We start from the raw sequence: 57,671 nt of genomic DNA, 5'->3' as shown, positions 1-57,671 counted from the left end.
ATCCAAGAAAAGCGAAATTCGGTGATGGCGGCTTATATCCTCAGTTATAAGGCAATGACCCCAGCTATTCAATTTCGGGTGAATGGTGAGTTTGAGGCGTTTTTAAACGATTTTAAATTGTCGGCTAACCTGCCCATACCTATCAAAAAAGTTATCCTTGACTTTGGATTGCAAATTCAATTCCAAGCCAGTTTTCAGAAAACCAATATGGAAATTGAGCTGATTAATTACGACGGCGAGGAAGAAAGCCAAGGTTTGGAATTGGCAATGCAGATTCTCTATGAATATATGTTGCCAATCTTCTTTGAATATCAGCTTAGTCCCAGCGATAGCTGGAATCCCTTGAGTGAACAACCAGAAATTATCGATGATATTGTGGCGGCGGGTGACATGGACGACGCTGGGGTGAAAGCGCTGAGTGAAGAAGCCCCGCCGATGATGATTACTATAAACGTTAGTAACTATACCGGAATTCAAGAAAACCAATTGAAGTTCATGTACTCGGAATCACGGGCAAAATATTTTACAATCGCCCCCCAATCAGCGGTACTGGAACAGTTGGATAATCCCGACGATTATATTAGCCAAATCAATCGCAGCGACTTTCCCTTCGGTCAACCATTCAATGTATCGGTGGGTGCTCCAGGAATAGGTCACGAAGAATTTACAGATCGCAATTTAGTTTATGTGAAGGTTAATGCGACTTATCCGCCTGGGGGAGGCTCCAAAAATGATTTGGAATTCAGAGTAGATGGGGTAGACAAAGACAATCCGATGCCGTTCCAATACAACGCCAAAGGGGATACAGATGTTGGCTATTCCGTCAGCTATCTGTATGAACCGTCTAATAATTGGAAGGCGGATAAAAACCAGTACGATATATCCGATTGCCAGACTGAAGCAAACGCAATTTCGGCATTTTCCGGTGAAATTCTCGACTTTGTGACGATCCTCACCCGGGTGAATAGTAATTTTATTTGGGGCGATCAGACCAAGCGGGTTGATGTGACAATTGAGTGCGAAGGCTATTCGGGAACCATTACCCAGTCATTCTTTCCAGATGATGTCCAAGAGCAATCGGCAAATATCCGCGTGGAAAAACAGCGATCGACAAAACGGCGGTTAAAATCGTCTATCTCTCGCTATAGTTACAAGTTGTTAGACGGAATGGGCAACGTTATTTACGAGACCGATGTCCGAGCAGTAAATAACTTTATTATTACGGTCTCAGACCAATACCGAGAACACGTACCGATTCCCTTCTTCAATGCGCTGCCAGAACAAGGTATTATTGTCGCGTTTGTCTCAGTTCATTATCAAGGTGAAAACGGTGAAAAATGGGATTCTGAACAGATTCGGTTGACGCCAGACAATCGTTTTGAAACAAAAGAAATTCTGTTGGCGACGTTGACCGAATATCCCGATAAAGAACAACTGTTATTTAGTTACAAAGTTAAGGTGATCAAACAGGACACCTCTGAAGATAACTATGAAGAAACAGACGTAAATCCGACCCAAGCGCCATTTGTGATTACAGGCACACCTCCAACGGCTAGCTGATACTGAATCATGAGAGTTATTAGTAAAGATACAATTTACCGGGAAGCGCTGGAGAGAGCCGTTTCCATCTTGACGGAGAACTATCCCGATCGCGCCCAACGCCTTCAACACACTCTTGATGTGGTCACTCAGGATATTATTAACCATCCCCATCCGGCAAAAGCTTGGTCTTATAGCAGCCTGAATAAAGATGGAGCGCCTGTAGAATTTACCTTTTCCTCCCTAGATGATGACCTGCGCTATGCCGTGGAAGTCGGCGGACCAGATATTTTTAGCGAGGATCGCTTAACCAGAGCCAGTCAATTGCTATCTATCCTGGCTCCAGAGGCACCCTTTGGCGAAATCGTCAGCCAATTTAAGCAGGTACAGGCAGAGGGGATACTCAGTTGGGGCGCCTGGTTAGGGATTCGCCATCAGCGCGATCGCGATCGCTATAAAATCTATGCCCAAGTGCCCAAGAAGGCAGACAACGGTACTGGGGGCGCAGCAGAACTGATTGCCCGATATCTGGGTCAACTACCCAGCTTACTAGGCAATCGCCGCCTGGAATTAATTTCCGTCGGACAAGCGATCGGCTCAACCCGCTGCGAATTTTACTTCCTGCTATCGGGATTGGGGCTTCAGGAAGCCGAAATCGCCCATTTACTGGAGCAGTTTGGCTTGCAGCACCATCAACCTGCTCTGTTGGAACTGCTCAGAAGCCCCCGCAAGACTCTATTCGGTACGCCAGATTCAGCCCCCTTACCCGAAGTCAAATATGCTTTAAGCTGCTCCGTACTACCGGGAAACCAGCAGCCAATTGTTTCCATCTTTACCAAAGCCAACCAATATCTGGGTGGGGATGGCTTCATTCGCTATGCCGTGATGGTAACCGCCTATCGTCGCGGTTGGCCTTTTGAAACCTACTCAATTTTCACCCAACCCATCGGGCGACAAATCCGGCGCTGCGCCCATCACAACGTTCTCGGCTTCATCGTTGTCCCTGACGCCGAACCGGGTTTGCATATTTCCTTGAGTTCCCCATTTCCCCAGTAAGCCAATGTCTATCAATCGCACGATTGAACGAGCCATTCGTTTTTTACTGCTATTTCAGCATGACGACGGCTGGTGGGCTGACTTTCAACTGGCACCAGGACCGAGTAATATCTGGGTTACCGCCTATATTGGCTGGGTTCTGGCAGGTCAAGATCATCCCCAAGCCAGAGATGCGGCGGCTTTGGCTTGGCATTGGCTCTCGGCACAACAGTCCCCCGGCTGGGGATATAATCCCTTGACCCCCCAAGATGCCGACAGTACCCTCTGGGCGTTACAGTTAGCCGCAGCAGTTGGCGCCAGGGGACGCGGGGATGGGGGGACGCGGGGATGGGGGGACAGTTCTGAAGCTGGGGGAGAGAAAGTTATCCCTTTGAATCCAACTTGGTATCAAACCCGAGTCGAACAGGGCTATCGGTTTCTCCAGCAGCACCGACAACCTGGGGGCGGAGTGGCAACTTATGCTCAGGATCAGGAAATTCGCGCCTTCATCGGAGCCTCTCCATCAGTATCCTTTCAGGGTTGGTGCCAACCCCATGTTTGCGTTACCGCCGCCGCCACCGGGATAGATGAACTAACTGCAGATGCCTGCGAATTCTTGCGAGCCAATCAATCGGCTGACGGGTGCTGGCACAGTTACTGGTGGTGCGAGGACGAGTATGCCACCAGCCTAGCCGTTCTGGGTCTCCAGAAACAAGATCACCCAGAAGATAGGGAACGGATTGATCGCGCCGTGCAGTGGGGGCTGACGCGGATTACAGATCAGGGTTGGGTGCCCTCAACGTTGTATCGTTACGGTTCTCCCTTTGCCACCGCTTGGGTGATCTCCCTGCTTTCCACCCGTAAGCAACTGCAAGTGGTGAGGGATGCCATGGAAAGGGCGTGGCAATGGCTAAAAGGGCAACAAAAGCCCAATGGCTCCTGGTTAGGTTCCGCCTGCCTACGAGTGCCACCACCGGATTGGCGCAACCCTGAGACGTACAATCGCTGGAAACTAGGCAGAAAAATTGAAGGCGGTATTTCACTAGACCAGAATAGTTTATTTACCACAGCAACCGCGATCGCTGCCCTCAGTCATTGGAAAACTCAGATAAGTTAAGTAGTCGGACTGGCATAAAACGACGAATGACAAATGACAAATGACAAATGACAAATGACAAATGACAAATGACAAATGACAAATGACAAATGACAAATGGCTCAGAAGATTACCCATAATCTTAATGGTAATAGCCCTGAATTGCTGGGCGATATTGCCAGTCTCCGCAGCGGAAAACACCGGTCTGCTTCCCTTAAGACCCAGCCAGCAAATAGAAGGAATGGCTCGTTACGAGGTTTTGGAATCGCATAATATCGGCTATATTGCCTGTCCCAAAGGCTTCACAACCGAGTTCGTAAGAATAGATTATGATAACGGCTCAAACCGTGACTATCTAGAAAAGGTAGCCACGGCAGCCGATTGCCATTTTGATATTCCTGGCGAGGCTGATTTTAGTAGAAGCCTGAGACGATGCAATCGATGTATTAGAAACCTGACTAGTGGTACCGATTTTATCGGATGGCCAAATAGAGGAACACGTTCGATTTTAGACTACCCAGATTTTTATCCTCCCCTGTTCAGTCACCGAAGTATCAATAGATATAATTATATAGACCCAAGTACGAGTCATCCCATTTCCGATAGCCGGTTTAGAGTATCCGTAGCCGAACCCATATCGCTCTATCAGCCGCCCACAGCTGTACCCGTAGACGTTGACCATCTGATGGCGAAATCAAAAAATGTCGGTTATGTTGCCTGTCCTTTGGGTTTTACGACGAGATATCGGGATAGTTACGCAGACAAAGAAAAGTTAGCAGACTGTGATGACAACGGCCGGTGCAATCGATGCGTCAAAACCTTTTATGGTAGAGATATTTATGAACTGACTGACAAAGATAAATGGCCTCACAATAACTACTGCACAGACGACGAATTTCCGCCCCTGACCAAACCATCTGATGTGCAATTGAGTGGGGGTTGCGCCAGAAAGGAAAAGCGCTACTCCTGGTCTGAAGAAGACTGGATCTGGATTGTTGATCCGATGCCCTTAGATTTCTGGTCTAGCGATATTATCCCCGGATACAATCAAATTAATATCTATTGGCAGGGAACTCGATACAGCTATTACCAGCTAAAAAATCAACCCAATCTAGTTTTCTACCTGCCCGATCGTTTTGAATTAATTAAGCCAGAAGATGATACCGTTCCCGACCGCTCAAAACTCAAGTTCACTACCCCAGATGGCTCCCTCGATAATTTGAAAGCTACGTTTAGCTTCTTTGCCAAAGCTGTTGTCGATGGCGATCGGATTGACGATGCCAAAGCCCAAATCGCCAATCAGATTGGTGAAGAACCAGAAATGCTAATTTTCCAAGCCGATAAGAATTTTCGCAGCCAACTGACCTTGCGCTTGCCCAATCTAGAAGGAACCGCTAGCCAACCACAAGTTCGGGAAACGGCTCAAATTGATATTGAATCAGGCTTTGAGGATGAATTAGATTTAGCCTTTCCTGCCTTCCAAGCCCTATGGAATGCCATCTTTAGTGATGGTTCTGATACGGTCTTATTTACGGGAGACGTAGAAACGAAAATCAATGACGGATTCTATAAGGATCAGATTGATTTTATCGGGCGATTTGCTCCCGAAGACATGGAGGAGTATTACTATTCAATTATTGATTCGGGGACGGATACAACCTACAGCAAAGCCTTAAACGCAACCACATTTGCCGAGGTATTTGACGCGCCTCCTAGTGGCACCGATGGACAAATTGAAACCCTGAATCTGGATTTTGGCGAAAATTCGGCAAATTTATCGCCATCTAATTTGGAAGACGAAATAGAATTACAACGGCCGATATCCGATTTGATTCTCGGTAACGAAGACCCCGATGTTTATCGTTATACCCTGAAAGTAATGCGTGAGAACGCTTGTAATTCTTGTGCTAAGACTGCCAATGCTGATTGGATCTATATCAACCAGAACGATACCGAAAACTGTCAGGACAATTGCTCTTAATCTCCTCAAGGGGTTAGGACTTACGCACAGGCTCTATATGTAGGGTGGGGAGAGCGTAGCGTAACCCACCTTAACCAATATATATAGTGTGGCGGCGTAAGTCCTGGGGGTAACAATCTACTTGAGGGGTAGGCAGGGTGTGGGGGTGTAGAACAAAATAAGAAATAGGAACTGAGAAATGTTTGCTAAACTAACAGAACCGTGGCAACGCCGTCTCATCTGTTCTAGATGGATCAGAGGATTATTGATTGTCTTGATAGTAGGGGTGATTAACTTATGCTATTGCCGGCCAAGTTATGCCCAGTTCTTTCCCGGCTTTCCCTACAAGTACCCCGCGCCATCTTCCCTTGACTACGTGATGAAACCCGAGCCGGCGGCGGAAATTGATATCGATGACGATACTTCAATTTGGGAATCAAACAATGTTGGCTATATTGTTTGTCCTGGAGGCTTTACCACAAAAGTCAACGACGAGCAATATGACCTGCTAGTATCACAAGGAAATCCAGCAGATTGCGATGCCGACAATAAAATCTGCAATCGCTGTGTTGGCGTCGAAACGGAAATTGATAGTGATTGGCCCCACAGTAGCCAGTGTACCGATCCAGCTAATCAATTCTCTCCCTTGAAAAGCCACCTCGATCTCAAGACAAGTGGCGGTTGTAGCCAGTCTTATTCGGACTTATTAGTAACCGATGCCGTACCAATAGTTCAGCCTCCCATTGGCGGCCCCCTATCCTTTGATTATGTGGCAGCGCTATCGAATACAGTGGGTTATTTGGCCTGTCCTCCGGGTTTCACAACTGACTACAACACAGCCAAAAAATTTGATCTGTTAACCCCGGCTAATTGTGATGAGAAGACTGGACGATGCAATCGATGTATTGCCTCTGCTGATTCATTCCCTGACTACGATCAAACAGCCTGGCCTCACAATCACGACTGCGAACCTTGGGAGTTTGAACCCCGTATAGGATGGATGAATCGCTCTGATTTAAAACCGACTGGGGGCTGCGGCACAAAAATCAATGATGCCTGGATTGTCGATGCCATACCATCGGATTTTTGGGAATACGATCAAGGAAATTACGGCTACCAGAGAATCTCCATCGATTGGCAAGGTAATTTATACAGCTACTACCGAACCAATTGGAATCAATTTTCCTATCTCCCCAATGAATTTAAGCTCGCCGAGCAACAAAATGGCGCTCCGGCTTTATCAATCCTACAGTTCGTTAGCTCCGATGGTTCTGTAGAAAATACCCAAGCTCTTTTCCGCTTCTTTGCCGAACCTGTTTTCGATCAAGATCGCATTGATGCCGCCCAAAAAGAGATTGAAAGTCGCCGAGATGAATTTAATATTCGTGAAGAAGATCCCATAGAACTGGTTGTCCTCCAGGGATATCAAAGTGTTGCCACCGAACTTTACCTGCGCTTACCCAATGAAGATAGCAACGAACCTCTAATTCGGGAGAATGCTCGAATCAATCTCAAAGAAGGGGTGCAGGATGAATTGGACTTGTCATTCTCAGAATTTCGGGCACTATGGGATGCGATTTTCAGTACAGCGCCGGGGAATGATCTGTTTACTGGCTTTGTATATGTGTCAATCAATGACGGGCAATCCACTGAAATGATCAACATGAATGGGCGATTGGCTCCGATAGATATGGAAGAGTATTACGACTCGATTATCGATCCGGGGACGGATACAACCTACAGCAAAACCTTACAGACGATCACCTTTCCTCCCATTTTTGACCCACCCGACAATGGGGATGAGCGAGTCCAAGCCCTGGCTCTGGATTTTGGCCAAAATTCGGCGGGTTTATCCCCTACTAATTTGCAGACGGAGATTGATGTACAACGACCCATACGTGATATTGTTCTCGGCAACGAAGATAGTGGTATTTATCCATATACTCTCAGAGTTGTGCGTCTGAATAATCGCAATTGTTGCTCGACGAGTGCGGATGCTGAGGCTATCTATGTTACCCAGAGCGATGTCAACACCTGTCAGGACTGGTGCAATTAACCGGACTTGATAGATTGGGTTCGTAGTAGGGGCTAAAGCCCCTAATTTTATCGGTTTTTTGGGTGTAATACCAAATCCAGGTTAGCCACCCCCGTTATAACAAAGTCCGCGCAGGCGGCCTACCCTTCGGGAAGGCTTCGCCTATGTTTGTGTAGCAGCGATTTCAATCGCCTCCTCTTGCATGGGGTTACTTTCCACCTGCAATCACTTAATCAGGAACTAGGGATACCTTTCTCGATAAATTCTGGGATAATTAAACGATGCCAATCTAGTTTAATCAGCTCCGTGTTACCAAAACGCTGACCCAATACATCCACTGGATTGGTATTTTCTGTTACTATTCTCACTATAATCCTGATTGAACCGATGTGACGACAAATCAGAACTTTATTAACCTCACTCGTTTTCGTCACCATCCGGTCAAGTGATTGACGTTGCCATGAGTCATAGTTTTGCCGCTCAATTTGATTTAGAGACCTGAAACCCTTATTAATTCGTTCTTGAGTGTCAATTTTAAATTCTGCTTCGCTCCACGCTTGTTTATTGCTATGGCTGGGTTATAAATTTTTGGAGATGTCTATTAGGGTTTTACGGCGTAATAGTTTTTCCCATTAGGGTTTTGGCTTCATCTGGACAAGAAGTGCGATCGCACTCCTTATGGTTTCAGTGCGTAATAGTTTTTGGGATCAGGGTTTTAGCTTGATTTCGACTTACGCAAAGGCTCTATTTGTAGTGGACTGACCCAGCTAAAATTGTGCAATAGATTGATGGTTAAATGGGGCGCACGCCGTGCGCCCCTACAATTCTAATCCACCCAATTAGCTGGGTCACGGCGCCATCGTGGGGAAAACAACATCAGCCATAGGTGGTGAGTACAGTTGCCGTTTCTAACCCCCCATATTTAATTTTGATTATCATTATCAGGCCATTATTTCGGTCAAAGCCAATTACCCACGATCACAAACGGTGCCCAGTAATAGGGATGAGCGAACTCCTGATCCTGCAAAATCCTGAGTTGAGCAAGGCGCAGGGATTCAGCTTTTGTGGCTTGATTTTTGGCTAATTCCTCGTAAAATGTAGTCATTAGCAACGCTGTGGCTTCATCACTGACCACCCAAAGCGAGGCTAAGGTGCTGCGTGTCCCGGCTCGAACAGCAACTCCTGCTAACCCTAGAGCCGCCCTTTCATCCCCTTTGGCAGTTGTGCAAGCGCTAAGGACGAGTAATTCAATCGGCTCAGTCCGAGTTCCCTGTTGAGTTCGCAGGAGATCATCGAAATCCTTCACGCTAATATGGCTATCCCAGGACAGGATAAAGGTGTCATCAGCACTAGAACTAAACTGACCGTGAGTGGCTAAGTGAACAATGGGGAAAGAAAAAGTCTTGATCGCCTGCTGAAAGTTTACCTTGGTGAATGAATCATTCAGTAGGATTTGGCTCTCCATCTCAGCCGTGATCCGCTCTAATTCCAACTGAACGTTTGGTAGAGGTTGGAACCCTAAACGAGCTTCGCTTAATCCAAAGGCGAGAATTTTTAGCGTTTCCTGGGTTAAAGGTTGAGGATCTACTAATTGCAGACTCGGCGCGATCGCGACGCTATACTTCTCTATTATGTAGCGCTCGCCATCATGTAGGGCTGAAAGTGGCAGGTTCCGGAGCGCTCCGTCGGGAACAAACACTAAGGTTTTCACGCCACTGGCGGCTAGTTCTGCTTCGACGGGGCGGATTAACCAGTTGTACAGTTTTTGTGCAGGGTTTAATATGTTTTTTGAAGACAACCGGAGACGGCGGATCGTCGCCGCATTCAGCAAACTCTGTATAGTCTGCTCGATTTGCTCTTTTGGCAAGAACGTGGTGTATTGACGCAGGGGTTTCCCCGGTAGTGTGACAATGACTTCCAAGCGATCGCTTAAAATGATCGGATAAAAAACGGCGGCTGTTTGGTCAAGTTGGTCGATTTGAGTCGGTTTCGCATTTAGGCAAGCATCCCGAAAGAAGTTGTCTAACTCTGCTAATTGTAAGGATTCAATCACTTCCCTGGCTTTTATTAAGTTGGCTTGCTCTGGTGTCGCGCCCGGTTGCAACAGTAGTCCGACTAGCTCCCGGTACACCGGTTCTACGCTCTCTCGAAACGAAAATTGAACGTCTGAGCTAACGGCGACTAAATCACTGCGTAAAGACTGGAGGGTGTTAACCGCTTGAGAGTAAGCGGCGATCGCTCCTTCTCGATTTCCGGTTGCAATAAGAAGTCTTCCCAGTTGCCATTGCCAGCGATAGGCAATATCAGATGCATTAATCCCTTGTGCCAAAAGCAGGGCTTTCTCAGTCAATTCTTGGGCATAGTTCCACTGTTTATTCTGCTCGTACAGCCCACCCAAATTTCCCAACGCATAAGCCAATGTTCGTTTATCGTTTAAACGCTGAGCCTGTTGAACGGCGGTGGCTAAAAGTTGTGCAATTTCCCCATGACTTGCAGCGAAAACGTCCCCCTCTCGCTGTTGAGCCATCTTGATCAGACTCTGAGCCAGATTAATTCGAGCATTAACCGCTGTCCGAGACAGGGGTAACTGAGTCAGATTGGCACGAATTTGAGGCACCAATTCCAGAGCCTTTGACTCCTGTTTCTGATCGACGAAAAGACTCAGTTGATTGACTTGTGCTTGAATCTGAAGATCAGGTGAGGGAGATTCGGCGGCGGCGCGTTGATAGAAATCCAAAGCCGCTTGGAATTGTTGCTGTAATCGAGCAGTGTTCCCTAAACTTAGAAGTGTCGAAGCGACAGACTCCGGTGCTGGTATTTTTTGGGCAATAGATAAACTTTGTCTTAAGGCGTTATCGGCTTGCTCTAAATTACCGATTGCTTGCAAAGCATTACCTAAACTCTGAAGTCCTTGAGCTTTGAGCCGAGTATCTGGCTGTTGTTGGAAGCTCGCATTAACCTGCTCTAAAGTACGAAGGGCTTCACGATAGAGCCCTAGGCGTCGTTGAGCTTGGGTTTGATTAATCTGGCTTCGGGTTGCGCCGCTGATATCCCCGATTTGGTTATAGATATCGGCAGCATTTTGCCAGGTTTCTAGGGCTTGTTCTGGATCACCACGGGAGAGTTGCAATTTGCCCTGTACTTCTAGTGTTTCGGCTAAGAGTTTGGTTTGTTCCCCACTCTCCGATAGTCCTTGAAGGCGATGAAGACTGTCTGTAATTGCCTCAGTAGCGGCGTCCCATTCTCCGGTTTGCTGGTAAACCAAGCAGAGATTCCTTAAAATCCTGGCTTGACCGAGTTGATCGCCTTGGGCGGTATAATCGGCATTAAGTTGTTTCAATAGGGCGATGGCTTGGGAGTATTGTCCTGTTTTATAGAGTTGTTCCGCTTGTTGTTCTAAAGCATTTTTGTTTAATTCGGCGATGGGATGCTCTTGGGATAGGGAACGAGAGGCGATAATTTCTGCACTTGGAGTCTGTGGGGCGGTGTGGAAAGACGACAGCGACATGGCTGGCGCCCTTCCCAGCCAGATAACGCCAATAAACGATAATAGTCCTAAGGTAAGGATTGACAAATTTTTCAGTTTCATATAGGTAATGACTAAAGAGTCGGATAAAAGAAAACGGAACGGTATGACACTTTGTAAATATAAACCTCAAACCTTGACAAATGACATAAGACCACCGACTTAAAATGATTGGTACTGACTTTAGAGTTTGTAGTTAGCGCTGTCTTCGCTGCTGGCACTAAAGTGCCTACTACGAAACCAGCTTAAGTCAGTGCCATTCGACTTAAAATACTTTGTATTCCAACCGGAAAGATAAGCCATTTTCTTGCCAGGTATCTTTACTTCCACTTAGGTCAATTAAAGGGATACCCCAATCGAATCGGGCGGTCAATTTATCTCCGGTTCTCCATAACAAACCTAATCCCGCAGTCGCCAGGGTGTTGGGGTCTGGATTGGCTCTACCGGAACTATTCCAAGTCGTGCCAATTTCCACAAAGGGAGTCACTTGGACAATACTGTTCCACTCAGGGATACGAGCGATGGGGACGCGGACTTCGGCGGAAGTTAATAAGCCATTATCTGAGAGTAAAGCGTCCTGACGATAACCTCGGACACTATCTATTCCTCCCAAGCCAAATTGTTCGATGGGAACTAAGGCGTCATTGGACAGTTGTAGATCTGACCTCAATAAAAGGATGGTGTCGGGTGCTAAAAGGCGCAAATACTGTACCTGAGCTCGCCAACTGAAAAATTGACTATCCGGCGATTTTTCATTTATAGTGGCATTTAAAGCACCAATCCCTAGGCTGAATTGCGATCGCAAGGCGAAGACTTCTGTACTCCCCCGATTGATCCATTCCTGAAAAAACTCAATGGCTGAAATTCTGGTTTCACCTTGCTCGTTTGCTCCCGGAGATAAGCGGAACCCGTCGCCCAGCAGTGAGGTGTCGCTCTCACGTCTCACCGCCGAGAGTCCCAAGGCAAATTCTTGGGTAGGAGTGTCAATCAGGGGCTGACGGTAGTTAATCTGATAGTCGCGGGCGTTTGACTCGATATCGACTTGGTTGAAGGGTGCTTCGATAACGTTGCTGCTTGAGCGACTGTAGGAGAGTTTGAAGGTACTGTTTCTGGGATTAATTGGGATGGTGTAGCTGGCTTCATCGAGGGAGTTACTGCCGTCGGTGTTGGTATAGCCCAGGATGAAGGAGTCACCCAATCCGAAAAGATTGCCTTGCTCAAGTGTAACATGACGCCGCACTGTGCCAACGCTGGGAGAGCGTCCGTTATCGACCCTGAGAATGGCTGAAAAGGAGGGAGCTTCTTCAACGGTAACTCTGAGTACACTCGTACCCGTCTTTGACCCAGCGGCTAACTCAGCCGACACATTTTCAATCAGGGGGTTGAGTTGAAGCAGTTGCAAGGTTTCTACCAACTGATTGACTTGTAAAGGGGTTGGGGTAGCTCTGGCAAGACGCGATCGCACATAGTTAGAGTTGAGTCGCCTTGTCCCTGTCACCTCAATCCTCTCCACTTCCCCTTCAATCACTTCGATGGTGACAACGCCATTGTTTAGCGCTTGCGGGGGAATAAACGCGCCACTGGTAATATAGCCCCGGTTAATGTAAAGCTCGGCGATCGCATCCTGAACTTGCAGCAATTCAGTAAACGCGATCGGGCGTTGGGTAAACGGGGCAGTCACCGCCGCGAGTTCCTCTGGACTGAAGACAGTACTACCAATGACTTCAAATCTCTCAACTGTAATTGTACCAGGAATGTTATCTGGCAAAAGTGGGGGAGCGATCGTTGGAGGAGAAGCTGGCGGTTGCAGCAACTCATCCGGGGAGGGTAGCGGTTCAGGTTCCGGTAACGCCGGGGGCTGGGGTTCGACAGGGTTAATCCCAGGAGTCGGTGAGCCCTGGGAACGAAACTCAACACCCTGGGTTGGTTTGAAGGTTTTGTGCCAACCTGACAGGCTGTCACTAAGGTTCTGGTGCTGCACCCTGACCAGAGCATCCCCTACCTGATTGGCAGTCAGTGATATATCCGGTTGTAACCTCGTATCCCCGAATTCTGCCATTTGAGCGCTAACCGGTGTCGCCACTGGGCTTAAACCAAGAATGATAAGTAGGTGCACACAATTAAAGTTAACGGTTGCGATCGTCATTCGTCATTTGTCATTAGTCATTGTTCATTGGTCATTGTTATTCCTAAGGGTTTTGGGAAAAAGTGTGGGCTTTACGTAACAAAATCCCCCCAAATGTAGAGACGCGCCATGGCGCGTCTCTACCAACCGCTATTACTAGACTGACGTTCTAGGTGGAACACAACCGGGGTGAGTCAAGGCAGGCTTTTGCGGTGTAACAGTAGGCGCGGCGTCAGTCAGGATAACTGTTCCATCAGCCGTAACAAACCAGCCTTGTATTTGCCGAATCACCCGATTTTTAGGTTGTCCACTGTCGATTGATGGCAGACGACTCACCCCTCCAGACGGCACCTCAGTACTCGGTTGAGACCACTCCACGACCACAACTTCATCAGTTAGCGGGTCATTAGGACTGGTGGGTAAACCCCCGCGTCCGCTGATGACAAAGGAACTGCCGGCAAGTTTCGGTGCACAGAGATTTTGTGCAACTAAGCCTTCGACATCAATGACGGTGGTTGGTAACTCGACTAATCCAGAACTCGGATCAGCATCAGGGGTGTTAATTTCCACGATGCCGCTGAATTCAGCCCCCAAGTCCGAACTGGCAGTGATGTCGCTTTCTCTTGTAAGTTGGGGACGGAACTGAGTGCCGAAGATGCCTTGTGCATTGACGATAACGCGCCCACCTTGACTATTAGTGGCATTAGCCGTAATGTCGCTATTGTCCAGGGCGACTAAGGTATCCGTGTTCAGGGTGATATTACCACCCGCGCTCGGTCCGGTGGCGTTAGTGGTGATGGCACTCTCTCCGCGCATCTGAATGTCTTGAGAATTCAGGGTAATATTTCCCTGGTCTCCTCCAGCAGCAGCCGCTGTAATCACCCCTTGATTTTCCAGTCGGATTGTGGCAGCCTGTATCTCAATGTTGCCCGCAGGACCCGTTCCTGGGGGCGCCAGGTTGCGGCTTTGGAAGTTACTCACACTCAGGGTTGCCCCATCCCGGACAATTAACCTAGGAGTCCTAATCCTCAAATCACCCCCGGCTCCATCACCGACAATCGCCGAGGCAAACAAGCCGCTGGCAGAATTGGCTGATGTACCCCTTACTTCCACCGACTGCTCAGCGTTCACACTCAGGGTTCCCCCAGCACCTGAGCTAAACGTCGTACTGAAGGCTTGGGCGCCATCCCGGACAATCAACCGTCCTGTATTAATCGTCAAGTTGCCCCCATTTCCACTCCCCTGAGTCCCCGTCGATAAACTGGTGAAAAAGTCATTTGGGTTTGTACTAGTTAGCTCCACAGAGCCCGAAGCGTTTATAGTCAAATTTCCCCCACGACCGGCACCAAAGGTTTCACTACCGACTGTTGCCCCATCCCGGATAATCAATTGCTCGGTGTTAATGGTGACATTCCCCGCGTCTCCAGTCGCAGCCAATCTACTGCGGTTAAATAAGCCACTGGGAAACCCGTCAGGGATTGAGACTCCAATCAGTTCTACGGACTCCGCCGCATTCACGCTGATCATACCCGCACTGCCGGCGCCAGACGTACCCGATGAGACTTGCGCCCCATCCCGCAGCCGCAACCGCTCTGTGGTCAGGGTGACGCCACCGCCCTGTCCCGAGGTTGTCGTACCAGAAAACAACAAGCTAGCAAAACCATTGAGAGGATTTTTCCCACTCAACTCGATTAACTCTGAGGCAGTAATGGTTACGTTCTCGCCCTTTCCGATTCCCTGGTTGGTTGCCGCGAGTACTGAACCGTCGGTGAGGGTGACGCGCCGTCCTTGTACCTGAATCCTTCCCGGTGTCGGACCACTGGTGTTAATGGCAGCCCCCTGGGACAGCAGGATATCTTGGAAATTTTCCACGCCTTGATAGCTCAATGCCCAGCCCGGATTTGTTGGGGTCAGGGTAACAAGCCCCTCCTGTACACTTCCCAACTCCAGACTTCCGCCTTGTGTGGTTAGATTTCCGCCAGAAAGGGCTACCTCACCCCCCACTAAGGCTAAGGTTTGATTCGGCTGTACGGCAAGACCCTTTCCATCTACGCCAATGAAGACAAAGGTTTGGGGATCTTCAATGACTTGGTTGCCCAACCCCTGCACTTGAATCCCTCCCGGATTGGCTGCATATTGCAACCCCAAGGGAACATTAATTGTTAGTAAGGGTGGGGTTTGGGGGTTGGTGGTACTAAATTCTAGACCATCGCCAAATTGGATGCTATTCGCCGTACTGCCGATAAATGAACCTCTGAGGTCGAGTTGAGAGCCTGCACCAAAGATAATCCCATTGGGGTTAATTAAAAATAGGTCAGCGTTACCTAAAACTCCCAAGGTTCCCAGAATATTAGAAGCATTTCCCCCAGTGACTCGCGTGAGAATCCGCTCAATTCCTGTGGGATTGGAGAAATAAACTCCCCTGCCTTCCCCAACATTGAATTGTTCAAAACTGTGGAACAGGTTAGCCTCTCGGGTTGCTCCGCCATCAATTTGGTCACTGTTGATCGCATTAGGAGTAACAACTGAGCTTTCGTTGCCGAGAGTGGTATCGGGGATGAGCTGGGCTGAGGTAGTATCTGTGATTAGCAGCGCTCCACCCAGGATTAAACAACTGCTCCACAATAAAGGAGAACATTTGCCCAAAAAGCTATCAGTTTTCATGACTAACGGCTTTAAATTTAAACAAGTCATAGTACGGTTTCCGAAAAGGATTCTTTCGCCAGGGGGTTCTGATTTGGGTGGATTAAAGCCATTACTACGGACGCCATTGCCCTGGCCCTGGCCAACGAGCATTTCGAGCACCAGCGACTAGCTCTAAATCCTGTTCACTGAGTTCATCGTCATCCAACTCATCCGAGTTACTTTGTTCCGCCTCTTGGTGATAATGATGTAGCCTTTCTAAGTCCGCTACTGTCAATTCGTACCCTTGACGGACAGCGATTTCGACCAATTTTTCTGGGCTAATCGCCGCTTCGAGTTGCTTTTTGAGCTTCTCATCCGATTCGGCAGCCATAAACAGTTCATCTATGACTTGCTGCGCTTTTTGTCGTTGTAATTCCTCCGCTGATAAGTCTTCAGCGTTAAATGACTGGATATTTAACTGTGACATAAAAACCTCCTAGGTATATAACTTTTTACGGCAAGTCTAGAAACCTGAGTCGGGGCGGGTTTAGTCACATCCCTTGTGCAACCAAAAAGATAGTCGTGAAACCCGCCCCTACACACATTCGTACCTCGACTACTTACGTCTTCAGCTTCGAGTTGCTCAAATAGCTTCTCATCCGAGTTGGCAGCCATAAACAGTTCATCTATGACTTGCTGCGCTTTTTGTAGTTGGAATTCTTAGTACGAGCAGGACGAGGACGAGGACTAGAACCACGAGGACTACGACCACAACCACCAGCGACTAGCTCTAGCTCTTGTTCGCTGAGTTCATCGTCATCCAACTCATCCGAGTTAAGTTGTGCCGCCTCTTGGTCATAATCATGTAGGATTTCTAAGTCTGCTACTGTCAATTCGTACCCTTGACTGGCAGCAATTTCGACCAATTTTTCTGGGCTAATCGCCGCTTCGAGTTGCTTTTTGAGCTTCTCATCCGATTCGGCTGCCCTAAACAGTTCATCGATGACTTGCTGGGCTTTTTGTAGTTGTAATTCCTCCGCTGATACGTCTTCAGCTTGAAATGACTGGATATTTAAATCTGACATAAAAATCTCCTAGGTATCGGGCAACTGCTATAGTGGTGTGACACACCTAAAATGGTGGAAGATTTGACTATTAAATCGGGCGCATGCCATGCGCCCCTACGGTTTTCGGGTTCCCATCCTAATTCATCAAATAAGGTGTGCCACACCAATAGTTAGGATTCATCCAAAAATCTCTGTCATTAGAGCAAGTAGAATCTTGAAACCAGCCCGGTTTTGATTTGGGTATATTAATGCATTACCTAACTATCTACTATACCCTTATATTGTAATTTTGTAAATATTTGTGTTTAAAATTAGTACGACAACAATTGTGCAAATTATTTTTGATGACTAATGAAGTCAGTCGTGTTTTAAATTCAGGCATAAATAGAGTAACTTTCCAAATTAATTTTGATGACTGAATAGAACAATAGCCTGATTAGTTCACCCGGCAATTGAAAGTGAAAAACGTCTATAAGCTGTTCGGCATTTAAACCTTAATGTCAATAATGGTGAAATCCTTGTAGTGCGAGCATCTTGCTCGCTACTAATACCCAATTTAAATGCATGACAGCTTATAGTCTCCCACGTTGTAGAGACGTTCCGGCGGAACGTCTAAATGATGTGTTTTTTTGTACTACTGTGGCGTGTTACCCCCTAAATATGGGGAAAGGGCAACACGCCAACCCCATATAATATAGGACTTACGCAGCGACACCACTTAAAGTGGGAAAGGTGCGTTACGCTACGCTAACACACCCTACGAATAGAGGCTTTGCGTAAGTTCTATAATAGCGAGTCCGATGCTCCACTGAGAGTATGTAGTTTTCTGCAATCTTGATGGCTGAATTGTGCAAAGTACCTTGTTGGTTTATGCAATCAAATTGGCAGATAAGTGTAATGTATTCTATAAAAATTATGTTTATCCTACAGATATAGCAAAATGAATTGGATGGGTGATGAAATCGCTTTCCAGTCCTCAAATCGCCGTTTTATCTATAGAGTCTGTGCCAATTAGCAGTGATGATTCAAAAACACCGAGTCCAATTAAGCCAAACTGAAAAGCAAGAGCTAATCAAACTGACAAAAAAAGGCAAGATATCAGCCCGAAAGCTACGCCGCGCCCAAATCTTACTCCTAACGGATGCTGGACATAAAGACGAAGAAATCGCCACTATGCTGCACTTGGGGGTGGCAACAGTAGAGCGCACCCGTAAGAAATTTGTGAAGGGAGGTTTAGACTTTGCTTTAAACGAATGCCCTCGTCCAGGGGCTGTTAAGAAATTAGACAGAAAAGCCGAAGAGTTCTTAATCGCTACCGCTTCCAGTAATCCGCCACCTGGAAAGGACTGTTGGACAACGCAATTGCTTGCTGAAAAGTTAGTACAACTCCAGTTGGTAGAGAGCATCAGCGCTGAAACAGTGCGCCTCCTGCTAAAAAAGAGAGCGTTAAACGGTGACTCCAAGAACAAGGACTAATGGCAACAATAAGCCGAGTTAGCCATCAAAATTAATTAGGGGATTCACCATTGTAGAGACGCGCCATGGCGCGTCTCTACTGGTGTTATAGCAGAAATCAAAGGTTTTTGGGAAATTGTATCTAGTTCAACAGACTCCAACAGATCTGCCCAATCCGACGCGATCGCAGTATCATTGGGAGCAGAACGACGTAGCTGAGCGAGGCTATTGAGGCAGTCATACCAAATCCCGGCTTCCGCATAAATGGCGGCGCGATCGCGGGGTGACGCATTTTCCAACTCAGCCACCAAGTTTGGGCTAGGTTCAACCCGTTCTATCTGTCCCTCAACATAAGGCTCATTGGTCATATCTTGACAAATCACAAAGAAATGCCAAGTATACATCTTTCCCACCTCTAACGCTGGCAACGTGCCGTCATCTGGGAGTGGGACGCTAACAATTCCGGAATCACCCGGAAGCGTAACAGTTGTTTCATAAATTATGTCATCCTTGCCAGCCTCTTTCAGGTAAAACAAGGCTTCCTTGGCGGTATTTTCAGGGAGAGACACCAAAATCGTGGGATGTTCTGCCACAGTTCGCACTGGCTCTGTTGGAGGCAGCAAAGCGACCATCTTTTCATCGGTAGAGTTGCCACAGCTGTTTGATATTACTGAGATGCTTCCTCGCACTCCCCCTGATTCGGTTTGACGACGAGGTTTTCCTGTACGGGGAAACCGTATTGATTGAGCGTGGAGAGTCGAAGACTTCTCTACCTCATGCTCAGGAAAGTGGGTTGCAGGAGTGCTAATTTTCCAGGAAGCAAGCTCCTCTTGATTGAGCGATCGCCCCTGAGCCAGCATTGGGAAACTACTCGTCGTCAATAGCTCTACAAATAACGCCAAGAGTGCTATGCGATGTAAAGATAACTTATTACTTACCACTTTTATATCAGACCTCTTACACGGTTAATTTTTGTTGGTTGCACCGCTACAGTGCTGGTTACCCTTTTAGTTGCTTTTTGGACAAAAGGGCTTGTTTGGGCGTGCCAACTCAAACTCAGGGTCGGTAGCCACTTGTTCTAGTCCAACCGCCCTAAAAATTTATTCTTGTTCGATTCGATGCTGGGAAATTGTTGAACATCTTGATTATATTATTAACACATAGACGCCTAACTGTGCGATAATTTTTAGATAAATGCTGTGAAACAAAAAATCAATCAATTCTAGACCATATTGATTTTGATGGGTTAGTTAGTTGAATTAGGCGATTAGATAGAACTTTATAGTTGTGCTGCCCATCAAAACTTAAGCAATAGACCCCAAAAGGAGAGAGTTAAAGGAGCGTTATGTCGAAAATTGTCTCTGTTCATTCATTTCGAGGTGGAACTGGGAAATCGAACACCACTGCCAATGTAGCGGTTACCACAGCCAGCCAGGGACTACGGGTAGGGATTATCGATACGGATATCCAGTCGCCAGGAATTCACGTTCTTTTTGGCATAGACCAAACCAAGATAAAGCGAACCCTGAATGATTACCTGTGGAATCGCTGCGGGGTTGAAGAGGCGGCTTATGATGTCAGTCCTCCTGAAGTAACCAAGAATCAGGGCAAATTGTTTTTGATTCCATCCAGCATGAATATCGGTGAAATTAGCCGTATCCTGCGTGAGGGATACAACGTCGCCTTGCTCAATAATGGGTTTAAAAAGCTAGTGAGCTCCCTAGAGCTAGACTACTTATTTATTGATACTCATCCTGGAATTAACGAAGAAACCCTACTGTCCGTGACAATCTCCAACATCCTGCTGATCATTTTGCGTCCCGATCGTCAAGACTTCCAAGGAACGGCTGTAACCGTCGATGTGGCTCGTAAGTTGAACGTCGCTAAGCTACTTCTAGTGGTTAACAGAGTACCGCAGAAGTTCGATCTCAACTCAGTCCGGCAACAAGTAGAAACAACCTATAATGCAACGGTAGCAGGAGTTTTGCCTAACTGTGAAGAAATGATGGAGTTACAGAGCAGCGACTTGTTCTGCCTGCGTTACCCAGACCATTATATCTCCAAAGAAATACGCGGGATTGTGGATCATATCTATGAGAAACCCAAGACTGTGGGGGGACTCAAAAAATTCTTTGGTCGATGAGACGCGATCGCCTTGCCAAAAACACAAATAAACATCTATCAATTAAGATAGAAAAATCCATCAATTCATTATCGCCTAGCTGGTTTATTATTAGTTAGGTACGATGAATAACTATTTTAGCCTTTTTCTAAACTCACAATTTAGCTGGGTCACGGCAGTAGTGGCATGACCCAGCTAAAATAGGACTTTGTTTGTAGTGAGAACTTTATCTCGCGACCCCTAGCTGGAGAGGGCTAAAGCCCTGACTACGAACCAAATCTATTGCACCATTTTAGTTTGGTCACGGCGCCATCGTGCGTTACGCTTCGCTAACGCACCTTTGCCACTAATTTTTCGGTGTAATCCGTGTCAAAAAGCTCTCACTTCCCTAACCCTATCTCTCCAATAAATCAGTGAAATCAGTGTTTTGACCAATGACCAATTTGCAACCAGAACTGGTTAGAATTGTCGAGCAGGCTTGCAGCCTTACAGATCGTTTAGCCACTGGTGAAATATCCAGTAATCCTTCTGATTCAGATATTCGTATTAAATCCCGACTTGAAAAGTGGTGTCAAACGGCTGCACAAGGAGACCTAGAAAAATTTCAGAAGCGGCTTGCTTGGGATAACATAAATCTCAGCACCGTTAGCCGTTTTCTGGGTCATGTTTCCCTCAGCGGTACTCAGAATTTACCCGACTGGGTAGAAACCTTCCAAGCCGGCATTGAAGCCGCCCCATCAATTTCAATAGAAACCCTAAAGCGTCCCTCAAGTATTCCTAGAAACCGGGTTAAGAGTGAGGATGACAACGCCATATCAACCTTTCACCCAAAGAAACCCGGTTTCTTGACCGATGTCCTAGAACCGGGAAAATCCTCTAGCTTTCTCAACCCCCAAAATCCCATTCCATTTGAAGAAACTTTTCTGCCCTTTATTCAAGTTGCCAGAGATAAATTAACTGCCCTAACTGGCGATAGTTCCCCTAACTTGACAGCAGCAGCTTGTGCCGATCTTGAGCGGAGTCTTTTAGTCTCACTATCCAGTCTGTGTTCATCCTCAATGGAATTGAAATTCTCAGCATTTCGGGCGAAGCGACAATCCGCTCTATCTCGATTACTGGAACAATCACAAAATAGTTATACCAAAACTCATTATCGAGCATTTATCCAACAGATGCTCAAAAATGGGGGACTACTGGCATTTTTTCAAGACTACCCCGTCTTGGCTCGATTAGTAGCAACGGTAACAGACTTTTGGGTAGATGCCACAGGGGAATTTATCCAGCGATTAACAGCAGACTGGTCAACTATTCAGCAAACATTCCAGCCAGACATGGAATTAGGTCAAGTCAATAGCATCAACCCCTGTAAAAGTGATCCTCACAATCAGGGACGCTCGGTGATGGAGGTGAGCTTTGCCTCAGGTTTGAAACTGATATATAAACCTAAAGACTTAGGCTTGGATGTCGCTTATTTTAACCTCCTGAACTGGTGTAATCAGCATTTTATCCAGTCGCCACATTTCCCATCTCTACAACCCTATAAATTACTCAACGTCCTAAATCGCGCCACCTATGGTTGGGTGGAGTTTGTCGAATATTTGCCTGGTCAAAACCCAGCAGAAATCAAACGCTATTACCAGCGTGCAGGTCAATTGCTATGTTTTCTCTATGTTTTGGGCGCAAATGACTGCCACCATGAAAACTTAATTGCCTGGGGTGAACACCCCGTTTTGGTGGATTTGGAAACGTTAATGCAGCACCCATTCCAGGAAATTGCAGGTCAAGCCAGGAAAGAGGGAGCCGAGGCTGTATCCCTGGCGCAGCGGCGATTGATGGATTCCGTGATGGGGACGGGTTTATTACCCCATTGGCATCTGGGGTCAGATAAACGAACCGCTTATGACCTAAGTGGCTTGGCAGGATTTGGCAATCAGGAAACATCCGATCAGATACCGAAGTGGGAGAACATTAACACCGATCGCATGGTTTTAACTCATGAAACTGCCAAACTGTCAAGTCAAACCAATGCACCCTCCCTGGCAGGGATTATACAAGCCCCAAACGAGTATGTTAACGAACTCGTGGATGGATTTGAGCATAAGTATCGGTTTTTGGTCGCACACCGGGAGGCACTCCTGGCGACTGATGGCCCTCTGTCAGCTTTATCCCATCAGCGAGTGCGTTGTCTATTTCGTCCTACCCAAGTTTATGCGTCTGTACTGCAAAAATCCCTGCATCCTCAATATCTGCGGGATGGTGTAGATCACAGTATTGAACTGGAGGTTCTGTGCAGAGCTTTTCTGGGGACTGATTTAAAGCATCCTTGGTGGAGGATTCTCAAGGCAGAACTACAGGCGCTGGAACAGTTAGATATCCCTTATTTTGCCGCCGATTCAGATAGCGATGCTTTGCCAGTTGTGAAAAGTGAAGTGCCATGCTTCGCACAACCCAGTTATACCCAGATGATTGCTAATTTCCAGCGCCTGAATCAGGATGACTTAGCTGAACAAGTTGCCATCATCCGGAGTTCTTTATATTTATTCGTCGCTGGTGAAGTAGGTACCGCCGCCTCTGATATAAAAGTTCGTAGTAGGCACTTTAGTGCCAGAAGCGCCGCTGGTGAAGTAGGTACTGCCACCTCTGATATAAAAGTTCGTAGTAGGCACTTTAGTGCCAGAAGCGCTAAAGCGCTTACTACAAACTCTAAAGTCAGTGGCATTCGGGTTAGGTTTGATATCGATTCTTCTAAATGGGGTGAAAAGTCAGCTGCCACCTCTGTTCTAGATGATGACATTTCCCCCATTTCTGAGCAAGAATCGGTGCAGCAGGCAATACACATCGCCCAAGAGTTGCAGCGACGAGCCATTCAAGCTGATGACGGTAGTGCTACCTGGATTGGACTCGGTTTCTTACCCCAAGTCAATCGTTTTCAACTCCAGCCAATCGGGAATAGTTTATATGACGGTTGCTCTGGAATCGCCTTATTCTTAGGCGCATTGACGAAAATAACTGGCGATAATCAGTGGCGTGATTTGTGCCTGGGAGCGTTACAACCCCTGCGCCGGATTTTGCCGGATTCTGACGCTGAGTCGCGGCAAAAGCTTACCAGACTGGGTATTGGGGGTGCTGCGGGATTGGGGTCTATTGTTTACTCATTGGTGCGAATCAGTCAGTTTCTAGAGGATAGAACTCTGTTGGCAGATGCCAAACAAGCCGCTTGTTTAATCACACGCGATCGCATTGCGGCTGATCAGCAGTTTGACCTTGTGGCTGGAGCGGCGGGAGCGATTCTCGGCTTACTCACGTTGTATCAGGTAACGGCTGATTCGGGTATTTTAGCTCAAGCCACGAACTGTGGTGAGCATCTGCTCAATCATCGGGTGATCAGCGAAACGGGTTGCAAAACTTGGGCAACTGGAGCCGAAAAACCATTAACAGGATTTTCCCACGGTGCGGCGGGTATTGCCTATGCCTTACTGCGCTTGTACGAAGTGACTCAAGAGGTTGTTTTTCGGGAAGCCGCTGAGGATGCGATCGCTTACGAACGGCATCTGTTTTCCCCCACTCAGGGAAATTGGCCCGACTTGCGGTCTTATGCCCTGATTGATGGCAAGCCCACCTATATGACCAGCTGGTGTCATGGCGCTCCTGGCATTGGTTTAGCGCGTTTGGGAAGTTTAGTTAGTTTGGATACAGCAGACATCCGAGCCGAGATTGCGATCGCCTTAGATACTACCCTACAGTTTAACTGGCAAAATATAGACCACCCCTGCTGTGGAAATTGTGGTCGGATGGAGGTACTGCTAGTCGCGGCACAAAAATTGTTGCGCCCTGATTTAGTAGAAATTGTTAAAAAGCAAGCTAACTGGATAGTGAGACGGGCAAAACAAGTGGGAGGGTTTCATCTATTTCCCCAGTTTCCTCAAGACGTTTACAATCCTGGTTTTTTTCAAGGCACCGCCGGGATTGGTTACCAATTTTTGAGATTAGCGCATCCCGATTTACTGCCTTCGGTGTTGCTGTGGAATTAGTCAGCTAATGTGTATTTAATTAAGGGGAATAGCATTACCCTTATTTCAGCTATATTATAGGACTTACGCAAAGCCTGCGGCTTGATGTGCTTGTAAATTTATCATGGTGATGTAGCTATAACCGGAGAAGACAAAAACAAAAAAAATCAATAAATAGCGAAAAATAAATCAACTAATTCCGCCAACAACTTGTTAGACTTAGAACATTCAGACAAAAACAATGGAGTCTAATATGTCCGAAGAAGCGGTATTTAATTTGTTTGAAACCATGGATAAAGATCCAGATTTAAGCCAGCGACTCACTGCCATAGAAGATCCAGCAGAAGTCGCCCGGATTGCGGAATCGGAACTGGGCTTGAACGTCACAGCAGAGGAACTGATCTCTGCCGTAGCTTCAATTCAGAACAGTGAGGACGAATCGCCAAAGGACGAGTTGAACGAGGAGGAGTTGGAAGCAGTAGCTGGTGGGCGCTGTATCCCTCGCCCTCGCCGTTGGCCTCCCTGCCGTGGCTGGTAGGCGTTGGTAAGAGAAGGATAAAAGGACGATACTCCTGCCTTTCCTCATAGACCCTTTCGTCTCTGCTCGGTTCCGACCTAACAGTCTGGATGAAATTTAGTTTCATGTTGACACGCCCCAGGTACTGTTGATTTTGGATTTGGGGTTTAATGCTATAGCAATAGACACATCTGTTAGGACAAATACACGGGTGGAGACGTTCCACGCATTACGTCTCTACGAATGCATCATCGGTAATAATTACTTAATGTATAAGCCCAAATAATACATTGAAAACAAGGAAATAAACTATGGAAATTCACATGATTGGTCATGCTTCTATCTTCGTCAAGACGAAGGATTGTCGAATTTTGATGGACCCGGTGCTTTGGGATCCCTTTTATGGAGGAACGAATGAAGTATATCCTAAGCGGGAAGTCATTCATGAACAGATTCCAGAGTTCGACTTTCTCGTCATATCTCATAAACATCTCGACCACTTTGATATTCGGTCTCTTGCCTATCTTCCTAAAACAGTCGATGTTTTGATTCCCAGGGATAAATTGATAGAAAATTACCTTCGACAACTAGGGTATTCTCAAATTTATACCTTAAAAGACTTCAATGAAGTTAAAATTGGTTCGACAACTTTGTTGGCAACCCGTTCAGAGAACCGTGTGCCTGAGTATGGTATGATATTTGCTGATGAATCAGGTGTTTTTTGGAATCAAGTAGATACGATACTGAGTCCGAAAACAATTCAATTTGTCTTATCTCGCTATTCAAAAATAGATTTTTTCCTGGCAACGTGGCAACCTATGTTAGAAGATGGCTATCAGTTTAATAAAAGTATATCTTTTCCCTACGCAATCTACAATCAACTGCTTTACACTATCAGTTTGATTCAACCGAAAGCAATTGCACCTGGAGCTAATGGCTTCAAGCATGTTAATTGTTCATCTTGGCTAAACCAGATTGTATTTCCAGTCACCCGCGAACAGTTCTGTCAGGATGTCAAATCTGTCTGTCCAGAAATAGGGCAAAATGTCTTTCCCCTCGATCCAGGAGATATCCTAACATTTACTGACAGTAAATTCTATCATTTGCCGAAAATGTGCGAGTATGTCAGGCAGGTAGCAGATAACCGGGAAAGCTTAGCATTTTCGCCCGTGAAGTTGGACGCTGAATTAAAAGATAATAATCCCCAAGATTATGATGTAGATTTTTTGAAAAAAGAAGTTGAAAAAGAAATTTGTTTGAAGCTGCCTAAATTCATAACAGAGAATTGGGGATCTTTATTTATAGAACATCGAAAATGGAAAGTTATTTATCAATTAGAAGTAACATTTCCTGATGGCAGCCAACAGTGGGTCTTTGACTTCTCCGATAAAAATCTTCAAAGTTATAAGGGATATAATCCTCTGGCTAACTTTTTTACTTACATTACAGCTTCAGGTTTTTACGGGCTTCTCAATGGCACTCTAAGTCAGGAGTATATGCAAGGAGGTTATTATCGGAGATATCATAAAGTTTACTCGGTGACTTCTGTTGGCATTACGTATCCTACTTCTACAGAACTTATAGAAGAAGTTCTAGAAGATCCCCTTAGCTTTATATTTTCGGCAAATCAGCAGAACATTTATTCAGAAAAGGCTCTGGATTTAGAACTAGAAAAATGGAGCATTCCTAACAGAGATGGCTCTGAATCAATTAAGAGAAAGAATCCCATGATTAAAATTGGAGATGTACTCTTAAAGCCGACGCAGGAATTAAGTTTATCCTGGGGATTCCTCAAGAACTAGCTCCCCCAGCTTAACCGCATTTACCAAACTGCTCAAGTATTTTAGCAAAGCTGCAAGAGTTTATGGGTTTAAGCTCATAGGATTTACGCAAAGCCCCTATTTGTAGGGTGGGGAGAGCGAAGCGTAACTGACATGAATCCATCAAGTTTTATAGCAACCGCCATAGCTGTTATAACACATCATTTATGTAGAGATGCGCCATAGCGCGTCTCTACAATTAAATTTGTCATTTTGATGTAGCTATAACGGGAAAAACCAAAAACAAAAAAATCAATAAATAGCGAAAAATAAATCAACTCATTCCGCTAAACACTTGTTAAAGTTAGATTATTCAGACAAAAATAGTGGAGTCTAATATGTCTAAAGAAGCTGTACTTGAACTTTTTCAAACCATGGAGAAAGATTCAGATTTAAGGGAGCGACTCACTGCTATAGAAGATGTAGCAGAAGTCGCCCGGATTGCTGAATCGGAACTGGGATTGAACGTCACAGCAGAGGAACTGACCTCTGCCGTAGCTTCAATTGAGAACCGTGAGGGCGCATCGCCAGAGGGCGAGTTGAACGAGGAGGAGTTGGAATCCGTGGCTGGTGGTGTTTTCGTAATTAAGGTAAAAAGAAGAGGTGGAAGAGGTTGGTAAGAGAAGGATAAAAGGACGATACTCCTACCTTTCCTCATACACCCTTTCGTATCTTCTGGGTTCTGACCTAAAAGTCTGGATGAAATTTAGCAGCCATTGCGTAACTTTCATGTTGACACGCCCCAGGTACTGTTAATTTTGGATTTGGGGTTGAATGCTAACACGTCGAATCCAACTAGCTCCGACTGTGGCGCTCAAAAATACCGTGCCTTTGTAGGCAAAATTCTTGATCATGGGTGGCATACTCCTGTCGTGTTTGCTGCCCATTTTTAAACACCCCTTGAAATTTGAGATTAAATTGAGATTTGCACTCTCAAATAGGTAGGGACTTGAAATTGGGAATAGAGTGATGCATTTGCCACCGCATTGTCGAAATAGGAACGCGGTGCAACTTTCTCTATCATGCTCAAGACTTCAGGCAAAGAAAATAGGAGGCTACTATGTCTAAAGAAGCTGTAATTAATTTTTTTAAAACTCTCGATAAAGATCCAGATTTAAGGGAGCGACTCACTGCGATAGAAGATCCAGAAGAAGTCGCCCGGATTGCCGAATCGGAACTGGGCTTGAACGTCACAGCAGAGGAACTGTCTTCTGCCTTAACTGCGATGCAAAAATATGATGATCTCCCACCAGAGATTGAGTTGAGCGACGATGAGTTGGAAGCCGTGGCTGGTGGGTGGTTTAAAAACTGGGTAATAAATACCCAAAAGGTTGATTTTAAAAAGGTTGATTTTCAAGTCAAAGGAGGTCAAGGGAAATGGAGTCTGGAAATAAAAGGAGGCTGGTAATAAAAGGAAGATAGAATCATGGCTGCCGCGCTTCCACCGTACATTATTTCTGTTCTGGCTAGGTTCTAATACCAATTTCATAAGTCCTGGCTACAGATATTTGTCGGGTTCCCCAGATGGCGATACTTATGAGAAATCCGAGTACCGCATTATCAAGCTAGGCATCATGAGCTGCGCTCACAACAAAGGAATGTAAATTCTTAACCTTCAACCTTTTAACCTTCAACTTATTTTCAAGACAGGAGACAAATGATAGTAAAAGCGCTGGATGCTTGGCGAAATATCCTGAGTACAGAGAATGTATTAACGGACACAGCAACCGTCTCGGCTGCCCAAACGGCAACATTTGCAACAAAGCAGCGTGTTCTTGCCTTGATTCGACCTGGTAATCGTGCAGAAGTTCAAGAATGCGTCAGAATTGCCAATGAATACCAAACGCCAATTTATCCGATTAGCTGTGGCAAGAATTGGGGACTAGGTTCACGGGTGCCTGTCCAAGATAATTGTGTAATTTTGGATTTGAGTCGGCTCAATCAAATTGTAGACTATAACGAGAAATTAGCTTATATCACCGTAGAACCTGGAGTGACGTTTCGCCAAGCGTATGATTACCTGCGCGAACAAAAATCGAACTTGTTTCTATCGGTAATCGGAGGTTCCCCTGATGCTAGTTTGATCGGAAATACTTTAGAGAGGGGAGATGGATTCGGTCCCCATGGAGACAGACTTGACCACGTTTGTGAACTTGAGGTGATTTTGCCAACCGGAGAATGCGTTCATAGTGGATTCGGACGTTTTGCAAATGCCAAAGCCGCAAAAATTAGCCGTTGGGGAGTTGGACCTTATTTTGATGGTATATTCACCCAGTCTAACCTTGGCATAGTCACCCGAATGACGATGTGGCTGATGCCAATTCCCAAGTACCCCCAGCTTTTTACCTGTACTATTATTGATGCTTCTCGTATTGATCAACTCATTGATGCCGTTCAATCTCTCGTGTTGCAAGGAACGATCAAGACTAATAGTTTCAGTCTTTGGAATTGCTACAAAATTCTAGCGGCTGAGGGGCGGTATCCTTGGAAAAAAATGTTAGGTCAAACGCCTCTATCGTTGAAGCAATTAAAAGGTGCTGAGCCTTGGTTTGGGAATGGAACCTTATACTCTGCCAGTCGAGAACAAGGTTTGGCAGAACGAAAGTTGATTGAGCAGGCATTAGAAGGTAAAGTCGATCAACTAATTTTTAGTGATGAAGATAGTGACGCTTTCAAGGAAAATACATTCATCGGTGTTCCCAGCGACGAAAATATTTCAAGTACTTACTGGAGAAAAAAAACGCCAATTCCTTCACCGATGAACCCAGATAGAGATGGGTGTGGTGTTATCTGGCTTTGTCCAGTTTTACCCTTTGATGGAGAGCAATTTTTACTGGCGATTAAAATCATTGAATCAATCTTTGATTCTTATCGTTTTGAACCGAATCTAGGACTAAGCTTTCCATCAGGACGAAGCATTCATGTATTTATAGCAATTATTTACGACAGAGACGTAGCGGGTGAAGATCAACGTGCCATGGAATGTCATGACAAAATTCTTCATAGTCTGATACAAGAGGGTTACATTCCTTACCGCTTAGGTATTCAATCTATGAACTCTTTACCGCCCACACAAGACGACTATGGAAAATTAATCAGCACATTGAAACGGGGACTCGATCCAAATAATATACTGGCTCCTGGTCGATACGATTTTAGAAGTGAATGGTTTGACACAAGTTATTAATTCTATGGGAAAACAATGAAAAAACATACCTTTGAAAAAGGTAATATCTTTAGGAACAATATCATTGTAAAATGACAGGATTCATTATTTAGTTAATTGCTATTAGCTATGACATCAACTATCGTCGGGCAAAATCCAAACAGAATTCAAAACATCGTTATCGTTGGCGGCGGCACATCTGGCTGGTTATCTGCTGCTTATCTCAGCAAGGCTTTAAACAAAAGTGGGGGTAATCCCTGTACCATTACTTTGATAGAATCATCAGATATTTGTACAGTTGGCGTTGGAGAAGCTACTCTGCCGACCCTTATTTATACATTATCAGATTTTTTGGGAATCCCCGAACCTGATTGGATGATCGAGTGTAACGCTACTTTTAAGCTGGGGATAAAATTTGTTAATTGGTCTGGTCAGCCAGATCAAAATGTATTTTGGCATCCCTTTGGTGGTGAAGATATATTTTGGGATCCTTTGCGTCAAGGCTCGTTAACTAAGGAATTAAGAATTCCCATATCTCATTATTGGCTCAAAAGGAAGTTACAGGGCAATCCTGAACCTTTTGACTACAGTTGTTTTGAATCTGTGCATTTGTGTGCGGCTAAAAAGTCTCCTAAAACTGACGGCAATCCTAAGTTACGGTCTATTGAATATGCCTATCATCTAGATGCCGGACTATTAGCTAATTATTTAAAACGAAAAGCCAAGTCTGAATCCGTTAAACACATTGTCGATAATGTGTTAGATGTTTCCTTAAATGAGAAAGGGTTTATCAGTCACTTAACAACTGAAAATAATGGTAATATTTACGGTGATTTATTTATAGATTGTTCTGGATTTAAAGGACTGCTAATTAATCAAGCACTACAGGAACCTTTTATCTCTTATTCCGACTCGCTATTTTGTGACAACGCCATTGCTATACCGATGGCATACGACGCTGAGGATGAATATGATACTCGCAATGGGGGAATCAACCCTTACACAACCGCAACTGCATTAAGTTCAGGATGGGCATGGAATACTCCTTTAGTGGGAAGAAGTGGCAATGGATATGTGTACTCAAGTGCCTTTATCTCGAAAGCAGACGCCGAGGCAGAATTTAGGCAACACTTAGGTGAAAAGTCGCTTCACCTAGAAGCCAAACATATAAAAATGAGGGTGGGACGAACCCGGAATGCTTGGGTGAAGAATTGTATTAGTATCGGGTTGAGCAGTGGATTTATTGAACCCTTGGAATCTACAGGAATATATTTAATTGAAGCTGGATTAGAGAATTTACTTCATAATTTTCCGGATCGGCTATTTCAACCAAACTGCATTGAAAATTATAATCGGATTATGAGAGAACAATATGAGGAAATACGCGATTTTATTGTGATGCACTATTGCTTAACTAAGAGAGAAGACACCCCTTTTTGGCAAGCTAATAAGTATCATCCGGCTATCCCAGAGTCATTAAAGGAAAAATTAAAACTATGGCAGCTTACATGGCCAGACAATCCGACTATTATCTGTAGACAGAAAATTGCAAAATTATTTCCTGACTACTCCTACACTTGTATTTTAGCTGGCATGGGTCATTTCCCCAAACATAGTTTGCCAATTTTAGACTATTACGATGACAATGAAGTGGAGCAAAATTTTTTAGCGTTAAAAAATTACGCAGATGCTTTAAAAAATGCTCTTCCCGCTCATCATGAATACATCAAACAGCTTCCTTCAAAAAGTTTTAAGTTCCAATGGAAACAGAGACTATCTTCGCCAGCACTGTAGATAGTAATGTGCATTATGATCTCCAAGATAGCTTAATACATTCGCCATAATTCCGCACAGAGACATAAATAGAAACAACTCTGACTAAATGTTATATACGAAAGCGCAACGTCTTTCCAATTGAGTACCTGAACGACTTGCGTTCGCAGATCATTTCTTCCCCTTATTTAGCAGCCAATCAACTCAGCAACAGCTTTTTAGGAACAAAGGGATTCTCGGTAATCTTTAAACGCTCAGGCATCAGTGAAGTTGAACGCAATTTACCGTTTTTTGAACCCTATTTGAAGGCTGCCCTAATGCAAGAATGTAATACCTTTTATCTCAATCCATTGGTACTAGAGGGCGGAACCTGTGTAGAGCCACACGTTGACTGTAGCATTTCCTTATATAGCAGGAAGTTAACAATTCCAAATCTTGTGAGTGTCCTCTACGTCCAAGTACCGCATGATCTACAAGGGGGAGAACTGCTGCTAGAAACTGGCGAAGACCAAGTCGTACAAATTCAGCCGCAAACCAACACCATGCTTTTCTTTCGCGGCAATTTAGAGCATTCAGTTAATCAGGTCAAAAGTTCACAGCCTCGAATCAGTGTAATTTGCGAACAGTACAATTTGAGTGAAACTCGACTCCAGCAGATTCCAGAGTTTGAGATTCAGTCTGAGGCTGATAAACGTTACAACTAAAATATTTCCATACTACGTCGGATAATCACGGTTTGTGCTACCTACCTAGCTTGGCACTACTTCAGGAAGTTTTATCTCACCATAATTGTTAAACTATATAAGAATGACATTTAGAGGGCAAGACTCTATGCTTAAGGACTCCCAGATTATTAGCATATCTCCTGAAGTTATGGGGGGGACTCCAGTTTTTGCCGGAACCAGGGTTCCTGTGCAGACATTTCTCGACTATCTCAAGGCAGGCGAATCCATTAACGATTTTTTGGATGGATTTCCAACCGTGACAAAAGCACAGGTTATTTCCTTTCTTGAAGAGGCTGGAAAGCAGCTTGTAGGATGCGTTAGCGATAGCGTAACGCATCATTATTCTCAATCAGCCCACGCACAAAATCGATTATAATTGCCTGAATACAATCGGTATCTTTCCATGACCAACTACCGGAGAAATAAGATTGAAGGCGGGACCTACTTTTTTACTCAGGTTACGCACCACAGACAACCTTGGCTGTGTCAGGATATTAGCCGTTTCTTACTTCGAGCCGCATTCCTCAAGGTGCGTCAAAAATACCCATTTCAGATTGATGCGATTGTTTTGTTACCTGAGCATATTCATTGCATCTGGACTTTACCAGCCAATGATAGTAACTATGCAACTCGTTGGCGGTTGATTAAAAGCTATGTCACCAAGCATGGGGCTTCTGATTTGCAATTACAGGCAAGCCGAAGTAAATCACGCCAGAAGCGCGGAGAGAGTAATCTTTGGCAACGGCGATTTTGGGAACATTTGATTCGGGATGATGCTGATTTTGAACGGCATTTTGATTATATCCATTACAATCCCGTACACCATAGTCTATGTCATCGAGTCGTAGATTGGGAATATTCGAGTTTTCACCGATATGTAGAACAAGGTGTTTACCCGATTGATTGGGGAGTGAAGGGAGAATTCATGCGAGTCTATGGAGGGTTGGGATGAATGAGTTGAGACAAGCTTGTGATGCGTTACGCGATCGCTAACGCATCCTACAAGATCATTTGTGAAGGTTAAACTTGACTCAGAAATACTAGGAGGGAGATCGCGTGGCTTCCATTACCATTGATCTTTCAGATAGCCAATTGCAAAAGTTACGAGATTTGGCAAGAGTGCATGGAATTGCGCTCGAAGTTCTATTGAAGGCAAGCTTAGAGGATTGGCTCAATTCTCAAAGGAGCGAGTTTGTTGATGCAGCCAATTATGTGCTGACCAAAAATGCTGAATTGTATCGGCGCTTAGCATAATGCGTTTTCTGACGTTAATCGAGGTGTTAGAACTACATCGTAGAGTCATTGAGCAATCCGGTGGAGCATTAGGTATCCGAGATGTCGGGTTGTTGGAGTCAGCGATCGCTCAACCTCGAATGACTTTTAGTGGAGAAGAACTATACCCCAGTTTGCTTGAGAAAGCAGCAGCATTAGGGTTTTCTATCATCATGAACCATCCTTTTGTGGATGGGAACAAACGTACAGGTCATGCCGCATTAGAAACTTTTCTAATTTTAAATGGGATAGAAATTAGTGCTGCTGTAGATGAACAGGAGAGTATTGTTTTGGCAATAGCATCAGGCAAGTTAGGGCGTGAGGCATTTGTAGAGTGGTTACAGCAGCACACAGCGGCAGCTAATAACCAATAAGCTCTTCAAAAAACTATAATTTTTTATTATACCAATCCTAAACGCTTTAGTAAAGGCAAACTGGTCTCTTTAATAGGACTTTCGTCACGATGATTGTAGAGACGTTGCATGCAACGTCTCTACATAAAATAAATGATGTGTCCTAACAGCTATAACGGTTGCTATAGCAGCCATTGCGTAACTTTCATGTTGACAATACCAGGTACTGTTGATTTTGGGCGTTTTCACACGATGGCGGCGTGACACAGCTAAAATTGTGGAATAGATTTTGCGGTGAAACCGGGCGCAAGCCTTGCGCCCCTACAATTCTAATCTACCATTTTAGGTGTGCCACGACACTACACATAGAGGCTTTGCGTAAGTCCTAAAATTGAGAAAGGAGTTGTAGGATGCGTTACGCGATCGCTAACGCATCCTACAAGATCATTGATTATTTATTATTCGCGTCTAACGATTGTATATCTTCTCCTGGCTCGTGAAAAGTTGACGAGCAACCCCAAAGCCGCGATCGCAGAAATTTTGTTAAGAACTATAACGACTTTTTAGTGAATCAGATTAATTCTGATGACCTAGGACTTTATCGGGGCATTGACAATCTAAACTCTTCGGCTTTTATTACCCATCAAAAATTTTACAACACCGATATCTATGTATTGCATCAATATATTTACAGAAGAGAATAGGCGTAGTAGGCTCAAGATTAACGTTTCGCCATAAGCGCAGTGGTAAACAAGTCTCTGCCCCCCGAACTCCTCCGTCAGCCTGACCTCCTAGATGTGAAGCGGTCAACACCTTCAGTTGCTGTATCCAAAACCCTTCATTCCCAGTTATTTTGTCAGAATAGAAAACAACAAAATCACCCCCTAATTGAAATTGGTGATGGATTGTGGGACTGGAATTTGCAAACCAACACAATTTACTTTTCCCCTGCTTGGAAAGCCATGCTGGGCTACCAACAATCTGAAATCGGCGACAGTCCGATTGAGTGGTTACACCGCATACATCCTGATGACATTGAAAAAGTAAGGGCAGAACTCACAGCGCATTTAGCCGAACGTACCCCTCAGTTCAAGAATGAACACCGGATTTTGCACAGAGATGGAAGCTATCGTTGGATTCGCTCTCAGGGGCGTGTGGTTCGAGACTCTCAGGGCAAACTCTACCATATGGTGGGATTCCAGACTGACATCACCGCCTACAAAGAAGCTATAGCCGCTTTACACGACAGTGAAGCACAGTTTCGCACTGTTGCCGAAGCTCTTCCCTTGCCCGTCATCATTGCCAGTGCGCCACAGGGACTTATCCTTTACGTGAACCAGAGCTATGCCAAAACACCCTCCAATTCCCTGTTAGCGTTGTCTGCTGAGGAATTAATGGGTCGTAACGCGACCGACTTCCTTGACAATCCCGCTGACCAAAAAGTCTTACAGAATCTTTTCCGCCAAAATGGCTACATTCATCACTACGAACTGCAAGTCAAACGAGGAGACGGGAGATCCATTTGGATAGACTTGTCCATCCAAACCCTGTCAGATAACGACCAAAATCTTTTTCTTGCCTGTTTCTTCGACATCACCAAGCGTAAGCAGGTAGAGGCAGAACTCAATCAGGCGCTGAATCTGTCAAATTTAGCCCAGGAGTTCACGACTGAGGACGCACAAAACCAAGACTTACCCACTAAATCCCGACCTTCCCTGACTAAAGTCTTCAGTTTCATCGAAGCCAACCATCGAAATCCGATTAGTTTGCGAGACGTGGCTCAAGCGGTTGGTTACTCCGGTGCCTATTTGACCAATTTAGTACAGCAAGAAACCGGACGAACTGTTCTCCAGTGGATTACAGAATACCGAATGGCAGAGGCACGCCTGTTGCTACTTAAAACCAAAAAATCAGTCAATCAGATTGCTATAGAAGTGGGTTATCAGAGTACAGAGCATTTCATCCGTCAATTTAAAAAACTTCACAAAACAACCCCCAAAGCCTGGAGAAATGAGCATAAAATCAAGTAGGCGTGGATAATGATATTAGCGATGGTCTAACTATGATAGAGAATGATTTTGACAATTTCAAAGACTTGGAAGCCCAATTAATTGAAAGGGCGTGGCAGGATGAGGCGTTTCGACAAGCGCTGCTGTCCAATCCCAAGGCAGTTATTGAGGCAGAATTAGGAAATAAACTTCCTGAAGACCTGCAAGTTACCGTACTTGAAGAAACCCCTAATCTTATTTATATAGTGTTACCCACTAATCCCGATGAATTGACCGACCAAGATTTATCGGATGAGGAGTTAGACTTAGTCGCTGGAGGCAGTATGTTCACCGTTATGGGACCGAATCGTTTGAGTTTGTGCATCATTTGTCCTGGAGACAAGAAACCGACATGACAGAACCAACACCCAAAACTCGCAAAGACTTAGCCGCCGAACTGATTGCCCAAGCTTGGGAAAATGAGTCTTTCCGGCAAGAGCTACTCAGCCACCCCAAAGACGCGATCGCGAAACTACTAGGAATTAATCTAGCAGAAAACTTAGACATCAGAGTAGTGCAAGAAACCCCCCAAAACCTGTACCTCGTTTTGCCAGTGAAGCCTGATAATACTTAATCTTTATAGGACTTTGTTTGTAGTGAGAACTTTAGTTCTCGCTCCGCAAGCGCGAAAAGAGGGCTGAAGCCCTCACTACGAAGCAAATCTACCAGGGTGACATGCTCCGGTTAAATTCTCAAAAGCAAGGAAGTACTTTTAATGGAAAGACAGGAATTGAGAATTAGAATACTCAAAGCTTATGGTGCCAATGACTCGGACACTGAAGAATTACTTGCGTATAACGAAAATGTTTTTAATACAGCAAATTTAGAACCACCTATAAGCTTTCCCCTTGCACCTGAACCTCATGTTGCTACCTGGGAAAATTATCGAGCCGAAGCTACAGAAAGGGGAACGTTTGAAACTCTGAAAAAAAGACTGATACAGTTGCAGTTTCCTATCCAAGCAGGAATTAGCCAAACCGAGGCATATCGAGGGGCTACTCGCCGAGGTGTTCCGGTTGATAGTATGGCTGAAGCGACAGGATTAGTCTTAACCCAACCGGAACGATTACAATTAATCATACATCAAAGTCTAGCGGGAACTATACCCGTTCTGATTGCCGGAAATCGGGAAGATTTCGTGCTTTTGGTGCAAGCCCTGACAACAAAAAATGAACCGAAACCCGTTCCTGCTTCTATGGGAGCTTGTATGGTGGCTGGGTTTAATAACTGGGACAGAATTCGCCAATATCGGCAAAAATGGGAAGCAAACCATCCTGAGCACACCTCCGAAGCCAGTTGGATGGCTGAGTTTAAACGGCTGATTCCCCAAAAAGAATTGTATCAGGATAGGTTTATGATTTTAAGCCAAGGACCATACAGCGATGTATCCGCTCAGGATATAGGAGTAAACGTAGCTGAGTGGCTAAGACTCTCCCTCGTCATTCGGCTGGAACATGAATGCACCCACTACTTCACCCGCCGCCTGTTTAACTCGATGCGAAACAACCCGCTCGACGAATTAATTGCCGATTATAGAGGAATTGTCGCCGCTATAGGTTACTATCGCGCTGATTGGTTTTTGCGCTTTATGGGGTTGGAGTCATTTCCCAATTATCGACAGGGGGGTAGGCTGCAAAACTATCGAGGTAGCCTCTCACTGGGAAGCTTCAAAATTTTGCAATCCTTAGTCGTTTCCGCCGCTAGAAACCTGGAAGCTTTCGAGCGTCAGCTTCTCAAACCTATCAATCCCGCCGCGATGCTAACTACTCTGTGTTGCTTAACGTTGGAAGAATTGGCTTGTGATGCAGTAGATATAGCAGTAGACACATCGATTAGGACTTTCGGCACCATTGTTCCAGACGCGCCATGGCGCGTCTCTACATAAATGATGTGTCCAGACGTGCCATGGCGCGTCTCTACATAAATGATGTGTCCAGACGTGCCATGGCGCGTCTCTACATATCTTTCTGAGGCTTTCAACTGATAAAAAACGAAAAATACGTCAATTACAGTCGAAAGATATATCAATTAGTTAATCCCTCATCTGTTTTATGATTAAAGACACTTTAAGGTTTAATTCCTATGTAGCTGGATTTGTTTAATTTCTGCATCTTTGACTTGTCCTTCACTCGTCAAATTTAAGTGGGAAACCGACGATTAGAAATATTGGCTTTCTGAATCATTTTTATGTACTGCTTTTATGGCACAGTTCCAGACATAGCAGGCTACGTCTGGACGATTCTCCCACAACGCCCTATCTGTCCATCTTTAGCAAAATACAGGAAATTTAGATGATGGCACAATTATTACTGAGTGAACTGAGTAGTAGCGACATCGATTGGATGATTGCGACAGGTCAGCAACAAGAAGTTACACCCGGTAGTATAATTATTGAACCTGGGAAAACAATTGATAAATTGTACATCCTACTGGATGGCAGTTTAACAATGACGGTCTCCCAATCTCCAGGAGAAGGCAACCTCCTTGCCGGCGCCTTTGCTCTCTTAGAAGGGAACGAGGTTTCAGGACGAGAGGTTGCCAAATTATCGAGTGGCGAAATAGCTGGAGAGGAATTATTACTGGACACTCGCCCACCGATTACGACAATTAGGGCGATTGAAAAATCTCTATTGTTGTCAATTTCTCACCAGCAACTATCGACAAAAATTAAAGAAGATATAGAGTTTGCCGCCCATTTTTATCGCATTGTGGCGATTATGCTTTCCGACAGACTCCAGGACATCTCTAATCAGTTAGGTCATGGCAAGATTAGTCAGAGTCAGTCACTGAAGGAAGTTTTATTTGTGTTTGGGGAATTTAGCGATAGCGACCTAGATTGGATCATTGCCATGGGTCGCACTGAAGAAATTCCGGCTGGCAGGACACTCATCCAAGAAGGGAAACCTGTAGATGCGCTGTATATTATCTTAAACGGAAAAATGAAGGTTTCGGTGGCTGAAGGAGACAGTAATCCTCTCACCCTTGCCTTTGCCACTTTGGGGTTAAGGGAAACGACGCAAAGAGAGGTAGCCAGAGTATCGAAGGGGGAAATTGTCGGAGAAACAGCCGTTGTCGGGTCAGGAACAGCTCCCAATACGATCCAAGCCCTAGATAATTCCTTAGTGTTGTCAATTAAGCGACAGCAATTGAAGGTCAAACTCGAGCAGGATGTCAGGTTTGCGGCGCGATTTTATCGCGCGATCGCAGCCCTATTATCCGATAGATTGCGATCGCTGATTACTCGCATCGGTTATGGCAGACGCACCTACAGCACCGGTCAATTGCTTGATGAAAATATTGAATATGAAGATGAATTAGACATCAGTGTCATGGATCAGATGTCACTGGCGGGAAACCGATTTCAATGGATGCTGAGTCGCATTAGAACGAGTTAAATACTCATGGAAAGTTTCCCTTTTCTGTTACCAATAATGAACGATTGATGCCAGTTCAATGAACACACAAATAGGCTTGATTCAATGGTAGACCAAAAAACTTTATTTAGGCAAGAATCATTAGAACGTTTATCGTCCCCAGAACGTCTAGACCAACTCATGAAAGTTGTCAGTCCCAAAGACTGGCTGCCTTTAGCAACACTGGGTTCTTTGGTCGGTATAGCCTTCATTTGGAGTATTGTGGGACGAATTCCGATCACAGCTAGCGGTCAGGGAGTACTCATCTATCCTCGCCAAGTTGTGGATGTGCAGTCCACTAGCTCTGGACAGATTAAAGAATTGAAAGTGAAAGTGGGAGATCGGGTCAATGCCGACGATGTAATTGCCACAGTTGAGCTACCTGAAATTCAAAAACAGTTGCAGCAACAAAAAGAAAAACTCAAAGAGTTACAACAGCAGAATCAGGGAGTTAACCAGCTTCAAAGTGAACGAACAAAACTGGAACTCAGAACCATTGAACAGCAGCGCCAAAGCATCCAAGAACGCATTCGCAACATTGAAGCGCTCACTCCGATTCTCCAACAGAGAATTACCTCATCGATCCAGCAGCAACGCCAGAGTATCCTGGAACGCATCTATAACACTGAAGCGCTGACTCCTACCCTGCGGGATCAAGGTCGAGAAGCACTCAAAGCTGAACGGGAAGCGATTGAAAGTCAATTGGAAAATGCGGAAAAATCCCGTATTGCGCTGAATAGACGGTGGGACGTTCGTAAAGATTTATTTAACAGACTAGCCACGGATACCAATGGAAATCCGATCTTAGATAAAAATGGAAATCCGATCAAAGGTTCAATCATTACAGAGGATGTGGTTCTGCAAGCGGAACAAGAGTACCTGAACAACGAAGCCAACATCGGTAACTTAAAAGCTCGATTGAGAGAACTGGAAGCCAGACAAACTGAAGCTGAAAAGAACTTTCGAGATAACCTCAATAGTATCTCTGAACTTCAAGCCCAGCTAAAAGAACTCGACGGGCGGGAGGCTGAGGCACAAAAGAACTACCGAGACAACCTGAATGTCCTATCAGAACTCAGAGCCCAGCTACGAGATTTGGACAGCAAAATACCCAATCTGAAACAGCAGAACCTGGAATCTTTAACGTCTAGGCAAAATCAAATTCAGGAAGTGAAGCGGGAAATCGCTAAGCTAGAACTGCAATTAGAAGAAAACAGCGAGATTAGAAGTTCCTACGCCGGACTTGTCTTAGAACTCACAGCCACAAATGGACAGGTTCTCAGTGCAGGTTCTCGTCTGGGATCTATAGAAGCACAGAGGCAATCTAAAGAGTTAGTGGCTGTCACGTTCTTTGCTGTTCAGGATGGCAAGAAAATTGAACAGAGAATGAAAGATCTTAAAGCCTTGGGTAAAACGGTTGAAGTTCAAGTTACACCGACTACAGTCAAGCGAGAACGTTTTGGCGGCATTAAGGGGACTGTAACCGATGTATCAGCGTTCCCGATTACCAAAGAGGGTGTAGCTGTGAGTGTGGGAAATGCACAAGTGGTGGAGAGTCTGGTGACCCAAGTCCCACAGATAGAAGTGGTTGCCCAACTCAAGCCGGATTCCTCAACGTTTAGCGGCTATGCCTGGTCTTCTTCCAAAGGTCCGCCAATAAAAATGACGTCGGGAATCACAACCACCGTTAGAGCCACAGTAGAAGAAGTACCTCCGATCACGTTTGTCTTGCCTTTCTTGAGGTCGTTTTTTGGGCTGAGCTAATCTATTTAGATTTTGGTCTTTCGTCCAAACCAATGACCACTAACCAATGACCAATGACCAAATTAAAGCTACCACCATTATTTAAACGTAAAGCATCTAGCCGAGTCAAAACCCCAACCCTCCTGCAGATGGAGGCAGTGGAGTGTGGGGCAGCTGCTTTAGGGATTATTTTAGGTTACTATGGCAAGATTGTACCCTTAGCAGAACTGCGACGGGAGTGTGGCGTCTCTCGCGATGGTAGTAAGGCATCCAATATGTTGAAGGCTGCCAGAAATTACGGACTCAAAGCCAAAGGGTTTAAAAAGCAGCTAGATAGCGTTATGGAGCTAATCCCTCCCTATATTGTGTTTTGGAACTTCAACCACTTTCTAGTGGTTGAGGGATTTGTCAAGGGGCGTGTTTACCTCAATGACCCTGGAACTGGACCGAGAAGCGTATCGTTTCAGGAGTTTGACGAAGCCTACACTGGAGTCGTGCTGGTGATGGAACCAGACGAGGGCTTTCAAAAAGGAGGTCGCAAACCGAGTATTGTCAATTCCCTGCGCGATCGCTTACTTGGCTCTATTCCAGTATTGACCTACTGTGTCATAGCGGGATTCCTACTGGTGCTGCCTCAGCTCGCCATTCCTGTATTCACCAAAATATTCGTGGATCAAATTTTAGTGGAAGGGATGTCAGATTGGCTGCGACCCCTACTACTGGGAATGGCACTCACCGCCTTACTGCGAGGACTCTTAAAGTGGCTGCAACTGCAATTTTTGCGACGGATGAAAATCAAACTGGGCGTGGAAATGTCCGGCAAATTCCTGTGGCATATTCTCCACTTACCCGTAAGTTTTTACGCTCAACGATTTGCTGGAGAAATTAGCGATCGCGTCAGTCTCAATGACGAAGTTGCCGATGTCATTTCTGGACGGCTGACTGCCACCATCATTGATCTGGTGATGGCGGTGATTTATGTCTTAGTCATGTTCTTCTATAACATCCCACTCACCCTGATTGGGGTTATGTTTGCTGCGATCAATATCTTCACATTGCAGTTAGTATCCCGCCAACGCAAAGATGCCAATATGCAACTCACCCAAGCCCATGGCAAAGTCGCCGGGGTTTCTATTTCTGGACTCCAGAGCATGGAAACGCTCAAAGCCTCGGGTTTAGAGTCAGATTTCTTTTCCAAGTGGGCGGGTTATTATGCCCAAGCGATTAACGTGCAAAAAGATTTGGGTGTTACTAACCAAACCCTAGGAGTACTGCCGTCATTTCTCTCTGCTGTCGCCGACGTGATGATTTTGCTAGTCGGCGGTTTTCAAGTTATCGAGGGAAATCTCAGCATCGGGGATTTAGTCGCCTTCCAAAGCTTATTACAAAGTTTCTTAGATCCCGTTAACAATCTCGTCAACTTTGGCAGCACCCTTCAAGAACTCGAAGGGGACTTGAACCGTTTAGATGATGTCTTGCAAAACCCGACGGAAGAGAGGGGGAGATGGGGAGACGAGGGACAAGTCGGTCAAGACAGCGATGGTGATGCTCACCCTGACTCTGCCTCTAGAGCCCCTCTACTTGCTTCGCCTCGTTTGGAAGGATATGTCGAGTTAAAAGATATTACCTTTGGATACAGTCGTGTAGCTGAACCCTTAATTCAAAACTTTAATCTCTCACTGCAACCGGGGCAGCGAGTCGCCCTAGTCGGTGGCAGCGGTTCGGGTAAATCAACCCTTGCCAAATTAGTCTGTGGACTCTACGAACCTTGGCAAGGTGAAATCTACTTTGATGGTCAACCCAGAGCCCAAATTCCCCGCCATATCCTGACTAATTCAGTCGCCATGGTTGAGCAGGATATCTTTCTGTTTGCCGGAAAGATTCGGGACAATTTAACCTTATGGGATAGTACAATTCCGACCAGCAAAATTATCCAAGCTTGCGAAGATGCGGCAATTGACGATGTTATTTTTTCTATCTCCGGAGGCTTAGAGGCACATTTGGCAGAAGGCGCGACAAACTTAAGTGGAGGGCAGCGACAACGTCTGGAAATTGCTAGAGCATTAGTGAACAACCCCTCAATCTTAGTCATGGATGAAGCCACCAGTGCTCTAGATACAGAGTCCGAAGAAATTATCGATCAAAACCTGCGTCGTCGGGGATGTAGCTGTATTATCGTCGCCCACCGACTGAGCACTATCCGAGATTGTGATGAAATCGTCGTCTTCGAGCAGGGAAAGGTGGTGCAGCGGGGAACTCACGAAACCCTGTCCCAGCAACCTGGGGTGTACGCCCGCTTACTTAAAAGTGAGGGGGAGCTGGGGGAGCGGGGGGAGCAGGGGGAGCTGGGGTTGTAGAGACGTAAGGCGTGGAACGTCTGGAGAGCAGAAATTAAATTTTCGCTTCTGGCTGCGAACAGTATTGGAAGGAGAATTAGTTATCATGCAAGCGATAGAAAACACCAAGAGTGCGCCGGAACAGCTACATCGATTAAAGCGTAACCAAACCTTGCTATTGGATGACCCACAGACAGTTTGGATCATCGAGTCGGGAGCGATCGCACTTTTTGCCGTTACTCTTAAACAGAACCATAGTCTCACGTCGCGTCGCTATCTGTTCACGGCTAAACCCACAGAAGCGGTTTTTGGTGTGCGTGTAGATTTGGATAGCACAGGGGTAGCCTCAGATCAGCAACGCTGCCTCCTCGCTGTAGCGGTGGAAGAGACGGTATTACGCCACGTTTCTCAAACTCACCTTGAGCAACAATTCGCTGATTGCCCGTCTGAAATCGGACGGCTAGTCGAGGGGTGGATTCATCAATTAGGTCGCTGGTTATCCAATGGCTCCCCCCCAGTGATTTCCTTGGAAACGGAGGGAATTCAACACTTAACCCTGAGTAAGGGACAAAAGCTAAAGCCAAAGCGGGATGCTTTTATTTGGGTTCGAGTGATCGCAGGAATAGTGAGTTTGATCGGCAATCCACAACTAGACCTCAACAGCGATTCTCAATCGTTATGGTTACCGTTGAGTGACACCGTATGGCTAGAGGCAACAGACACAGCTGAACTAGACACGGTGAACCTTGACTATATCCGAGATTTAGAGACTCTGCTCTTAAGTCTGAGTCATCTTCATGACTATTTTTTCCGCTACATTCAACTAACCCTTGAGCAGGAAATGCGGGAAGAATTACAGCGGTTTCGGATGAGGGAACGCCTCAACCGACAGATGTTACGGGATGCTAATCGGGAATTAGCCTCTGTACTCAAACCCCAGGAGATAAGTTCTATTGCGGGAGGAACGGAGTTGCTTGTGGCAGTCGGTGCCGTTGGTCGTGCCTTGGGTGTTACGATTAATCCTCCGCGTCCGTCGGAAGATTTGCAACGAGTTAACGAGCTAGAAGCCATCGCTCGTGCGTCCCAAATCCGGATGCGGCAGGTGCTGCTCGTAGACCATTGGTGGACAGACGATAGTGGTCCGGTGCTTGCCTACACCCTTGGAGATAAGCACCCTGTCGCCTTGCTCAGAGCCAAGAATGGCTACGAATTGTTTAACCCGCAAGACATGGTGCGGACTGCCATCGATGCCGAGGTGGCGGCAACCCTAGATCCCGTTGCCTATATGTTTTATCGACCCCTCCCTGCTAAACCGCTTAAAAGCCTAGACATTGCCAAATTCGGATTTAAAGGGGCGACTAAAGATTTACTGATAATTTTGTTGGTGGGGATTGCCTCTACCTTGCTGGGAATGATTACGCCTTGGGCGACTGGAATCATGATCGAAGAGGCTATCCCTAATGCTCAGATTGGTTTATTGGGGCAAATCTGTTTGGCACCCTTAGCCGCGGCCTTTGGTTCAGCCGCGTTTGAGTTGGCTAGAGGCTTTGCGATGATGAGAATGGAAACGATTGCAGATGCTTCCACCCAATCAGCTGTATGGGATCGTCTGCTCAAACTAAGTGTGCCTTTCTTTCGCCAATATTCAATCGGCGATCTAGAATCCCGTGTCTCTGCGATCGGTGAAATCCGCAGCAAGCTTAGCGGCAGCACCCTGCGGACTATTTTTACCAGTTTCTTTTCCTTATTCAACTTGGGGCTGTTGTTTTACTATAGTGCTAAATTGGCTTTGCTGGCGGTTGGTGTGGCTATTGTTGCTATTGCCTTCACGACTATTTTCGGTATTTTAACTCTGCGTCAATCACGTCCCTTGCAAGAACTGAAAGCAGATATATTTGGCATCATGGTACAGCTGATTGGCGGGGTGGCTAAACTCAAAGTCGCTGGTGCCGAGGAACGGGCTTTCGCTTACTGGAGTAAACAGTACAGCAAACAACAAAAACTCGTACTCATTAACCAGCAACTTGAAGATATTGTGCAACTGTTCAATACATTGCTGCCGACTATCAGTTCGGCTGTATTGTTCTGGCTGGTTGTCACCTTGAATAGCAAAGCTCAGGCTTCTGGAGGAACGGTGCTATCGATCGGGAGTTTCCTGGCATTCAATTTAGCCTTTGGCACTTTTATTAACGGGGCTGGTGATTTGAGTAATACCCTGATTGATGTTTTGGATGTGGTGACGCTGTGGAAGCGGGCGGAGCCAATTCTGAAAGCGACGCCTGAACTTAATCCCAATTCAGCCGATCCGGGCAGACTTTCGGGCAAACTGGCACTAGAGCGGGTTACGTTTCGCTACCGAGATGATGGACCCCTGATTTTGCAGGATGTTAGTCTCTACGCCAACCCAGGAGAATTTATTGCCTTCGTTGGACCTTCTGGAAGTGGCAAATCGACGGTGTTGAGGATGCTGCTGGGGTTTGAAACTCCTGTGTCGGGAACGGTTTCTTATGATGGTCAGGATTTGGCAGGGCTGGATATTTATGCCGTGCGCCGCCAGCTTGGGGTGGTGATGCAAAATGGTCGAATTATGTCAGCTTCTATGTTTGAGAATATCTCCGCCGGTGCCTTGATTACGATGGATGAGGCTTGGGAAGCCGCTCGGATGGCTGGGTTAGCAGAGGATATTGAATCTATGCCGATGGGAATGCACACGGTGATTAGTGAGGGGGGTAGTAATATTTCCGGGGGACAACGACAGCGGCTTTTGATTGCGCGATCGCTCGTGTTAAAACCTTCAATTTTACTCTTTGATGAGGCGACTAGCGCTTTGGATAATCGCACTCAGGCGATCGTGAGTGAAAGTTTGGATAAGTTGCAGGTGACACGAGTGGTGATTGCTCACCGACTGAGTACCATTCGCAATGCTAACCGAATTTATGTGATTGAGTCTGGGCAGGTTGTGCAGGTGGGAAATTATGATGACTTGGCTAATCAGGAGGGGCTGTTTGCCCGATTAATTGCGCGGCAGGTCTAAGCTGAAGTTTCACCGAACAGATGTACTACATGGAACTGAACCCTTGCTGAGTAAGCATTTTAGCACTTTAGCCTCCTCAAATTGTACCCATGTATATTTAAGATTTTCTTAAGACTGGCTCTCCCGTACCTAGGGTGATAAGCAAACCTGATTATTCTTGGAAACTTTGTGGGGCAAGGCTTTCAAAACAATGTTTTTAGGGAAGCTATCACTAATATAGGGTTTTCCACCACAAGTACGGGAGAGCCAATCGAACAAGGACACCTTTATTCTTGTAAGCTGTTTTGGTGTGAATATTAATGGATTGATTTAACAATCTCACCTAAAGACGAATGCTGGAGGTTTCATGAAACAGCTTACTTCGGTCAAATTTTTCTTGACCATCTTTTTGGCTGGCAGTATTTTTCTGTTGGGAGGCAATCTCTGTGCCAATGCCAGTGAGTTAAAGGTGGCTTCATTCAATGTCGAGTCAGGGGATGCTGTGCCATCGGTCATTGCGCGTAAGCACATTGCTCCATTGGAAGATATTGATATCTGGGGATTTTCTGAAGTTCAGAACGAAACCTGGCTAACGGATCTGGAACAGGGGACGGAAGAAGGGGAAAATGCTGATTTTCAAACGATTCTGGGCCGCACGGGTAGAGGCGATCGCTTGGCTATTGCCTACAACAGCAATCTGTTGGAAGAGGTCAAGCATTATGAACTCGATGATATAAATATAGGTGGTCGGGTGAGAGCGCCCCTGGTCGCTCAGTTCCGGTTCAAACCCACGGGAGAAGAGTTTCTGTTTGTGGTCAATCACCTTTACCGAACTTCGGAAAGTTCTCGTCATGAACAAGCACGGCTTCTCAATGAGTGGGGACGTTCTCAAGAATTACCGATTATTGCCGCCGGGGACTACAATTTCGATTGGGATGTGATATCGGGGGTTCACGATGAAGGCTGGGACTTCCTCACAGCCGATGACGTGTTTACCTGGGTCAAGCCTGAGAAGTTAATAGCGACAATTTGCTCAAATCGATATAATGGTGTTCTAGATTTTGTGTTTGTGGCAGGTGAAGCCAAAAATTGGTCAGCATCTTCTGTAATCCTCTATGGCGATCCATCAGATGCGTATTGTCCCGATGATCAAACAACCAGTGACCATCGTCCAATATTGGCAACGTTCGAGCTAGGAGAATCTGTACAACCAACTCCACCCAATCAACAACAGGTATTACTGGAACAAATTGAACAGATTGAGCGTGAACTCTTGAAGCTTAAAATGTTGGTGGAAGGAAGAAGTTAACACTCTTATTGCCTTCAAAGAAAACAGTTGGGGTGACAACAACCCAGTCTTACTCGACTGGGTTTGTTTTTTTTGTCACAATTTTTGATACTTCCTTTGAGGTCTACAATAATACGTTTAATTTAGCTGGCTTTAACCAAGAACAGATCAGTTTCCAAGTAGAGACATGGCGGGGGTGGGTTAGGAGTGATTCACCTGGCTTCAGGGGAAGAGGTGTTTCTGAATTTCCGGGAAACTGCACCCCTGGCGGCGTCGGCGGCTATGTTTTTGGATGGTTCCGGGGAGGTGAAGACTAAGTTAAGTACCCAGGGATATCTGGCGGTAGGGGTTCCGGGAACCGTGGCGGGTTTGGATAGGGCATTATCTGAGTATGGTACGATGAACCGTCAACAGGTGATGGCGGGGGCGATTCGGTTGGCGCAGGATGGGTTTATTCTGTCACCGGGGGATGTGGAACGGTTGCAGCGTCATACTAAGGTGTTTAATGAGCAGGAGAATGTGGCGGCGATTTTTTTGGATGGGGGGGAAGCCTTTCAGGTGGGGGAACGGTTGGTACAGGAGGATTTGGCTCAAACGTTGGGTGCACCTTTGTAAGAGGGCGCACCATCGGTGCGCCCCTACAGGCGGACACATTTTCATAAGGTAAAATAATACCAGAAAAAAGACGCGATCGCATGGATTTGGTTTGAGTGCGATTGTAATGCCTTTGACTATTAAATAAAATGAGAAAAGACTCAATGATCACCGCACTCCGCTGATGTGGCACAACCCGATAAAAAGTTCTGCAACAAGTTCAATAATTACGTCGCGCTGTCACTGATGTTCGCATTCCTCGTCCCTATAAACAGTCCGCGTAACAATTATATAACTGGTTGATTTCCCCCATCGAAGCTGAATTACAAGCCCAAAAAATTAATAATCGTTGGGTTTCCTTGCGTTTTCCCAACCTACTCGTTACTCGCTATACATCCCCACCCAAAAAGGGGAAATCATCTTAATCTTTCCCCTTTTTGCGGTACTTTTTCTTGAGTTACGGAACCTGAGAAATAGTTGCCTGTTGATAATAGTGATTCAAAATCTGTTGATAGTTAACACCCTGTTGCGCTAAATTATGCGCTCCCCATTGACTTAAACCTAATCCATGACCGTACCCGCGACCACTGACTTGAAAACTGCCACCCATATTACTCACTGTAAACAGTGTACTTTTCAGTCCCAGCGCCTTACGCATATCATTGCCACTAACCCGCTGACTACCGCCCGTTCCTTTTACTACCATGGTCACAATCCGCCCATGAGGAGTCGTGCGTTCTGGTGTCATAGATGTGACACGCCCAACCCCACCAATCCGGCGTCCCAATTCGCCACCCGAAAAGGTTTGAGTCCACTGAAAGACAGGCGCTCCCACATCATAATCGGGAACCCCTCGTAGGTATGCTAGAGGTTGACTCCAAATATCTTCTACATTTTCTGTATGTCCACCCGAAGAGGAATGGAAAACGGCTAGAATTACATTACCCCCGTAAGTCATGATCTGTCCGGCTGTGGCATTGACGGCGGCGTGAGTGCTTTCGGCTTCACTTTGCAGTCCTTTGTAAACTTGCCACTTGACCGTATCACCGACATCGTAGATGCTATTCCCTGATTCAGCTCGTTTATAGAGGGCGTAGGTACGAGCTGCAACAGCTTGAGCTTTTAGGGCTTCTTGGGGCCAACTCGGACTCATTTCTGAGCCGATAACGCTGTAGAGATATTGCTCGAAGTCAACGTGATTAACCACCGTTAATCGCCCACCTGTCGCCACTAATTGAGTCCGTCCCCGATACCAGCGATCGCCTATCCAAACCATACCATCCTCAGTTGGTTCAATCCACAGCGATCCTGAACTCCAGCTACCCAAACTAACTCGACTTCCTCCAGATTGAGCATTAAAGCCATTCATGGGCGCGAGTTCTCCCACAGGCTGACCGGCGCTATCGCGAACAATCGCTTTAGTTGAACTTCCCACCTTAACGCGACTGACTCCCTCTTCAATCGCCACCCGCAATTCCGTTACGGCTTGGGCCGGACCTACTAAGATCATCCACAATAAAAAAGAGAGCCACCAATGACGCCTAAGAGAGCAACTCATTATCCTAAGCATCTTTACCATAATGAAGGGAAAACGTCTAGATGTCATCTGTAAAACTTCCTCACACGAAGACTATTCTCGGTTTCATAATTAACAGAGATTGAATTGCCAACATTGGCAGTAGCTAGATTATGGCGCTCCCGATACTCGAATCCTGCAATCCGCCCAATAAATTTTTCTGTTGCTACCATTACATCCCGTAAAAAGATTGACAGGCATATTTTTAACATGTTTCTTGCTCATCGGCTAGTGCGAGGCGATCCCAACGGTATAATCTCCTGTCGAGGAAATCTCGCCCGTCCCATTTCCTATTGCCTAGAGTCCTATTCCCGGTTCTGTGTTCCCTGTTCTTTTCAAAATGATTGACAAACCCAGCGAATTAATTCCCACTCAAGAGCAACCTCTGGTTGAACCCAAGATTCTCCAGCAACTCTCACAAGAGGTCATGCTTTCCCCGTCTTATTTAGTATTAATGGGCATGTCTGGCATTTTGTCAGCCATTGCCTTGCTGACTAATTCGATTCCAATTCTGATTGGTTCGATGATTATTGCACCAGCGTTTCTACCGTTATCGTTGATCGCGTTTGCCTTAGTTGCAGGTCAACCCCGGCTGGCGTTACGCGGTTTCACTGTTGCTCTAGTTGGACTATTTGTAGCGACAATTTTAGCTATGGGAACTGTATGGGTTTTCAATACCAGCACGATTTTACCCTCTCATGACAATCTTCTGGATAAACCCCTATTGGAAGAACGGGTAGAACCTGGTTGGTACAGTGTTGTGGTGGCTTTGGCTGCAGGTGTGTCTGGGACAATTGCTTTAGTAAAGCAGAAAGTCGATACATTGGTGGGAACGGTTGCTGCTTTAGCATTAGTTCCCGCTGCAGCGGCGGCTGCGATCGCGTTTATGTCTCATGATCCGCTTCGAGGTGTTGGTGGCTTAGAGTTGCTGGCGATTAATGTTGGGTTAATTATCTTAGCGGGCATGATTACGGTGCTGCTGATCGGATCTGAACCGTCAAGTTAAAGTCAGGGTAAGTAGCTGTAATCTAATATCTATGCACATCTGAGCAAGCCTATGCATTTTGCTCAGATATCATCTCATCTACAAATTGCCTCATTCGCTCTTGCCAGTCAGGGACGGACTTCAGTTTGTCTTTTTGCCCTTCATACCCCTTAAAGCAAATAGGACTTTTGTCTAGCGGCTTATCCAGCATCTTTTTGGCTCTCCATGGGTGATTTTTCTTGAATGGCATTGTTATTTCCCCTCCATAGCGGTATACTGGTTATCATACACCATTTAAGTCTTACCAAATCATGCTTTTAGGGTTTAAGACTGAATTGAATTTGAATAACAAGCAGCGAACGGCATTAGCCAAACACGCTGGCGCTTCTCGTCATGCCTGGAATTGGGGCTTGAGTTTGACCAAGCAGATACTCTTACACAACCGGGATAATCCAGAGGATAAAATCAAGTTCCCCACTGGGATTGATTTACACAAGTGGCTGGTAGCACTGGTTAAACCTATCTGCCCTTGGTATTATGAGGTGAGCAAATGCGCTCCTCAGTATGCGCTTAGACAATTGGCTCAAGCTTGGAAAGATGCATTTAAGAAAAGCAAGAAACCTCCTCGGTTTAAGCGCAAAGGAAAGCACAACAGCTTCACCCTGGATGGGTTAATTAAACTTGACCATTTTAAAATTAGAGTTCCGGTCATTGGTTGGTTGAGGACGTATGAACGGTTACCTGTTCAGTTTCAGCCCAAATCCGTCACCATATCCAGAGCGGCTGACCGATGGTTCATCAGTTTTAAGCTGGAATATGAGCCAATCAATCGCCCCAAACTCTACCCTGTAGTGGGAGTAGATTTAGGCATAAAAGCCTTAGCCGTGCTGTCTACCGGGATTGTAGTGGAGGGAGCAAAAGCTTATCGGAAGTATGAGAAAAAACTCTCTCGTTTGCAATGGTTGAACCGCCACAAGCAAATCGGTTCAGCCAACTGGAGAAAAGCCCAAGTCAAGATAGCCCGTTTGCACCGAAAGATAGCCAACATCAGAAAAGACACATTGCACAAGCTCACGTCCTATTTAGCCCAAAACCACAGCCGAATAGGAATAGAAAACCTCAATGTATCCGGCATGATGGCTAATCACAAATTGGCAAAAGCTATTCAGGATATGGGCTTTCATGAGTTCAAACGTCAATTGGAGTACAAGTGTCAATTGTATGGGTCAACCTTGGTTGTAGTAGACCGATGGTATCCTTCAACCAAAACCTGCTCAAGATGCCACACCGAAAAGGATGAAATGCCTTTATCAAAGCGAGTTTTCCAGTGCGATAATTGCGGACTGGAGATCGACAGAGATTTTAACGCCTCCATTAATTTGGAAATAGCCGCCAGTTAGGTGGGGAAGTGCCTGTGGACTGGTTGAGTGCCGACACCGCCAGAGTGAAGCAGGAAGTAAGCGGCAAGCCCAGATATGAGTAACTCTGCCTAGACTTGCATAGGTCTTTCATAACGGATTAAGATGATTCAGACAGTTGGGGATACAATTAGTTGGGCATTTGGGCTAGAAGCCCAAACGCTCAATGTGTGGCAGATGGGATTACGGGCAGCGGTTATCTATGGAACTGCACTGATTATGGTGCGGGTGATAGGTGATCGACGTTTTATCGGCAAATATGCGGCGATGGATCTGCTGTTGGGTGTTGTTCTGGGGTCTACCTTGAGTCGTGCCATTAATGGCGCAGCAAAACTGTAACATAAATAGGGGAGTCTCTCTCAAAAGACCAAGGTTCAAGGGTCAAGCCTGTGCAAATTACGTTTTTAGGAACCAGTTCCGGAGTACCAACGCGATCGCGCAATGTGTCTAGTGTGGCACTGCGTCTCCCTCAACGGGCAGAGTTTTGGCTGTTTGACTGTGGTGAAGGCACTCAGCATCAGCTTTTACGCAGTGAAATCAAAACCAGTCAGCTTCGCCGCATTTTTATCACCCATTTGCACGGTGACCATATCTTTGGCTTAATGGGACTACTGGCTAGCTGTGGTTTAGCGGGTAATGTTGATCGAGTTGATATTTATGGTCCGCCCGGTCTTAATGATTACCTAAAAGCTTGCGGCAAATACTCTCATACCCGTTTTTCATTCCCAACTCAGGTACACACCGTTAGCCCCGGTATTATTTACGAGGATGAGGAATATAGGGTAATCTGTGGGACGCTCAAGCATCGTGTGACTGCCTTTGGATATCGCATTGTTGAAAAAGATCGTCCCGGACGGTTTGATGTGGAAAAAGCGAAGGCATTGAAGATTCCACCAGGACCTATTTATGGCAAACTTAAGCAGGGAGAAACCGTCACCCTAACTGATGGACGTAAAATTCAGGGCAAAGACTTGTGTGGGGAACCGGAAGTTGGGCGTAAATTTGTTTACTGTACGGATACAGTCTATTGTGATGGAGCGGTAGAACTTGCCCAGGATGCTGATGTGTTGATTCATGAAGCGACGTTTGCTCATCACGATTCTCAATTGGCATTTGAACGGTTGCATTCCACCTCAACGATGGCGGCACAAGTGGCGTTAAGCGCTGGAGTTAAGCGGTTAATTATGACCCATTTTAGCCCTCGTTATGCACCCGGAAATGACATTGAGTTAGAGGATTTGCTAGCGGAAGCACAAGCAATTTTTCCGAAGACCAAGTTGGCGTATGATTTCTTAACTTACGAAATCCCCCGACGTCGTGCACCGGAGTTAGTGGTATAGAGGGAGGTCAACAACCCATCGCTAAAAGCGAGGGCTTGAAATACAGCCCTAGTTGACCAGACTTAGGTAGTAATACCTACGTTTAAGGCAAGTGTTAAAGTTCCTACCTTGGGATGTGTAGCTAGTCTCAAGCCCTAGAACTCAAAAGTTAAACAGCCATTTGGGAGGCAGTGCTTTTGAGGTAGTACCGACCTTAAACTTTGTCGAAGCTAACATTACCCGAAAGGAGGCTCACTCGTGAGCAAAGTTTTCGTTCTAGACACCAACAAACAGCCCCTCAATCCTATTCATCCGGGTAGGGCAAGAATGTTGTTATCTCAGGGAAAAGCTGCCGTTTTCCGTCAGTATCCCTTCACGGTAATACTTCATAAGGAGGTACTAAACTCTAAAATTGAACCACTTCGCGTAAAGATTGACCCAGGCGCTAAGACCACGGGGCTGGCATTAGTTAACGACAGCACAGGCGAAGTCATTTGGGCTGCCCAGTTGCAGCATCGCGGATTTCAGATTCGGGAGGCTCTAACCTCTCGTCGCCAGTTACGACGTTCACGACATAACCGCAAAACCAGGTATCGTAAGCCACGCTTCCTTAATCGCACCCGTCCCAAAGGATGGCTACCACCGTCTCTTAATAGTCGAGTCGCCAACATCCTGACTTGGGTTAAGCGTCTGTCGTCACTGTGTCAAATCACCGCCATCTCTCAAGAATTGGTCAGGTTTGACACTCAACAGATGGAGGACGCTGATATTAGCGGAGTTGGCTACCAACAAGGCACGTTGGCAGGTTACGAGATACGCGAGTTTCTCTTAGAGAAATGGGATAGAACCTGTGCCTACTGTGGCGCAAAGGATACCAAGCTTGAGATTGAGCATATTGAACCTCGGTCGAAGGGTGGCTCTAACAGGGTCAGTAATCTGTGTCTAGCCTGCGTTCCTTGCAACCAGAAAAAGAGCAACCAGGACATCAAGGACTTTCTCAAGGGTAAACCTGACCTGCTCAAGCGCATCCTGTCTCAAGCTAAAAGACCTTTGGCTGATACAGCAGCAGTTAACATAACCCGATGGAATCTGTACGAAAACCTCAAGAAAACAGGTTTACCTGTTGAGGTGGGTACGGGTGGACGTACCAAATATAACCGCACCATCCGAGGCTTAGAAAAAACTCACTATTGGGATGCTGCCTGTGTTGGTGCCTCAACTCCAGAGCGGTTAATCACAACAGGGGTTAAACCTTTGTTAATTGCTGCCAAAGGTCACGGAACCCGTCAGCAATGCCGTACTGATAAGTTTGGGTTTCCGGTTCGTTATTGTTCCAGAACCAAATTCCACAAAGGTTTTCAGACAGGTGATATCGTAAAAGCTGAAGTCACTTCTGGGAAAAAGATTGGAACTTATGTTGGTCGAGTAGCCACTCGCGCCACTGGAAGTTTCAATATCTCAACGCCTGATGGGTTAATTCAGGGTATTAGTCATAAATACTGCACACATATTCACAAGAAGGACGGATATTCGTATGCCTTCTAAGTGCTGCCCCTCCTTTCCTCCCTTCGCTGAAAGCGAGGGTCTCCAGGAGGGAGAAAGGTCGAGGCTAGCTTTTCTTCTGCTTGCTGGAAGACTCTCGTTTGAGTAAGGCTCCACAACCTAGGACTGTAACTAAACCAAAGATGGTAGCAGGCTCGGGGACTGTAGTAGGATTTGGTTCAGGAGTTTCGATGACATCTAAGTTTAAGCGAGCAAATGAACTTGAATTGTAGCTTAGTCCTTGGACATTGACGAACAGTTCGCTTCCGTCAAATGTGACTCGATCAGATGTTAAGCCCAGCGTAGTTTGTGGGTCTATCAACACATCTTTAATTTGTAAGGCTATGGGCGCACTGAATGTGAACACATAGGTATTCTTGAATCCTGTTGCATATCTTCCAAATCCCGCCTTATCAAAACCGATGTCTAGATAATCTGCACCTGCATTGATAGAAATATTTACGAGAGAATTAGCAAATCCTGGAGGAACACCCACCGTTGGATCGAACAAGCTCTCGACGTTAGGGAACTCCACAGTTGATTCACTTACAATCGTAGACGCGGGAAATGAAGTTACAAATAGTTGACTTGTTGGGGATAATTGTGCTTCAGTACGAAGGCTAAGTTCTGACCCAACTAATGTGACACCCAGAGCTGAGCCACCACTGAAAACAATCATAGAAGCTGATAAAAAAAGTGCAGAGCATCTAATCATCCGGTGACATCCTTTTTTTTGTATTTTTGATGAATTAAGCAATTGATGTTACCTACAAAATGTATTTATTTTGTAAACTTTTGTCAACAATTTTTACTGAAAATTTATAAACTAGAACTTAATCTTCACACAATCTTTAAACTGAAGCTCTACCAGTGCAAATGTACTACAAAAAGAATATATGGTTTTGAACCGTAGAAATAGTGCAACCCCCACTAAGGAATTTAGTGGGGGACTAAGCTGTTATGCATTTAAATTGCGAATGGGCAGTGACCAAGATGGTTGCACCACAAGGATTTCGCAGTTTCTAACATTATGGTTTAAATGCCAAACAGGCTATCTTACCACATCATCACGGCTGTTTCTCCCGCGCGATCGCTATAGTAGAGGCGGATACGTAACACATAGCGCATCCCCCGGAATAACTTGACCTGAATCTCGGCATTATAGTCCTCGCCACTATCGTCATCCCCGGTAAGATAACGGAGTTCACCATTAACCTCTTCAAACAGAACCATCACCGTGTCTGATACGCCAAAGGTGCGGATTGTATAGGATCGCGTCGCTTCGGGTTGGATACGGAAATTCATCTGTTCCCCAGGTGCGATGGTTAAGGGAACCGATTGGAAGGGTTTAAGTTCGGTATAATCCTTCTCTCCTAACAGTGGGTAAAACGTCTTGATCCAAGTTTGATCCCGCTCAGATAACCCCGGTGCTGGAGTTAAACCATTCCGATATTTTGGTGGTGCTTGAATTAAACCCGCGCCAAAGGGATAGTGCATAATTGAGTCGGGGTCCCAGTTTGACCCTTGCACTGTATCCGGGTTAATTTTACGAATGATATTGTAATAGGTGGTTTCCTGATCCCAATTATTAGGAGGTGCTGCGAGTTCGGCGTAAACGGCTTGTTCATCCCAAACAATACCAGCATTAGGGTTTTGGTGTTCGTGAGGGAATCCTAGGGTATGACCAATCTCATGGATAGCGGTGTCAATTTCCCCAGGATAGCGGGTTAAATCCCAACCAAAGTTCATGGTTCGTTCATCCCGCCCGATAGTTAGAATATCCCTGCCAATATAAGACCAAGCACCATCTCCGCGCAGGAAGCCAATCCGGATTTCTGCCTCGTCTGGTAAGTTCACTTCCTTGAATTCCAGTCCAATACCCACCTGCTTCCAGACATCAAAGGCTTTCCGTACAACATTTTTTTCAGTCTCAGTAGTTGCCCACTCCCTTGGCTGATCGAAGAAGTAGTAATGTAATATTGTGCCGTTCACCCATTTCTGATCCAGAAATAGTATAAGATTGGCACGATTACGATTGACCGAGAACTAGGGATACAAGCCTCGTCCTTTTAGGACGACTTTTTATTTTCTCTTAGTCTTGTATTGTAATAAATAATGTGTTAATCTATAAAAGTAGTCTAGCACAGGCGAAAGTCGTGAGTATCGCCAATCGAT

Annotated in this window: 44 protein-coding genes and 2 pseudogenes (1 of these 46 running past the window's edge); 34 read left to right on the top strand and 12 right to left on the bottom strand. The window is 45.7% G+C overall.

Annotated features, from left to right (window positions below; genetic code table 11):
- The 5 genes from RIM23_RS08425 to RIM23_RS08405 form a co-directional block, all read left to right on the top strand.
- On the top strand, window positions 1–1,560 hold the 3' portion of the coding sequence (locus tag RIM23_RS08425; protein WP_446366159.1) for a hypothetical protein. It extends 465 nt beyond the left edge of the window; 1,560 of the gene's 2,025 nt are visible here — the last part of the coding sequence; its start codon lies off the left edge, out of view; its stop codon occupies window positions 1,558–1,560.
- 9 nt (window positions 1,561–1,569) lie between these two features.
- Window positions 1,570–2,595 carry a hypothetical protein gene (locus tag RIM23_RS08420; protein WP_446343635.1) on the top strand — a complete coding sequence of 342 codons (1,026 nt, stop codon included), beginning with the start codon at window positions 1,570–1,572 and terminating at the stop codon, window positions 2,593–2,595.
- A 4-nt stretch (window positions 2,596–2,599) separates the two neighbouring features.
- Window positions 2,600–3,691 carry a hypothetical protein gene (locus tag RIM23_RS08415; protein ID WP_446366157.1) on the top strand — a complete coding sequence of 364 codons (1,092 nt, stop codon included), beginning with the start codon at window positions 2,600–2,602 and terminating at the stop codon, window positions 3,689–3,691.
- An 82-nt stretch (window positions 3,692–3,773) separates the two neighbouring features.
- The gene (locus RIM23_RS08410; protein WP_446366155.1) at window positions 3,774–5,651 is read left to right on the top strand and encodes a hypothetical protein; all 1,878 of its coding nucleotides are present in this window, start codon (window positions 3,774–3,776) and stop codon (window positions 5,649–5,651) included.
- 358 nt (window positions 5,652–6,009) lie between these two features.
- Window positions 6,010–7,686, top strand: coding sequence for a hypothetical protein (locus RIM23_RS08405; protein ID WP_446343627.1), 1,677 nt, complete (start codon window positions 6,010–6,012; stop codon window positions 7,684–7,686).
- 212 nt (window positions 7,687–7,898) lie between these two features.
- On the opposite strand, the gene RIM23_RS08400 is transcribed toward RIM23_RS08405, so the two are convergent.
- From RIM23_RS08400 to RIM23_RS08370, 7 genes are all read right to left on the bottom strand, one after another.
- The gene (locus RIM23_RS08400) at window positions 7,899–8,102 is read right to left on the bottom strand and encodes a hypothetical protein (protein WP_446366153.1); all 204 of its coding nucleotides are present in this window, start codon (window positions 8,100–8,102) and stop codon (window positions 7,899–7,901) included.
- Between the two features lie 521 nt (window positions 8,103–8,623).
- Window positions 8,624–11,254: a CHAT domain-containing protein gene (locus RIM23_RS08395; protein WP_446366151.1), complete on the bottom strand. Its 2,631-nt coding sequence runs from the start codon at window positions 11,252–11,254 to the stop codon at window positions 8,624–8,626.
- A 202-nt stretch (window positions 11,255–11,456) separates the two neighbouring features.
- On the bottom strand, window positions 11,457–13,337 hold the full coding sequence (locus RIM23_RS08390) for a ShlB/FhaC/HecB family hemolysin secretion/activation protein (protein WP_446366149.1): 1,881 nt from the start codon (window positions 13,335–13,337) through the stop codon (window positions 11,457–11,459).
- A gap of 135 nt (window positions 13,338–13,472) precedes the next feature.
- Window positions 13,473–16,010, bottom strand: coding sequence for a two-partner secretion domain-containing protein (locus tag RIM23_RS08385; RefSeq protein ID WP_446366147.1), 2,538 nt, complete (start codon window positions 16,008–16,010; stop codon window positions 13,473–13,475).
- Window positions 16,011–16,074: 64 nt separating this feature from the next.
- Window positions 16,075–16,428 carry a Nif11-like leader peptide family natural product precursor gene (locus RIM23_RS08380; RefSeq protein ID WP_446366145.1) on the bottom strand — a complete coding sequence of 118 codons (354 nt, stop codon included), beginning with the start codon at window positions 16,426–16,428 and terminating at the stop codon, window positions 16,075–16,077.
- Window positions 16,416–16,616: a hypothetical protein gene (locus RIM23_RS08375; protein ID WP_446366143.1), complete on the bottom strand. Its 201-nt coding sequence runs from the start codon at window positions 16,614–16,616 to the stop codon at window positions 16,416–16,418. Before RIM23_RS08375 ends, RIM23_RS08380 begins: the two co-directional genes overlap by 13 nt.
- Window positions 16,617–16,627: 11 nt before the next feature.
- Window positions 16,628–17,026 (bottom strand): Nif11-like leader peptide family natural product precursor, encoded by a 399-nt coding sequence (locus RIM23_RS08370; protein WP_446366141.1) that lies wholly within the window; start codon window positions 17,024–17,026, stop codon window positions 16,628–16,630.
- 1,002 nt (window positions 17,027–18,028) lie between these two features.
- On the opposite strand from RIM23_RS08370, the gene RIM23_RS08365 reads away from it, so the two are divergent.
- Window positions 18,029–18,484: a helix-turn-helix domain-containing protein gene (locus RIM23_RS08365; RefSeq protein ID WP_446366139.1), complete on the top strand. Its 456-nt coding sequence runs from the start codon at window positions 18,029–18,031 to the stop codon at window positions 18,482–18,484.
- A gap of 44 nt (window positions 18,485–18,528) precedes the next feature.
- Here the strand turns inward: RIM23_RS08365 and RIM23_RS08360 are convergent, their stop codons facing one another.
- On the bottom strand, window positions 18,529–19,404 hold the full coding sequence (locus RIM23_RS08360; protein WP_446366137.1) for a DUF928 domain-containing protein: 876 nt from the start codon (window positions 19,402–19,404) through the stop codon (window positions 18,529–18,531).
- Between the two features lie 404 nt (window positions 19,405–19,808).
- Here RIM23_RS08360 and RIM23_RS08355 point away from each other — a divergent pair, with 404 nt between their 5' ends.
- From RIM23_RS08355 to RIM23_RS08245, 23 genes and pseudogenes are all read left to right on the top strand, one after another.
- Window positions 19,809–20,606, top strand: a complete 798-nt coding sequence (locus RIM23_RS08355; protein WP_446366135.1) for a MinD/ParA family ATP-binding protein — start codon at window positions 19,809–19,811, stop codon at window positions 20,604–20,606.
- Between the two features lie 413 nt (window positions 20,607–21,019).
- A complete protein-coding gene (locus RIM23_RS08350; RefSeq protein WP_446366133.1) occupies window positions 21,020–24,616 on the top strand; it encodes a type 2 lanthipeptide synthetase LanM family protein in 3,597 nt (1,198 codons plus the stop codon).
- A 220-nt stretch (window positions 24,617–24,836) separates the two neighbouring features.
- Window positions 24,837–25,133 carry a Nif11-like leader peptide family RiPP precursor gene (locus tag RIM23_RS08345; protein ID WP_446366131.1) on the top strand — a complete coding sequence of 99 codons (297 nt, stop codon included), beginning with the start codon at window positions 24,837–24,839 and terminating at the stop codon, window positions 25,131–25,133.
- Window positions 25,134–25,423: 290 nt separating this feature from the next.
- Window positions 25,424–26,914, top strand: coding sequence for an MBL fold metallo-hydrolase (locus tag RIM23_RS08340; RefSeq protein WP_446366129.1), 1,491 nt, complete (start codon window positions 25,424–25,426; stop codon window positions 26,912–26,914).
- Between the two features lie 356 nt (window positions 26,915–27,270).
- Window positions 27,271–27,552 carry a Nif11-like leader peptide family natural product precursor gene (locus RIM23_RS08335; protein ID WP_446366127.1) on the top strand — a complete coding sequence of 94 codons (282 nt, stop codon included), beginning with the start codon at window positions 27,271–27,273 and terminating at the stop codon, window positions 27,550–27,552.
- A 440-nt stretch (window positions 27,553–27,992) separates the two neighbouring features.
- On the top strand, window positions 27,993–28,340 hold the full coding sequence (locus tag RIM23_RS08330; RefSeq protein WP_446343590.1) for a Nif11-like leader peptide family RiPP precursor: 348 nt from the start codon (window positions 27,993–27,995) through the stop codon (window positions 28,338–28,340).
- A gap of 249 nt (window positions 28,341–28,589) precedes the next feature.
- Complete coding sequence (locus tag RIM23_RS08325; RefSeq protein ID WP_446366125.1) at window positions 28,590–30,119, top strand: FAD-binding oxidoreductase; 1,530 nt, start codon at window positions 28,590–28,592, stop codon at window positions 30,117–30,119.
- Window positions 30,120–30,227: 108 nt separating this feature from the next.
- Window positions 30,228–31,892, top strand: coding sequence for a tryptophan halogenase family protein (locus tag RIM23_RS08320; protein WP_446366123.1), 1,665 nt, complete (start codon window positions 30,228–30,230; stop codon window positions 31,890–31,892).
- Between the two features lie 296 nt (window positions 31,893–32,188).
- On the top strand, window positions 32,189–32,575 hold the full coding sequence (locus tag RIM23_RS08315; protein ID WP_446366183.1) for a 2OG-Fe(II) oxygenase: 387 nt from the start codon (window positions 32,189–32,191) through the stop codon (window positions 32,573–32,575).
- A 127-nt stretch (window positions 32,576–32,702) separates the two neighbouring features.
- Window positions 32,703–32,918: pseudogene (locus tag RIM23_RS08310) on the top strand (DUF433 domain-containing protein); the annotation flags it as partial.
- Window positions 32,919–32,999: 81 nt separating this feature from the next.
- Window positions 33,000–33,548, top strand: a complete 549-nt coding sequence (locus RIM23_RS08305) for an REP-associated tyrosine transposase (RefSeq protein ID WP_446366121.1) — start codon at window positions 33,000–33,002, stop codon at window positions 33,546–33,548.
- 104 nt (window positions 33,549–33,652) lie between these two features.
- Complete coding sequence (locus RIM23_RS08300; RefSeq protein WP_446366119.1) at window positions 33,653–33,850, top strand: DNA-binding protein; 198 nt, start codon at window positions 33,653–33,655, stop codon at window positions 33,848–33,850.
- Window positions 33,847–34,242: a type II toxin-antitoxin system death-on-curing family toxin gene (locus RIM23_RS08295; protein ID WP_446366181.1), complete on the top strand. Its 396-nt coding sequence runs from the start codon at window positions 33,847–33,849 to the stop codon at window positions 34,240–34,242. The genes RIM23_RS08300 and RIM23_RS08295 overlap by 4 nt, the downstream gene beginning before the upstream one ends.
- Window positions 34,243–35,018: 776 nt before the next feature.
- Window positions 35,019–36,251: a PAS domain S-box protein gene (locus RIM23_RS08290; RefSeq protein WP_446366117.1), complete on the top strand. Its 1,233-nt coding sequence runs from the start codon at window positions 35,019–35,021 to the stop codon at window positions 36,249–36,251.
- A 32-nt stretch (window positions 36,252–36,283) separates the two neighbouring features.
- Window positions 36,284–36,625, top strand: coding sequence for an NHLP leader peptide family RiPP precursor (locus RIM23_RS08285; protein ID WP_446366115.1), 342 nt, complete (start codon window positions 36,284–36,286; stop codon window positions 36,623–36,625).
- Complete coding sequence (locus RIM23_RS08280) at window positions 36,622–36,843, top strand: NHLP leader peptide family RiPP precursor (protein WP_446366113.1); 222 nt, start codon at window positions 36,622–36,624, stop codon at window positions 36,841–36,843. Before RIM23_RS08285 ends, RIM23_RS08280 begins: the two co-directional genes overlap by 4 nt.
- Window positions 36,844–36,984: 141 nt before the next feature.
- On the top strand, window positions 36,985–38,154 hold the full coding sequence (locus tag RIM23_RS08275) for a DUF7005 family protein (RefSeq protein ID WP_446366111.1): 1,170 nt from the start codon (window positions 36,985–36,987) through the stop codon (window positions 38,152–38,154).
- A gap of 406 nt (window positions 38,155–38,560) precedes the next feature.
- Window positions 38,561–39,664 carry a cyclic nucleotide-binding domain-containing protein gene (locus RIM23_RS08270; protein WP_446366109.1) on the top strand — a complete coding sequence of 368 codons (1,104 nt, stop codon included), beginning with the start codon at window positions 38,561–38,563 and terminating at the stop codon, window positions 39,662–39,664.
- Window positions 39,665–39,748: 84 nt separating this feature from the next.
- Window positions 39,749–41,446 (top strand): NHLP bacteriocin system secretion protein, encoded by a 1,698-nt coding sequence (locus tag RIM23_RS08265; protein ID WP_446366107.1) that lies wholly within the window; start codon window positions 39,749–39,751, stop codon window positions 41,444–41,446.
- Between the two features lie 53 nt (window positions 41,447–41,499).
- A complete protein-coding gene (locus tag RIM23_RS08260) occupies window positions 41,500–43,782 on the top strand; it encodes an NHLP family bacteriocin export ABC transporter peptidase/permease/ATPase subunit (RefSeq protein WP_446366105.1) in 2,283 nt (760 codons plus the stop codon).
- Window positions 43,783–43,867: 85 nt separating this feature from the next.
- On the top strand, window positions 43,868–46,795 hold the full coding sequence (locus RIM23_RS08255) for an NHLP bacteriocin export ABC transporter permease/ATPase subunit (protein WP_446366103.1): 2,928 nt from the start codon (window positions 43,868–43,870) through the stop codon (window positions 46,793–46,795).
- Between the two features lie 346 nt (window positions 46,796–47,141).
- Window positions 47,142–48,083, top strand: a complete 942-nt coding sequence (locus RIM23_RS08250) for an endonuclease/exonuclease/phosphatase family protein (RefSeq protein WP_446366101.1) — start codon at window positions 47,142–47,144, stop codon at window positions 48,081–48,083.
- A gap of 180 nt (window positions 48,084–48,263) precedes the next feature.
- Window positions 48,264–48,677, top strand: a pseudogene (locus RIM23_RS08245) (gamma-glutamyltransferase); the annotation flags it as partial.
- Window positions 48,678–49,113: 436 nt separating this feature from the next.
- Here RIM23_RS08245 and RIM23_RS08240 read toward each other — a convergent pair.
- Window positions 49,114–50,262 (bottom strand): SpoIID/LytB domain-containing protein, encoded by a 1,149-nt coding sequence (locus RIM23_RS08240; protein WP_446366099.1) that lies wholly within the window; start codon window positions 50,260–50,262, stop codon window positions 49,114–49,116.
- Window positions 50,263–50,572: 310 nt separating this feature from the next.
- Here RIM23_RS08240 and RIM23_RS08235 point away from each other — a divergent pair, with 310 nt between their 5' ends.
- Window positions 50,573–51,238, top strand: a complete 666-nt coding sequence (locus RIM23_RS08235) for a DUF389 domain-containing protein (protein WP_446366097.1) — start codon at window positions 50,573–50,575, stop codon at window positions 51,236–51,238.
- Between the two features lie 49 nt (window positions 51,239–51,287).
- Here RIM23_RS08235 and RIM23_RS08230 read toward each other — a convergent pair whose 3' ends face one another.
- A complete protein-coding gene (locus tag RIM23_RS08230) occupies window positions 51,288–51,467 on the bottom strand; it encodes a hypothetical protein (protein ID WP_446366095.1) in 180 nt (59 codons plus the stop codon).
- A 61-nt stretch (window positions 51,468–51,528) separates the two neighbouring features.
- Here RIM23_RS08230 and RIM23_RS08225 point away from each other — a divergent pair, with 61 nt between their 5' ends.
- From RIM23_RS08225 to iscB, 4 genes are all read left to right on the top strand, one after another.
- The gene (locus tag RIM23_RS08225; protein WP_446366093.1) at window positions 51,529–52,617 is read left to right on the top strand and encodes an RNA-guided endonuclease InsQ/TnpB family protein; all 1,089 of its coding nucleotides are present in this window, start codon (window positions 51,529–51,531) and stop codon (window positions 52,615–52,617) included.
- A gap of 123 nt (window positions 52,618–52,740) precedes the next feature.
- On the top strand, window positions 52,741–52,974 hold the full coding sequence (locus RIM23_RS08220) for a hypothetical protein (protein ID WP_446366091.1): 234 nt from the start codon (window positions 52,741–52,743) through the stop codon (window positions 52,972–52,974).
- 50 nt (window positions 52,975–53,024) lie between these two features.
- Window positions 53,025–53,975, top strand: a complete 951-nt coding sequence (locus RIM23_RS08215; RefSeq protein WP_446366089.1) for a ribonuclease Z — start codon at window positions 53,025–53,027, stop codon at window positions 53,973–53,975.
- A 237-nt stretch (window positions 53,976–54,212) separates the two neighbouring features.
- On the top strand, window positions 54,213–55,499 hold the full coding sequence (gene iscB, locus RIM23_RS08210) for an RNA-guided endonuclease IscB (RefSeq protein ID WP_446366087.1): 1,287 nt from the start codon (window positions 54,213–54,215) through the stop codon (window positions 55,497–55,499).
- Between the two features lie 64 nt (window positions 55,500–55,563).
- On the opposite strand, the gene RIM23_RS08205 is transcribed toward iscB, so the two are convergent.
- Complete coding sequence (locus tag RIM23_RS08205; protein WP_446366085.1) at window positions 55,564–56,253, bottom strand: PEP-CTERM sorting domain-containing protein; 690 nt, start codon at window positions 56,251–56,253, stop codon at window positions 55,564–55,566.
- Between the two features lie 299 nt (window positions 56,254–56,552).
- The gene (locus RIM23_RS08200; RefSeq protein WP_446366083.1) at window positions 56,553–57,488 is read right to left on the bottom strand and encodes a matrixin family metalloprotease; all 936 of its coding nucleotides are present in this window, start codon (window positions 57,486–57,488) and stop codon (window positions 56,553–56,555) included.
- Window positions 57,489–57,671 lie beyond the last annotated feature (183 nt).

The sequence above is a fragment of the Coleofasciculus sp. G3-WIS-01 genome (genome assembly GCF_040223135.1).
Taxonomy (GTDB): Bacteria; Cyanobacteriota; Cyanobacteriia; order Cyanobacteriales; family Coleofasciculaceae; genus Coleofasciculus.
This window is presented reverse-complemented; position numbering and strand designations above follow the sequence as displayed.

Excerpts from the sequence above, each read along its gene's own strand:
- RIM23_RS08260 (WP_446366105.1), top strand. The coding sequence starts at position 41,500 with ATGACCAAATTAAAGCTACCACCATTATTTAAACGTAAAGCATCTAGC.
- RIM23_RS08240 (WP_446366099.1), bottom strand. The coding sequence starts at position 50,262 with ATGACATCTAGACGTTTTCCCTTCATTATGGTAAAGATGCTTAGGATA.
- RIM23_RS08275 (WP_446366111.1), top strand. The coding sequence starts at position 36,985 with ATGGAAAGACAGGAATTGAGAATTAGAATACTCAAAGCTTATGGTGCC.
- RIM23_RS08285 (WP_446366115.1), top strand. The coding sequence starts at position 36,284 with ATGATAGAGAATGATTTTGACAATTTCAAAGACTTGGAAGCCCAATTA.
- RIM23_RS08265 (WP_446366107.1), top strand. The coding sequence starts at position 39,749 with ATGGTAGACCAAAAAACTTTATTTAGGCAAGAATCATTAGAACGTTTA.
- RIM23_RS08420 (WP_446343635.1), top strand. The coding sequence starts at position 1,570 with ATGAGAGTTATTAGTAAAGATACAATTTACCGGGAAGCGCTGGAGAGA.
- RIM23_RS08370 (WP_446366141.1), bottom strand. The coding sequence starts at position 17,026 with ATGTCAGATTTAAATATCCAGTCATTTCAAGCTGAAGACGTATCAGCG.
- RIM23_RS08400 (WP_446366153.1), bottom strand. The coding sequence starts at position 8,102 with ATGGTGACGAAAACGAGTGAGGTTAATAAAGTTCTGATTTGTCGTCAC.
- RIM23_RS08345 (WP_446366131.1), top strand. The coding sequence starts at position 24,837 with ATGGAGTCTAATATGTCCGAAGAAGCGGTATTTAATTTGTTTGAAACC.
- RIM23_RS08395 (WP_446366151.1), bottom strand. The coding sequence starts at position 11,254 with ATGAAACTGAAAAATTTGTCAATCCTTACCTTAGGACTATTATCGTTT.
- RIM23_RS08255 (WP_446366103.1), top strand. The coding sequence starts at position 43,868 with ATGCAAGCGATAGAAAACACCAAGAGTGCGCCGGAACAGCTACATCGA.
- RIM23_RS08280 (WP_446366113.1), top strand. The coding sequence starts at position 36,622 with ATGACAGAACCAACACCCAAAACTCGCAAAGACTTAGCCGCCGAACTG.
- RIM23_RS08330 (WP_446343590.1), top strand. The coding sequence starts at position 27,993 with ATGTCTAAAGAAGCTGTAATTAATTTTTTTAAAACTCTCGATAAAGAT.
- RIM23_RS08305 (WP_446366121.1), top strand. The coding sequence starts at position 33,000 with ATGACCAACTACCGGAGAAATAAGATTGAAGGCGGGACCTACTTTTTT.
- RIM23_RS08365 (WP_446366139.1), top strand. The coding sequence starts at position 18,029 with ATGATTCAAAAACACCGAGTCCAATTAAGCCAAACTGAAAAGCAAGAG.
- RIM23_RS08270 (WP_446366109.1), top strand. The coding sequence starts at position 38,561 with ATGATGGCACAATTATTACTGAGTGAACTGAGTAGTAGCGACATCGAT.
- RIM23_RS08325 (WP_446366125.1), top strand. The coding sequence starts at position 28,590 with ATGATAGTAAAAGCGCTGGATGCTTGGCGAAATATCCTGAGTACAGAG.
- RIM23_RS08315 (WP_446366183.1), top strand. The coding sequence starts at position 32,189 with ATGCAAGAATGTAATACCTTTTATCTCAATCCATTGGTACTAGAGGGC.
- RIM23_RS08415 (WP_446366157.1), top strand. The coding sequence starts at position 2,600 with ATGTCTATCAATCGCACGATTGAACGAGCCATTCGTTTTTTACTGCTA.
- RIM23_RS08410 (WP_446366155.1), top strand. The coding sequence starts at position 3,774 with ATGACAAATGACAAATGGCTCAGAAGATTACCCATAATCTTAATGGTA.
- RIM23_RS08355 (WP_446366135.1), top strand. The coding sequence starts at position 19,809 with ATGTCGAAAATTGTCTCTGTTCATTCATTTCGAGGTGGAACTGGGAAA.
- RIM23_RS08380 (WP_446366145.1), bottom strand. The coding sequence starts at position 16,428 with ATGTCACAGTTAAATATCCAGTCATTTAACGCTGAAGACTTATCAGCG.
- RIM23_RS08320 (WP_446366123.1), top strand. The coding sequence starts at position 30,228 with ATGACATCAACTATCGTCGGGCAAAATCCAAACAGAATTCAAAACATC.
- RIM23_RS08225 (WP_446366093.1), top strand. The coding sequence starts at position 51,529 with ATGCTTTTAGGGTTTAAGACTGAATTGAATTTGAATAACAAGCAGCGA.
- RIM23_RS08235 (WP_446366097.1), top strand. The coding sequence starts at position 50,573 with ATGATTGACAAACCCAGCGAATTAATTCCCACTCAAGAGCAACCTCTG.
- RIM23_RS08390 (WP_446366149.1), bottom strand. The coding sequence starts at position 13,337 with ATGACGATCGCAACCGTTAACTTTAATTGTGTGCACCTACTTATCATT.
- RIM23_RS08340 (WP_446366129.1), top strand. The coding sequence starts at position 25,424 with ATGGAAATTCACATGATTGGTCATGCTTCTATCTTCGTCAAGACGAAG.
- RIM23_RS08230 (WP_446366095.1), bottom strand. The coding sequence starts at position 51,467 with ATGCCATTCAAGAAAAATCACCCATGGAGAGCCAAAAAGATGCTGGAT.
- RIM23_RS08405 (WP_446343627.1), top strand. The coding sequence starts at position 6,010 with ATGAAACCCGAGCCGGCGGCGGAAATTGATATCGATGACGATACTTCA.
- RIM23_RS08335 (WP_446366127.1), top strand. The coding sequence starts at position 27,271 with ATGTCTAAAGAAGCTGTACTTGAACTTTTTCAAACCATGGAGAAAGAT.
- RIM23_RS08385 (WP_446366147.1), bottom strand. The coding sequence starts at position 16,010 with ATGACTTGTTTAAATTTAAAGCCGTTAGTCATGAAAACTGATAGCTTT.
- RIM23_RS08250 (WP_446366101.1), top strand. The coding sequence starts at position 47,142 with ATGAAACAGCTTACTTCGGTCAAATTTTTCTTGACCATCTTTTTGGCT.
- RIM23_RS08220 (WP_446366091.1), top strand. The coding sequence starts at position 52,741 with ATGATTCAGACAGTTGGGGATACAATTAGTTGGGCATTTGGGCTAGAA.
- RIM23_RS08375 (WP_446366143.1), bottom strand. The coding sequence starts at position 16,616 with ATGGCTGCCAACTCGGATGAGAAGCTATTTGAGCAACTCGAAGCTGAA.
- RIM23_RS08350 (WP_446366133.1), top strand. The coding sequence starts at position 21,020 with ATGACCAATTTGCAACCAGAACTGGTTAGAATTGTCGAGCAGGCTTGC.